Genomic DNA, 57,041 nt, shown 5'->3' on the forward strand with positions numbered 1-57,041 from the left:
CGGAAGGCGCTCCTCGTCGGCGTCCACCACACCGTCCACCAGACCCAGCAGCCGGTCATCCATGTCACTCATGATCGGGACAACGGGGCGCGCTCGCGGAGAGTCACGGCATGCCCGGCCGCGAACGCTCCGCGCACCCGGCGGTGTCGCCCTTGCGCCGGCGGTAGGGCAGGAGCGCGTGCACGGTCTTGCCCCGCGGTGTCGGGCACACGGAGGTGGCGATCGCGAGCTGCCGGACCATGGGCCACCCGAAGCCCCCGCGGTCACCGTCGACGTCCGGACAGCGCGCCACCGGCGGGTCGGGACAGGAGTCGCTCACGGCCACCGCGACGGCATCGCCGCAGACGGCCAGGCGCAGGGAGCACGAGGGGCCGCGGGCGTGCCGTACCGCGTTCGTGACGAGCTCACTGACCACGAGCACCACGGCGTCGGCGGCGCCCGGGTCCACCGGCGGCCGGAGGGACGCCAGGAAGCCGTGGGCGGCGGTGCGGGCGGCGGCCGCCGCGTGGGGGCAACTGTCCAGCGTCACCAGGTGCGCGAACGGCGTCGCGCCGCGGTGCAGCGCCGTGGGGCTGCTCATGAGGCTCACCTCGTTTTCGGGCCGGGGTCGGCTCACGGAGAGTCAGATCCCGTTCCGTCGATCGTCGGTGGACGAGGTATGGCCACGGCATTGACCTGCTGTGCCGTGGCCACCCTCCGGACGCAGCTGCTTCTACCCCGGTCACGCTGCGTTGATTCGTGTACCCGACGTCCGGTAGCCGGTCCTGGCCGACCGGCTACCGGCGGCCCCCTACGAGGTGGCTTCCCGGACGTCTGCCCTGACGGCTTGCTACGAGGTGGCCTCCTGCTCGGTGAGCATGGCGGTCAGTACGGAGTGCCGGTCCTCGCCGGGCCGGGCGCGCAGCGGCTGGGCCAGCCGGTCGGCCCGGTAGTGCCAGTGGTGGTCGAGGTCCGGGTGGACCTCGTCGGTCTCGCCGAACGCGCTGTCGCTGCCGAGCAGCCGGGCCAGATCGGCGGCGAGCTCCGGCCAGGCGACATGGCCGCTGACCGCGTTGGCGACGCCGTGCACCGGCGCGTCCAGGCACGAGACCACCGCGCGGGCGAGCGCCGCCGCGTGCACCCAGGCCGCTCCGTACCACGCGTGGCCCTGCGCGCCCGGCCGCGGCAGGGCGAGCGGCCGGCCTTCCCGGACCGCCTGGTAGAGCAGCCCGGTGGCGCCCCAGCGCAGCTGGTCGCGCAGCCGGTCGTGCGGGCCCCACACCAGCGGGGAGCGGACCGCGCTCGCCCCGCCCCGGCCCCCGGTGCCGGCCGCCCGCAGCAGCAGCCGTTCACAGTCGGCCTTCGCCCGGCCGTACGGGCTGAGCGGCTCGCCCGGGGCGGCCTCCTCCGCCACCGTCCCGTCGGCGGGGTGCCCGTAGGCGTCCACGCTGCTGACGAAGACGAACGGTCCGCGCCGCCAGGCCTCGGCCATCGCCTCCATCGCCGCCACATCGGTCTCGGGCCGGGTGAAGGTGCAGGCGGCGTGGATGACCGCGTCCGCGTCGGCCACGGCCTTGCGCAGTCCGTCCACGTCGCCGAGGTCCCCCTCGATCACCTCCACGCCGTCCGCCGCGACCAGGTGGGCGGATTCGGGGCGGGCCAGGGCCAGCACGGGCCGTCCCTGAGCGGCGAGTTCGCGCAGGACGAAGGCGCCCACCCCGCCGGTGGCGCCGGTGACCAGCACCGCGCCGGTCCGGGCCCGTCGCGGCCGGGCGGACCGTGCCGCGGCCGCGGCGGCGCGCTCCGCCGCCCGGCCGTCCAGCAGCGCGGTGACCGCGCGCGGAGTACGGGCCTGCATGATGTCCAGGCCGGTCAGCGGCAGGGTCAGCGCCTGGCGCAGCCGCTCGGCGAGCTGGACGGCGATCAGCGAGTGGCCGCCGAGGGCGAAGAAGTCGTCGTCGGGGGCGGGCGTACGGCCCAGGAGCGCCGCGAAACCGTCCCGCACCGCCGTGGCATGGGGCCCGTCCGGTGCCGGGGCGGCCGGCAGGCCGGGCAGCCGCGTGGTGTCGGCCGCGCCGTCGGCGGTCCGCGGGAGCGCGTCCAGCAGGGTGACCGCGACCGGGACCAGGTCCGGCGCCAGGCCGTCCCGCAGGTACGCCCGCAGGTCGGCGGGCGCGGGGCCGATCCGCTCCGGCAGTACCGCGAAGGCGTACGGCCGGCCGTCGGGCGCGGTCACCACCGCGGCCTGGGAGACCTGAGGGTGGGCGCCCAGCAGCACCTCGGCCGGGTGCCCGCCGGACCGGTCCGGGGACACCGCTACCGGTGCCGACGCCGGTGCCGTGACGGGCAGTTCGGAGAGCCGGAGGCCGGGGTCGTCCGCCACCGCGGCGAGCAGCGCGGCGTAGCCCGTGCCGAGGCCGGCCGCGGCCTCCTCGTCCAGCGCGGTCCTGCGGAACTGCACGAGACCGGCGGGCCGCTCGGTGTCCACCAGGCCGAAGGAGAGGTCGAACTTCGCCTCCCCGACGCCGACGTCCACGTGCTCGCTCACCGTCCCCGGGAGCTCCAGCACCGTGGGCGCCCCCAGGACGTCCGCGGTCACCCGGACCAGCGCCGTCCCGTCCGCACCGCGGGCGGCGGCACCGAGCCGCTCCAGGATCAGGTCGAACGGCGCCTCGCGGTACCGCTGGGCGTCGAACAGCGCGTCCCGCACCCGCTCCAGCAGCGTGCTGAACCGCGGATCACCGGAGGTGTCGACGCGCAGCGGAAGGGTGTTGACGCACAGCCCGACCAGGCCGCGCATGTCCGCGCCCTGCCGATGGGTGCCGGCCACGCCGATGACCAGGTCGTCCTGTCCGGTGAAGCGGTGCAGCGCGGCGAACGCCGCGGCGAGCGCGACGGTGAACACCGTGGCCCGGTGCCGCCGGCCCAGCTCGCGCAGAGCCTCCGGCACGGCCGGGTCCAGCGGCGTCAGGTGCGTCCCGGCGGGCCGGGCTTCGGTGTCGGCGGGCGGCTGTACCGGGCCGGGCAGCAGCGGCGGAGCGGCGCCTTCGAGGAGTCCGGCCCAGTGGTGCACCCCCGCGTCGAGGCGGTCGGCGGCCCGCTGCTCGCGCCGGGCGAACTCGGCGTACTGCGGCGGCTCCGCGCGCCAGGCGCCGGGTGCCGCCTCCGGCGCCGCGGCGTCCGCGTAGAGCGCCCCGAGCTCCGCCGCGACGGTGTCCAGGGACGGCCCGTCGAGGGATATGTGATGGAACGTCAGCAGTACGGTGTGGTCCCGCTCGCCGTGCCGCAGGACCAGGGCGCGGGGCAGCGTCCCGGCGGATAGGTCGAACGGACGGCGCGCCTCCGCCACCAGCAGGGCCGGTGCCCCGGCCACGCCCGCGTCCACGACCGGTACGTCGATCGTCCCGGGCGCGGCGCACACCTCCTGGTACGGCTCGCCGTCCCGCTGCCCGTAACGGGTCCGCAGGATCTCGTGGCGGCGCACCAGCGAGGCCAGGGCGGTGGCCAGCGCGTCCACGTCGAGCGGGCCGCGCAGCCGGGTGGCGAACGGGACGGCGTACGACGCGCCGCCCTGGCCGAGCCGGTCCATCAGCCACATCCGGCGCTGGGCGCGGGAGAGCGGCGCCGGGCCGGCCGGGGCGGTCCCGGGGCGCGCGGCGGGGCGGGGGGCGCGGGCGCGGGCCCGGCGCAGCAGCTCCTCCTGCAGGGCGGGGGCCGCGGTGCGGTCAGTGGTGGCCATCGGTGTCCTCCGGGGCGTGCGGGTGCAGATCGTGGTGCGCGGCGAGCAGCGCCCGCTCGACCAGGGCGGCCTGATCCGCCACGGTGGGAGCGGCGAAGAAGTCGGCGAGCGTGAGCTCCACGCCCAGCTCCTCGCGCAGGTCGTCGGTGACGGCGAGGGCCAGCAGGGAGTGGCCGCCCAGAGCGAGGAACTCGGCGTCCGGGCGCGACACTTCGCGGCCCAGTGAGCGGCTCCACAGCTCGGCGACGGCCTGCTCCAGCGGCGTCAGCGGCGCGGCCGGAGCGGCGGCGCCGTCCACGGTGAGCAGGTCGGTCAGCGCGCGGCGGTCGACCTTGCCGGACGGGGTGAGCGGCAGCTCCCCGACGACGGTCAGCTCGTCGGGCACCAGATGGGCCGGCAGGACCGTGGCCAGCCGGTCCCGCAGCGCGGCCGGCCGGGGCACCGGCCCCGGCGCGGCGACGACGAAGGCGATCAGCCGGGCGTCGTCGAGGGAGGGGCGGTGCACGGCGACGGCCGCGTCGGTCACCTCCGGCTGGTCCCGCAGCGCGTGTTCGACCTCCCCCGGCTCGATCCGGAAGCCGCGTACCTTCACCTGGTCGTCCGTACGCCCGTGGAACTCCAGCACACCGTCCGGGCGCCGTGAGACGACATCGCCGGTGCGGTAGAGCCGGCCCCACTCGGGGTGGGAGACGAAACGCTCGGCGGTCAGCTCCGGCCGGCCGAGGTAGCCCAGCGCCAGCCGGCTGCCGCCGACCCAGAGTTCACCGCGCTCACCGTCGGGGACCGGGTGGCCGCCGTCGTCCACGACGTACACCGACGCGCCCGCGATCGGCCGGCCGATCGGCACCTGCCCGTCGCAGTCCGCGTCGGTGACCCGGTGGGCGGTGGCGAACGTCGTGGTCTCCGTGGGCCCGTAGCCGTTGACCAATTCCAGCCAGGGGAACGCCCGCAGGACCTCGCGGGCATGGTGGGCGGCCAGCGCCTCCCCACCCACCACCACCGTGCGCAGCAGCGCGAACAGCCGGGAGCGGCGGACCGCCAGCTGGTGGAAGAGCGCGGTGGTGAAGAACGCCACGGTGACGCCATGGCGCTCCGCCTGCCGGGCCAGGTCCTCCAGCGACGGCCGCTCCACGGCACACACCACCACCGCCGCGCCGTTGGCGAGCGCGCTCCACACCTCGAACGTCGAGGCGTCGAAGGTCATCGGCGAATGGAACAGCACCCGGTCACGGGCGGTCAACGTCACATACGCGGGATCGGTGACCAGCTCGGCGATGGCACGGTGGGCGACCGCCACGCCCTTGGGCCGGCCGGTGGACCCGGAAGTGAACATGATGAACGCGGCGGTGTCCGGGCCCGGTTCGGCAGCGGACACGGGGCCGGCCGCCGGTGCCTCAGCGGTCAGCGGCTCGTCGTCGGTCAGGAACGCGTCGGCCGGCGGCTCCTCGGGCAGCGCGAGAGTGGCACCGGCCGGGGCGGCCGACTCCAGCAGCTTGCCGTCCCCGACGGTCAGCGTCACGCCGGCGTCCGCGGCCAGCGCCTCGGTACGGGGGCGCGGATGCGCCGGATCGAGCGGTACGCAGACCGCGCCGGCCCGCCACAGCGCCAGCTGGGCCACGACCGTACGGGCCGAGCGGGCCATCAGCAGCGCCACCGCGTCGCCCTGCCGTACGCCGTGCCGCCGCAGGTGGCCGGCGAGCGCCCGGGCCGCGGAGTCCAGCTGGGCGTAGGTCAGCGTGCGGTCGCCGTCGGCCACCGCCAGCGCGTGCGGGGTCCGTTGCGCATGCCATGCCACCAGGGCCGGCAGACCGGCCGACGGCCCCGGGTGCGTACCCGGGGCAGCGGACGCGGCGAGGCCCACGGAGGCACCGGGCTCGCCCGGCAGGAGGTGATCGGTGGACACGGGCCCTTCCTTCCGGAGGTCGTGGGGGTACGGGGTGTGGGTGGTCATCTCAGGCTCCCGCCGGACTCAGGGCCGCGCGCCGGGCGTCGACGAGGGCCGCCACCGCACGCAGATCGGGCTGCCGCAGCAGCTCCGGAGCGCGCAGCCGTACCCCGCCGTCCCGCTCGATGGCGGTCAGCAGGCGGGCGGCGAGGATCGAGGTGCCGCCCGCGTCGGTGAAGCTGTCCGCCAGGGTGACGTCCGGGCGGGCGAGTAGGTCGCGTACCGCTTCAAGTACCAGCCGCTCGCCGGGAGTTCCCGGCTCGGCTCCGGTCTCGTGGCCGGCCGGCGCGGCGGAGCCGCCTCCGCTCGTCTCCTCCGTCGCCCGGCGCACCAGAACGGCCCGGTCCACCTTGCCGTTGGCGTCCAGCGGGAAGGACTCGACGAGGCGTACGTCCGACGGCACGGCCTGCTCGGGCAGCCAGGCCCGGACCCCCGGGAGCAACTCGTCCGCGGTGGGGGCGGCACCGGCCGTCGGCCGTACGTACGCCACCAGGCGGGCCCGGCCGTCGGGCGTCCGCGGTGCGACGACGACGGCGCTGCGTACTGCCGGGTCCTGCTCGAACGCGGCCTCCACCTCCGCCGGTTCGATCCGCACCCCGCTGATCTTCACCTGGTCGTCCAGCCGGCCGAGGAACTCCAGCCGTCCGTCGGCCCGCATCCGCACCCGGTCGCCGGTGCGGTACAGGCGGTCCACGCCCGGCAGGTCCACGCCCCCGGGCGGCGCGGTGAAGCGCTCCGCGGTGAGGGCCGGGTCCAGGTAGCCGAGGGACAGACACCGTCCGCCCAGGAGGAGTTCGCCCTCGGTACCGCGGGCGACGGGGCGTCCGTCCGGGCCGGCGACGACGACGGTCGCGCCCGGCACCGGCCTTCCGATGGGCGGCGCGCTCTCCTCGTCCGCCTCCGGGTCCGTGGCGCGCATGGCGTGGGTGGTGGCCATGACGGTGGCCTCGGCCGGCCCGTAGGCATTGTGGACGGTGGCGGTGACGTCGGCGCCGGGGCGGCGGCGCAGCCGGTCACCTCCGGTGAAGAGGTGGCGCAGCGCCAGGCCGGCGGGCCACGGCCGGTCCAGCAGCGGCTCGATCATCGGCGTCGCCGAGACCACCACCGTCACCCCGGCCGTACGCCACCAGTCGACGAGCACCTCGGAGTCCCAGCGGACCTCGTCCGGCGCGGGTACCAGCGCCGCCCCGGACGTCAGCCCGGCCCAGAGCTCCAGCAGGTGCGGGTCGAAGGCCACGCCGATGAGCAGCGACTGCCGGTCCCCGGGGGCCAGTCCGGTCTCGGCGCGGAACCAGTCGAGCAGCGTGCCGAGCGCGTCCTCGGCGACCGCCACCGCCTTGGGGCGGCCGGTCGAACCGGAGGTCAGCACGGCGTAGAACGCCCCGGCCGGCGCGGACCGCGCCCCCTCCGCCGGCGCGGCGAACGCCGCCACCGTCTCGGCCGGGGCGTTCGCACCCGACGAGGGCAGCGGCAGCGCCACCCGCTCGGCCGTCCGGTACCGCGACGGCAGCAGGCCCGGCTCGCCGATCAGGCAGACCACGTTCAGGTCCTCGGTGACGGCGCCGACGCGGCGCTCACCGGGCTGCGGGCCGAGCGGCAGGTAGACGGCGCCGAGCCGGGCCAGCGCGACGGCGGTCACCACCAGCGCGGCGGACCGGTCGAGGCAGACGCCGACCAGGTCCCCGGGCCGGACCCGGCCGCGCAGCGCCTGTGCGACCTCGTCCGCGGCGGTGTCGATCTGCCGGTACGTCCAGGTGTGGGGGCCGTCGAGTATCGCGGGGGCCTCGGGCGAACGGGCGGCCCAGTCCGCGAAGCGGGCGAGCGGACCGGCCGCGGAGCCGGCCTCGGGGGCCGGGCCATGGGCGATGCCGAGCGGGGTCTCCGGCGGGGCAGAGGGTACGGCGGTGACCGGTCGGGCGGTCTCGGGCTGGGTCATCACGACTCCGTCAGGGGGGACGTAGCGGCAGGGACGGGCTCGGTGGTGGCGAGGGGCGCGAGGGCCTCGGCCTGGTCCGCGAGCACCGGGTTCTGGAACAGCAGCCGCAGCGGCGGGCGGGTGCCGAGCCGGGGCTCCAGCCAGGCGGCCAGCTGCGCGGCGAGCAGCGAATGGCCGCCGATGTGGAAGAAGTGCGAGGCCGCGCCGAAGTCGCGGTGGCCCAGCACCTCGTGCCAGCCGTCGGCGAGCAGCGCCGCCAGCGGCTCGTCGGGCACGGCTCCGGCGGCGGCGCTCTCCGGGGCCGGCGCCACGGGCGCGGCCGGCTCCAGCGCGGTGGCCCGCCGCGACAGCGCCACGCGGTCCGGTTTGCCGCCGGCCAGTCTCGGCAGCGTGTCCAGGCGCGCCCACCGCGCGGGTACCAGGGCGGTCGGCAGGCGCCGGCTCAACTCCGCGTGCAGCGCCCGCTCGTCGTGGTCCGCCGCCTGGCCGGTGGCGTCAGGACGCCGGCCGGTCTCCAGGAAGCCGACGAGCCGGGGGCCGCCGGAGGCCTCGCGGTCCAGGACGACGGCGCAGGACCGGCCGCCGAGCGCCGCCGAGGCGGCGGCCTCCACCTCCTCCAGCTCGATGCGGTATCCGCGCAGCTTGATCTGGTTGTCCCGGCGCCCCAGGAAGTACAGCAGCCCGTCGCGGCCCCGGTAGCCGACGTCCCCGGTGAGGTAGACCCGCTCGCCGCCGAGCGCGTCGAGCGTGCGGAACCGTGCCGCGGTCGCCTCGGGGTTGCCGACGTACCCCTCGGCGAGCCCGGCGCCGGCGATGGCGAGTTCACCGACCGCGCCGTCGGGCAGCGGACGGAGACAGTCGTCCAGGACATGGATCCGCTCGCCGGGCAGCTCGCCGCCGAGCGGGATCTCGGCCCCGTCGGCCAGGCCGTCCCGGGTGATCTCATGGACGGTGGAGCTGATGGCCGCCTCGGTCACCCCGTAGACGTTGAGCACGATGGCATCGGTGTCGGCCAGGAACGCGCGCAGCACATCGGCCGGGAGGCGCTCGCCGCCGAGGGCCAGCAGCCGCGGCGCCCACCGGCCGTCGCGGAGCGCGGGCCGGAGTTCCTCGCGGGTGGCGAGGAAGTAACTCGTCGGCAGGTTCGCCACGGTGACGCGGGACGCGGCCAGCAGTTCGGCCAGCTCGCCGCCGGTGGGCACCTCCTGTTCGGGAACGACCAGGCACGCGCCGGCGTGCAGCGACGGCAGCACCTCTTCGAGGGCCACGTCGAACGACGGCTGGGCGAACAGCAGCACCCGGTCACCGGTGGCCAGACCGAACCGCTCGGCCGTGCCGGTCAGATGGTTCTCCAGCGCGGCCCGCCCCACGGCGACGGCCTTGGGTATGCCCGTCGAACCGGAGGTGTGAATGATGTACGAGGCTCCGGGCACCGTCCCGGCGTTCCGGGCCGGGGGGAGGACCGGGGCGTCGACCGGGGCGGCCGGCAGGCCGGCCGGCACGGCGACGGTGGAGGCGGCGGCTCCGGCGGGGGTGAGGACGAGGGCCGGGCCCAGCCGGTCCAGCAGCAGCTCCAGACGGGCCGCCGGGTCGGACGGCGAGAGCGGGCAGTACACCGCCCCGGTCCGCAGACACGCCAGCAGCGTCACGACGGAGTCGGCGCCGCGCGGCAGCACGGCGGCCACCGGCTGGCCGGCCGTCACACCCGCCTCGCTCATCCGCCGGGCGAGCGAGTCCACCTGGGCGTCGAGGTCACCGTAGGTGATCCGGCGGGCGCCGATGAGCAGCGCCGGGAGCTCCGGGGCGTGGGCGGCGGCGGGGTCGAGCGGGTCGCGGTCCGTCGCCTGCGGCGCGGCGGGCGACGAGGCCGCGACGGGCGGCGGCGCCAGCTCGGCGAGGGCCGTGCCCGGGGCGTCGAGATACGCCCGCAGCAGGTCCAGGAGCCGGCCGGCGAGCAGCTTCGCCACGTCCTCGTCGAAGAGATCGGCGTCGTAGTCCCAGACCAGGGTCATGCCCGCGGCGCCGTGCCGGGGGCTGACGCCGCGCCGGTCGTCCGGCAGCAGCACCACGTCCAGGTCGAAGCGGGTGGTGCCGGTGTTGAAGCCCTCGAACAGGGTGATGTCCAGACCGGGGACGTCGATCTCCGGGAGCTCGGCGTCGTGGGCGCTGAACATCACGCTGAACAGCGGGTTGTCCGCACCGGAGGTGTGCAGGCCGAGCGCGCGGGTCAGCTCCTGGACCGGCACCTCCTGGCGCGGCAGGGCGCGGATCAGGGTGTCGGTCACCTCGTCCATGGACTCCTCGGCCGGTGCGGCCGGGTCCAGTCGCAGCGGCAGCGGAATGGTGTTCACGAACATGCCCACCGTGTCCTCGAACCCGCGGGGGCGGTTGCCGACCGCGGTGCCGACGACCATCTGCGAGCGGCCGCTGTGCCGCCGCAACAGCTCGGCGAAGAGCCCCAGCAGCGCGGCGAAGGGCGTCAGCCCCCGGGCACGGGCGTGCTCCCGCAGGCGTTCGGCCAGATCCGCGCCGATCGACTGGCGCAGCTGGCCGCCGTGGTGCCGGCGCCGGGCGCCGGGCCGGGTCAGCCCGGGCAGCGGCATGTCGTAGGCCAGCTCTGCCAGTTCACCGGTCCAGTACTCCAGGCCGTCCCGCCGCTCCGCCTCGGTGGCGGCGCTGTCCTGGGCCTTGGCCCGGACGTGGTCGGCGTACGAGGACGCGGCGGGCAGCTCGACTGGTTCGCCCAGGACACGGCCCCGGTAGACGGTGAAGACGTCGCGCAGCAGGATCGCGAAGGAGTGCCCGTCGTGGATCAGATGGTGTTCGACGTGGATGAGCCGGTGCCGGTCCGCCGCCAGCCGCACCAGGGTCCAGCGCAGCAGCGGTGCCTCGTAGGTGTCGAGCGGCGTCTCGGCCTCGGTGCGCAGCAGCTCCTGGAAGGCCCCCTGGGGATCGGCCTCCGCGCTGAGGTCCACGGTCCGCAGCCGAGGCCGGCAGCCCTCGGCGACCCGCTGGCCGGGCATCGCTCCCGGGACGGCGACGAGCTCCAGCCGCAGACCGGGGTGCCGGTCGAGGACGGCGGTGAGCGCATGGCGCAGGGCCTCGGTGTCGAGCGTGCCCCACAGGTCGAGGGCGGCGGTGAAGTTGTAGGCGCGGCTGCCCGGTTGCACCTGTTCGTGCAGCCAGACGATCTCCTGCGAGGAGGAGAGCGGAAGCATGGGCGGTCCCTGATGCGTCGTTGGGTCGGGGAAGTGGCGGCGGGCCTCGTCGGCCTGCCGCGGGTGCACGGACCGGCGGCGGATCGCGCGCGGCGGTGCCGTGGGGTCGGGTTCCGGGGTGTTGTCCGGTCCGGTGGATCCGGCCCGGTGGTGTCGGGTTGCGTGGTGGCCGGTCCGGTGGATTCCGGTCCGCGGCGGTGTGGGGTGGGGCCGGTGGGTTCCGGTCCGTGGTGGTGTGGGTTGGGGTACCGGCCGGTGGTGTCCGGTGCCGAGGCGGCGGTCCCGGTACGGGCCGGTGCGTCAGCCGGCCAGCGGCGCCGGTGCGCGCAGGACGTCGGTGAGCGCGGCGAAGGCGCCTTCCGCGGCGGTGTCGGAGTGCACCGCGCGGTCCCAGACCATGCGCAGGTGGACTTCCGGCCCCTGGGTGACGGACACCGCGAAGGGGCCGCGGACCGGCCGGCCGTCGATGTGGATCTCGCGGCCGGTCACACCGCCCAGCCGGAGCGGCGCACGCCGCCGGGCGTCGTCGACGGTCAGCAGCCCGTCGAGCCGGCCGGTCCAGCCGGAGCCGGCGGCCCGGGCCGCGTGCACCACCTCGTCGAAGGGAGTGGCGGCCCGGTCCAGGTCGTCCCACCAGGCCCCCGCGGTCTCCTCCGGGGCCGCGGCCGCCTGGCACGTCGCGGTGGGGAAGACCACGGTGTTGAGGAAGCAGCCGAGCACCGGAGCGGCGCCCGGAGGCCGGCCGCCCCACGGGTAACCGAGCGGCACCACCCGGCCCCGTCCGTACAGCACCGCCGCGGCCGCACGGCAGGCGTCGAGCAGCTGGGGGAAGGACGCGCCGCCCTCCGGGACGGGCAGGGACAGGTCGGCCGAGCCGCTCGGCAGTCCGTCCGGGGCGGAGGCCCGCTCCTCGACGGGACGGGGCGGAGGGGCGCACTCACGGACCGCGCGGAGCCGGTCGCCCCAGTACTCCAGCGCCGCGGGCGAGGCGGCCCGTGCCTCCTCGTCCAGCTGCAGCAGCACGGCTTCCCGGTAGGCGTCCACCTCGGCGGCGACGTCGGCGGGTGACAGCCCCTCGGCCGTACCGCCGGCGGTGTACGCGGCGCCCAGCTCCTCGACGATCCGGGCCAGCGAGCTGCCATCGCACGCGGCGTGGTCCAGCACCACCGCCAGCACCTCACGCGCCTCGCCGCCGGACCCGGAGGCTCCGGACCGGCCGTCCGCCGCCTCCGTCGCCGTCTGCTCCGCCGTCGCCGTCTCCTCCTCCGTCAGAAAGAGCCGCAGCGGCGGTCCTTGCGGTGCCCAGGCACGCAGCACCCGCCGCAGCGCGTCGGCCGCGTCCTCGCCCGGTGCACACGCCACCCGCTCCACCGGAACCTCCGGTTGCTCCAGGCGGAGCACGGGGGTGGCGCGCAGTACGGCCGGCCGGCCGCGCAGTACGGGGTGCAGCGCGGCGAGGCGCCGGGCGGCCGCGCCGAGGCGCCGGATGTCGACCGTGCCGCGCGGGAAGGAGAAGAACATCGGCACGAGATCGGGCCGCCCGGCCGGATCCATGGCCCGCACCAGCACGAAGCGACGCTGGGCACCGGTGACGGGCAGCAGGGGCGACGCCCCGCCGCCGTCGTCGAGCCGGCGAAAACGGTCCAGGTACTGGTGCGTGATGCTGAGCACGCGAAACCTCTCTGTCGTTGCCGGCCGCGCCACCGGGGACGGCGGGACGACGGGCAGTGAGTGGGGGCAGGCTGGCGAGAGCCCGATACGGGCGGATGCTCCGGTACGCCTCAGCTGCGGGCGGGAGGCCCGGCGGGCTCGTCGGAGGCGCCCGCGGGGGCGGGCACGTCGGGCACGTCCCCGCCCGTGAGGGCGTTCGCGGCCGTGCGATCGGGGTCCGCGCCCGTGCGATCGGGGACCGCGGCCGAGGACGGCCGCCCGGGGCCACAGTCACCCGAGGACGGCTGCCCGGGGTCCCGGTCGCCCGAGGCGGCCATCTCGCCTGCGGCGTCCGGCAGTTCGCGCATCCGGCGCAGCGGGGAGAGCAGCAGCGGCAGCGGTACGGCGAGGAACCCGGCCGCGCAGCAGGCCAGTGCCGTACGGGCTCCGAACGCGTCGGCCAGCGCGCCGCCGGCCAGGGCGCCGAGCGGCAGGGTGCCCCACATCACGAACCGCAGCGTGGCGTTCATCCGCCCGAGCAGCCGGGGCGGGCACAGCACCTGGCGGAAGCTCACCTGGGCGACGTTGTAGACGACCGCACCGAAGAACACCACACCGGAGCCGACCGAGAACAGCGCCGCACCCGCGCCCTGGCCGGCCAGCGGCCACAGCAGAGCGAAGGGGCCGGTGACCAGGGGGGACAGCCAGATGATCCGGGCCTGGCCGAACCGGGCGGCGAGCCGGCCCGCACACAGCGCGCCGGCCAGCCCGCCGATCGCGGCCGCGGACAGGACCAGGCCGATCGCGCCGGGCTCCAGGCCGAGCACCCGTACCAGGAAGACGGACTGAGTGGCCATCAGCATGGCGCTGAAGAGGTTGGCGACTCCGGTCGCCGCGGCGATCATCCGCAGCAGCGGGTGGCCGAACACAAAGCGCAGCCCCTCGGCGACGTCCTTGCGCAGGGCGGCGCCCGGCTCGCGCTGCGGGCGGCTCTCCGGGTGCTTGACGCGCCAGAGGAACAGAGCGGAGAGCGCATAGCCGGTCGCATCCGCCACGATGGCGAGCGGTGCCCCGAGCAGCTGCACCAGACCACCGCCGACCCCCGGCCCCGCGACCTGCGCCGAGGAACGAATGGTCTCCAGTGCCCCGTTGCCCGCGACCAGCTGTTCCCGGGGCAGCAGCTGGGGGAGGAAGCTCTGATGGGCCACATCGAAGAAGACCGTCGCCACGCCGGTGATCAGGGCGACGACGTACAGCTGGGCCATCGTCAGCACATCGGCGACGGCGGCCAGCGGGACACTGGCCATGGCCGCGGCCCGCACCAGGTCGGCCCGGATCAGCAGCGGCAGCTTCCGCATCCGGTCGACCCAGGCCCCGGCGGGTAACCCGACCAGCAGGAACGCGGCGGTCTCCGCGGCCGTGAGCAGACCCACCTGGAAGGCGGGGGCGTTGAGCTGGAGGACCGCTACGAGGGGTAGGGCGACCAGGGTGACCTGGGCGCCGAGCTGTCCGGCCGCGGCGCCGGCGAGCAGAAAGCGGAAGTCACGCCTGCGCAGCGGGCCGCTGGCCGCGGATCGGGATCTGACGGGCATGGCTATGACACTCAGGTATCAGCCGATCAACAGTCAAAACAAGGAGCACAGTTTCAGTCGGTTTTCTTCACCTTTTGCTCATGCGGGCAGGAAATTTTACGCGAGATCTCGGCAACCACCGGATGAATGAGTCCCGCAGCGACCGCCGCCTGGCCTGCCCGCCCCTCACGGTCGTACATGAGTGCTCCGCACACCCGGAGCCCACAGTCCACACTGTGGCCGAAAACCGCCACTACTGTCTCTTTGTTAACGGTTTCTTTCGCTTCCCCCGCTATGTCGTCCGCGAGGCAGGGCTCAGGGGCCCGGACAGTCGACGAAGGCGACCCGGCCGCCGCCCCCGCCGTCGAGGAAGTCCCGTGAGGGGTGAGGGCGCAACAGGCGGATTCAGGTCAGGCCGGGTCGTTCAGGTCAACTGCATTCAGGTCAGGACTTCTTGACCACGCTGGACTTGAGCTGCATGGAGCCGAACCCGTCGATCTTGCAGTCGATGTCATGGCCGTCCACCCCGTTCACGAGGCGGATGTTGCGCACCTTGGTGCCCGCCTTGATCCCGGTGGGGCTGCCCTTGACCTTCAAGCTCTTGATCACAGTCACCGAGTCACCGTCGGCGAGCACGTTTCCGACCGCGTCCCTGATCACCCCGTCCTCGGTGTCGCCCGCGGGTTCAGCGGACGCGTGCGACCACTCATGTCCGCACTCCGGGCAGATCAGGAGCGCGCCCATCTCGTAGGTGTACGCACTGGAGCACTCGGGGCACGGTGGCAGATTCTCGTTCTCGGTCACCACACCAGTGTATTCCGGCCACTGCGCAGGAATCGCAAATTGCAAAAATATGCAATTTCCTACATGCTGCTCTGGTGGTCGTGCCCGTAGTAGCCGCGGGCACGACCCGTGACGAGCGCCTCGCGTACAGCGGGGTCGCGTGTGAGTGATCGAGGAAGATCGAGGAAGTTCGTTCGTGCTGGTTCCGCTGTATCAGGCCAAGGCCGAGTTCTTTCGGATGCTGGGGCATCCGGTCCGCATCCGTGTGCTGGAGCTGCTGCAGGACGGGCGGATGCCGGTACGGGACCTGCTCGCGGAAATCGAGATCGAGCCGGCGGCGCTATCCCAGCAGCTGGCGGTGCTGCGGCGCTCGGGCATCGTCACCTCTGTCCGCGAGGGCTCCACGGTCGTCTACGAGCTGGCCGGCGGGGATGTCGCGGAGCTGATGCGGGCCGCGCGGCGGATCCTCACGGAGATGCTGGCCGGGCGGAAGCAGCTCCTGGCCGAGCTGCGGGAATCCGCCGAACCGCGGGAATCCGCCGAACTGCGGGACTCCGAGGTCGCTGCCGAGTGAGAACTTCCTTGCCCGGCCGCGTGTGCTCCTCGGTCCGTTCCCTCCTGTCCCTCCTGCCCGCCCGTGCCGATCTGGCGGCGATGGGCCGCACTCCGCGCCGGGACCTGCTGGCCGGGCTGACCGTGGCCATCGTGGCCCTGCCGCTCGCACTGGGCTTCGGGGTCTCCTCCGGGCTCGGCGCGGAGGCCGGGCTGGCGACCGCGGTCGTGGCCGGTGCGCTGGCCGCGCTCTTCGGCGGCTCGAATCTCCAGGTGTCCGGGCCGACCGGCGCGATGACCGTGGTCCTGGTGCCGATCGTGGCGCAGTACGGGCCGGGCGGTGTGCTCTCCGTCGGGCTGATAGCCGGTGTACTGCTGATCGCGCTCGCCGTAGCACGGGCCGGCCGCTATATGCGGTACGTGCCCGCGCCGGTGGTGGAAGGTTTCACCCTAGGAATCGCCTGCGTCATCGGGCTGCAGCAGCTGCCCAACGCACTGGGCGTGCCCAAGCCGGAGGGAGACAAGGTCCTGGCCGTCGCCTGGCGCGCGGTCGAGGAGTTCGTACGGCACCCCAACTGGACCGCCGTCGGCGTCGCGCTCGCCGTCGCCGCCGTGATGCTGATCGGCGCCCGGTGGCGGCCGGCCATCCCCTTCTCGGTCGTCGCGGTGATCGCCGCGACCGTCGCCGCGCAGCTCTTCCACCTGGACGCCGCCAAGCCGATCGGTGACCTCCCCGCCGGCCTGCCCGCACCGTCCCTGGCCTTCCTCGACCCGGCCGCGCTCGGATCGCTGCTCGCGCCCGCGGTGGCGGTGGCCGCCCTCGCCGCGCTGGAGTCACTGCTGTCGGCGTCCGTCGCCGACGGCATGACCGTGGGGCAGCAGCACGATCCGGACAGGGAGCTGTTCGGGCAGGGTCTGGCGAACCTCGCGGCCCCGCTGTTCGGCGGCGTCCCGGCGACCGGCGCGATCGCCCGCACGGCCGTCAATGTGCGCACCGGCGCGAGCTCCCGCCTCGCCGCCCTCGCCCACGCCGCCGTACTCGCCGTGATCGTCTTCGCCGCCGCGCCGCTGGTCTCCCGTATCCCGCTGGCCGCGCTGGCGGGAGTGCTGCTGGCGACCGCGGTCCGCATGGTCGAGGTCGGCTCGCTGCGGGCCATGGCGCGGGCGACCCGCTCGGACGCCGTCGTCCTGGTGCTGACGGCGGTGGCGACGCTGGCCCTGGACCTGGTGTACGCGGTCATCATCGGCCTGCTGGTGGCGGGTGCGCTGGCACTGCGGGCAGTGGCCAAGCAGGCCCGGATGGAGCGGATCTCCTTGGCACCGCTCGTACCGGGCGAGGACCGCGAAGAGGAACACGCGCTCCTGGCCGAGCACATCGTCGCCTACCGCGTCGACGGCCCGCTGTTCTTCGCCGGCGCCCACCGCTCCCTTCTGGAGCTGTCCGAGGTCGCCGACGCACGGGTGGTCATCCTGCGGATGTCACGGGTGACGACCATCGACGCCACCGGGGCATTGGTCCTCAAAGACGCCGTGGAGAAACTGAACCGGCGCGGCATCGCTGTGCTGACCTCGGGTATACGGCCCGGCCAGCGCCAAGTGCTGGACTCCGTGGGCGCGTTGGAGCTCCTGCGGCCGGAGGGCCGCGACTTCGCCGCCACCCCCGAGGCCATCGCCGCCGCCCGCGCCCACCTCCAGCGCACGGGAGTCCTTCCGTTTCCCTCTCCCCGCCCCAAGCCCCTCCCCGCCCCACGTCCCGGACCCGCTTCCGTGATCACCGAGGAGTCCTCCCGATGACCACCCTGCCCACCGCCGCCCGCCGCATGGTCGACATCTCCGGCGAGGAAGCTCTGTACCTGCTGGAAGGCGCCTCGCAGGGACGCCTGATCCACGAGCAGCGACAGGTGACCGCCATCCGCCCGGCCTCCCATGTCCTGGAGTACGGACGCCTGATCGTCCGTACGCCGGTCCCGGCCGCTCTCCTCTCCGGCCCGGTCGCCGTCACGTACCACGCCGACCAGATCAACCCGACGACCGGCACCGGCTGGGCGGTGACCGCCTCCGGCCCGGCCGAGGTCGTCACCAACACCGACGAGGCCGCCCACTACCGCCGCACCCTGCCCGGCTGGGCCCACGGCCCCCACGACACGCTCCTGCGCATCCACCCTCAGACCGTCAACGGCTACCGCTTCGCGCACGCCACCCACCCCGCCGAGGCGGTGGCCGGTCCGCAGCGGCCCCCGTCCCGGTGACAGCTGCCCGCCCCTGGCTGGGCGAGGATGGCCCCATGGTTCTGTTGATTGGGTGGGCTCGATGCGCGGGAGAACAGTCGCTGCGGCTGTCGAGGACGGGCAGGAGGCCGGTCCGGTGAGTGCGCCGCTGTATCAGCTGAAGGCGGAGTTCTTCAAGAGTCTGGGGCACCCGGTACGTATCCGGGTGCTGGAGCTGCTGAGCGAACGGGAGCACGCGGTCTCGGAGATGCTGGCGCAGGTGGATGCGGAGCCGGCGTACCTCTCCCAGCAGCTGGCGGTCCTCAGGCGGGCGAATCTGGTCGTCACCCGCAAAGAGGGTTCGGCCGTCTACTACTCGTTGACCAGTCCTCATGTGGCGGAGCTGCTACAGGTGGCACGCACCATCCTCACGGGGGTGCTGACCGGGCAGGCCGAGCTGCTCGCGGATCTGCGCGCCGCCACGCCGGAGCGGAAGCCGCCGGGCCGCGCACCGTCGTAGCCGCCCCTTTACGGCGGCCGTGAACGGCCACGGCTCGATGAACGGCTACGGCGCGATGAAGGGCTACGGCTCGATGTCGAGCACGTCTCCTACCGGGCGCCGGGGCGTGGTGGGGCCCTGGGGGCCGTATCCCATGCGCAGCACCATCTGTACGTATCCCGCTCCGGAGAGGGGATCGCGCAGCGGCCAGCGAAGGTCGCGCCATTCGACGGCCTGGGTGGCCGGGGAGCTGGCCAGGCCCTCAAGGGTGGCGAGCAGCAGGACGCGTTCCATGGCCTGCCCCGCTCGCAGCCAGTCCTCGGGGCGGTCGCGGGCCGTGCTCAGCACGGCCAGATGAGGGGAGCTTTCGAACGCCGCGGCGCCACGGCCGGGCACCGGCGTGCTGCCCGCGAAGTCACGGACAGGGGCCTTGCCGCCGCGTTTCCGCGGTCCGAAGGCGTACTCCGGGACTCCGGACCCGACCGCTTCCGTGGCTGTGGCGCCCGTGCGCGTCCAGCGCCTCAGTTCCTCGCGCCGTGCGCGGTCGGTGAGGTTGCGTGCCTCGGCCTCTGCCGCCACTTTCAGTACCCAGTGCAGGTGCCACCCGGCGGGAAAGTCGAGTACGCAACCTTCGAGGCGGGCGGCGTGGCGCAGGGCGGACCGCACGGCCTCGGGTATGTCGGTTTCGTCGAACGGGTAGCGGCTGGTGTGCCGGCGGTGAACCGCCGGATACAGCTCGTCGAGGTCGCTCGTGCCGCTGCCCAGGCTTGTCAGCTGCACCGTCGCGAGGAACGCGGGGTCCGTGGAGTCCGGAAGCAGCCGGGTTGCCGGATACCAGCCGGCATGGGACACCGCGACCCGCAGGTTCAGCAGAGCCGCGCCGCAGCCGATGTGGAGGGCCCGGGTGTCGGGGTCGGCGTGCGGAAGGGTGCGATCGAGGTCTGCGCGGATGTCGAAGGTGCGGCTGTGCCGGCAGTAACGGAAGTGCCACGGCTGGGCGTTGTGCATGGAGGGGGCGGTGGCAGCGTCGTCGGCGAGCGCCACGATGCGCTTCTCGGAGAGCAGTTGCGTGGTCACGGGTGGCTCCCTCGGCTCTCACCACGGTTAATTACCGTCTTTACGGTCGGCCAGTACGGCCAGTACGGCCAGTACGGCCAGTACGGTCACTCGGTGTCGATACGTCGTCCCGTCAGGTGCCGGGGTTCGATCAGGACCCAGAGGGGGCGTTCGCCGCCCGCCCATGGCCTGGAGTGCGCCTGCTCGTCCAGCCGTCGCACCGCGTCGGGCTCGGTGACGGTCCGTGCCCGGCCGTGGACGAGGACGCTCCACCCCTGGCTCATGGCCTCGTCGACATGGTCGACCTCGAACGCGGCATCGGAGCCCGCGGCTGCTGCCGGAACGGTGCCGTGCGCGGTCCGGAAGGCGATCGCGCCGTCGATGACCTCGTAGTTGACGGGCAGTACCGCCAGCCCGTCCGGCGTCGAGACGGCAATGCGCCCCACACCATGTGTGCCGAGCCGGTCACGGCATGCGTCGGGACTCAGCTCCCGAAGTTCGGGGTGGTAGGCGGCCTGTCCTCCGCCGGGCGGCAGATCGGCCCCGCCACCGCGCAGACGAGCCACCGTGGTCCCCAGAGCGCCGGCCAGGGCCGTGAGCGTGGCGAGATCCGGGTTGGCCGGCCGCTCTTCGAGGTACGCCAGGTAGGGCGCGCTGACGCCGGCGCGTGCGGCCAGCTCGGTGCGGGAGAGCCGCTGCCGTCTCCGTTCATGGGCCACGCGTCGGCTGATGTCGCCGGGGTCGAGCGGCCGGTGGGTCGGCCTGTCGGTCCCCTCGGGTTCCGCTTCGAGGTGTTCGCCCCCGGGCTGGTGCTCGATGTGGTGGATGTGTGCGTCGGGCCCCGGGAACACCAGCGTCACATCGTTCGTGTCCGACCAGCGCACGTCATACGGTGGTGTGCCGTCGTCGTGATGGACTCCCACGATCTCGCCGTCCCGCCGGGGCGCGCCCGTAATCGGACTCTCGACAACGAGCTGATCGCCGATGTGCGCCCGCATGGTCATCACCGCTCTCGAAAACGCTCTCGATGGGCCTCTGAATGCGCTCTCCTCCAGCATGCGCCTTCAACGTGACACGACGGCACGGCCGACGGCATGGCCCGGAAAGCCCCTATCGAGGGCCGAACGGTCCTGATCCGCAGAAGGACACCCCTCGCATCCTTAAGGTGACGACGCGACCAGAGCGTGATTCGGTCGGAGGGAGAAGGACCTCGGTCGGAGGGAGTCGGAGGGAGAAGGACATGGAACACCGAACGGTCGGAGAACTCATGACCCGGGATGTCATCCACGTACGGCCGGACATGGCGTTCAAGGAGATCGTCAAGACGCTCGCGGACAACGACGTCACCGCCGTCCCGGTCGTGGATTCCACGGGCCGTCCGATGGGCGTGGTCTCCGAGGCGGACCTCCTGCGCAAGTCGGCCGATCAGGCCGGACTGGCCGGCCTGACGCCGATTCCGCACCTGGAGGCGTGGGAGCGCGCCAAGGCCGAAGGGGCGAGGGCGGAGGAGCTGATGTCCGCTCCCGCGGTGTGCGCGAGGGCGGACTGGAACGTGGTCGAGGCGGCCCGCCTCATGGAGGTCCAGAACGTCAAGCGGCTGCCCGTGGTGGACGAGACCGACAAGCTGGTGGGCATTGTCAGCCGCCGCGACCTGCTCCGGATCTTCCTCCGGCACGACGACGCCATCCGCGAGGAGATCAAGCGCGATGTGCTGGACCGGACCCTGGGCCTGGCGCCTTCCGGGGTGACCGTCGAGGTGCGCGACGGGCAGGTCACGCTGAGCGGATCCGTCGAGGCCAGGAGCCTGATCCCGGTCATTGAGCGACTGTGCCGCAGTGTGGACGGTGTGGTCTCCGTTTCCGAGCACCTGAGGTACGCGACCGACGACAGATGAGGACGGCAGATGAGGACGACAGACGAGCCGGCCGCAGGCAAGGAGGCGGTTATGCCGAACACCCCGCACCTCGTCGGTGACGTGATGACACAGACCGTGGCCGCGGTCGACCGCGAGGCCCGGTTCAGGGAGATCGTCGAGACCATGGAACGGTGGAAGGTCAGCGCGCTGCCGGTGCTGGCCGGGGAGGGCCGGGTCGTCGGGGTGGTGTCCGAAGCCGATCTGCTGCCCAAGGAGGAGTTCCGGGAGTCCGACCCGGACCGTCTGGACCAGCTGCGGCGGCTCGATGACGTGCGCAGAGCGGAAGCGGTCACGGCGGGTGAGCTGATGACCAGCCCCGCGCACACCGTGCGGGCCGACGCCACGCTCTCCCAGGCCGCTCGGATCATGGCGCGGAAGTCCGTCAAACGGCTGCCGGTGGTGGACGCCCACGGGCTGCTGCGCGGCATCGTCAGCCGCGCCGACCTGCTCAAGGTCTTTCTGCGCTCGGACGAGGATCTGGCACAGGAGGTCCGCCGGAATCTCGGCGAGCTCTTCGCCGCGCCTGCCAAGGACCTGAACGTCTCGGTCGCCGACGGGGTCGTCACGCTCAGCGGGCGCATCCGGGACTCCTCACTCGTCCCGGTGCTGGCGCGGCTGGTGCGGTCAGTGGAGGGGGTGGTGGACGTGGAGTTCGAGGTGACCGGCCACGATCCCGTGTGGACGGGCCCGCCCGGGCGTCAGTCCGGCAGTCCGGCCGCGTGATCGGGCACGTACTTCTGCAGGTCACGGGGCGGGCGTCGGTACCCGGTGGCCGGCGGCCGCGGCGGCAGTTCGAGCACCGGCGGGGGGACCTCGTGGTACGGCACGGTGGACAGCAGGTGGGCGATCATGTTCAGCCGGGCCCGGCGCTTGTCGTCGCTCTCCACGACGTACCACGGTGCCTCGGCGATGTCGGTGTGCGCGAACATCTCGTCCTTGGCCCGTGAGTAGTCCTCCCAGCGGGTCAGCGACTCCAGATCCACGGCGGAGAGCTTCCAGCGCCGCGTGGGATCCTCCAGCCGGCGCCGGAAGCGCTGCTCCTGCACCTCGTCGCTGACCGAGAACCAGTACTTGCGCAGCAGGATCCCGTCCTCGACCAGCAACCGTTCGAAGACCGGGCACTGGCGGAGGAACCGCTGGTGCTCGGCCGGAGTGCAGAATCCCATCACCCGCTCCACACCGGCCCGGTTGTACCAGCTGCGGTCGAACAGCACGATCTCGCCCGCCGCGGGCAGATGCTCCACATAGCGCTGGAAGTACCACTGGGTGCGTTCACGCTCGGTGGGCCGGGGCAGCGCCACGATCCGCGCCACCCGGGGGTTCAGGTACTGGGTGACGCGCTGGATGGTGCTCCCCTTCCCGGCCGCGTCGCGGCCCTCGAAGACCACGATGAGCCGGGCGCCCTCGGCCCGCACCCACTCCTGCACCTTCACCAGCTCGGTCTGCAGCCGGTACAGCTCGCGCTCGTACACCGGCCTCGGCAGCCTCCCCCGCCCGTCGTCGCCTTGCTTCACCATGCGATGACGGTACGAGGAAACACCCCGCCCTGCTCAGGGGCGGAGCCCGGCCCGCCGCCGCTCGCCGCCGATCGGGCGATGGCCCTTCCCTGCGGCTGCGACGTGTCCGGGCGGGCAGGACCGTCCGGCCCCTGCCAGGCGCGGACGGCCGATGCAGGCTGGAAGCTGAGGGCGTCACACAGGCCGTACACAGGCCGTACAGCCGTACCGTCGTACAGCCCGTACAACGGTGTCCCGCGGCGGCGTCCCGTAGCGAGGAGACGCCAGCGAGGAGACGTCAGCGAGGAGGCGTCATGGAACACAGTCCCCACATGGAACACACTCCCCACACCCCGTACACCGTCAGCGATGTGATGACCCAGACGGTGATCGCGGTCGGCCAGGAGGCGCGTTTCAAGGAGATCGTCGAGACCATGGAGCAGTGGAAGGTCAGCGCGCTTCCCGTGCTCGCGGGGGAGGGGCGGGTGATCGGCGTGGTGTCCGAGGCCGATCTGCTGCCCAAGGAGGAGTTCCGGGAAGCCGACCCCGACCGCATGGAGCAGCTGCGCCGGCTGGACGACGTACGCAAGGCCGGAGCGCTGACCGCGGGTGAGCTGATGACCACGCCGGCACTGACGGTGCGTGCCGGTGACACCCTCGCACAGGCGGCGCGGACGATGGCGTACAAGTCCGTGAAGCGGCTCCCCGTCGTCGACGGCCAGGGGCTGCTCCAGGGCATCATCAGCCGCTCCGACCTGCTGAAGGTCTTCCTGCGCCCGGATGACGACCTGGCAGCGGAGGTGCGTACGGAGATCATCGGCAGGCTGTTCCCCGGATCTCCGGAGAGCGTGACGGTCACCGTCACCGACGGAGTGGTCGCGGTGGGCGGCCGGATCCCCGACCCCTCGCTCATCCCCGTCGTGGCACGGCTGGTCCGGGCGGTCGAGGGGGTGGTGGACGTGACGTTCGACGCGGTCCACCTCACGACCGCTGCCCGCCACCCCACCTGACCGCGGGTTCGCTAATCCGCTGCTTGCGAACTTCCGTCATTGTCAAGGGAGCTGGAGGTTCTGGAAGTGCGCTGAGCGGGGATGCCCCGGTCGTTCTGCAGCTCCCACAGCTCTTGGAAGAGGCCCGGGGCGGCGACGAGTTCGGCGAATGTTCCGTGCTGGATGACGCGGCCGTGGTCGAGGACGATGATGCGGTCCGCGACGGCGACGTTGGCGAGGCGGTGGGTGACCAGGACGACGGCGCGGTCCTGGGCGATGTTCCGTAGCCCGGTGAAGATGCGGTGCTCGGCGCGGGCGTCGAGGGCGCTGGTGGGTTCGTCCATGACGAGGAAGCCGGCGCGGCGGTGGAAGGCTCTGGCGATGGCGATTCTCTGCCACTGGCCGCCGGAGAGGTCGACGCCGCCGAGCCATTCGCGGGCCAGGAGAGTGTCCAGGCCGCTGCGGAGGTCGGCTACGACTTCCTGAGCGCCGGACTGTTCGGCGGCGCGCAGGACCGTCTCGTCTCCGCCGTGGGGCCGGCCGAGGGTGATGTTGTCGCGGGCCGACATGGGCCAGCGGGTGAATTCCTGGGGGACCACCGCGGTCTGGGCCCAGAGCGCGTGCGGGTCGAGATCGCGGGTGTCCGCGCCGTCCCAGGTGACGCTGCCCTTGGTGGGCAGGTACAGGCCGGACAGGAGCTTGGAGAGGGTGGTCTTGCCCGAGCCGTTCTCTCCGACCAGGGCGAGGACTTCGCCCCGCCGGACTTCGAGGGTGACGTTCTCCAACGCGGGCTTCTCGGAGTCCGGGTAGAAGTAGGTCAGGGCATCGGCCTTGACGGTGAGCGGCGGAGGCGGGGCGAGGGTGCCGCGCTGGAGCCGATGGCCGCCGGCCTCGGCGATGAAGTCCGCCCAGTCGTCGAGGTAGAGGCCGGTGCGGAAGAGGCGGGTTCCGTAGCTGACCATGCCTGCCAGGGAGGAGCTGACCGTACGCAGCGCGAAGACGGCCGTTCCGGCGGAGGCGACGGACATGTGGCCGGTGGCCAGGAGGAGGACGAGGGCGCCCCAGACGGTCGCGGTCGCGGCGCCTCCGGCCAGCGCTCCCACGAGCGCGTACCGGGCGGACTGGTGCGCGGCGGTGTCGGTGGTGGCGTCGACCCGGTCGCCGATGGCGCGATAGCGGCCGAGGAGGAAGGTCGCCATGGTGCCCGAGCGGATCTGGTCGGCGCTGGCCTTGGTGGTGATGAACCACCGCAGGTTGTTGAGCGTGACCCGGTCGGCGACGGTGGAGCGGGCGGCCATGTAGTGGACCCGGGCGGACTTGACGCCGGCTACCGCCTGCGGCATCGCGGCGAGCACAAGGAGCGGCAGCAGCGCCGGGTGGAGGACGGTCATCACCGTGGCCGCGGCGACGAGGGAGGCGATGGTGGCCGCGAAGTCCTGGGCCTCGGCGAGGAGATCCTGGGCCACATCGGCGCCCCGGTCGGCGGCCTCCCGGCGGTCGCTGAACCCGGGGTGGTCGTACGCGGTCAGCTCGGCGTCCACAGCCGCGGCGAGCATGTCCATCTGCGCCTCGCGTGCGATCCGGGGGGCGAGGCGGCTGGAGACGTTGGCGACCACGATGCCGAGGAGCGCACGCAGAGCGGCGGCACCGGCGAGGAGCGTGAGGGACGGTACGGATTCCAGGAGGCGGTCCTGGATGTGGCCGCCGGCGATCAGGGCGGTGAGGGTTCCGGTGATGGCCAGCAGGCCGAAGGCCTGAAGGAATCCGGAGAGCACCTGGCAGGTCAGCAGGGTGGTGACCAGGCGGGGGCTGATGCGCCAGGCGAGGGCGAGTGCTTTGCGCACGAGCCGCGGCAGGCGGGTCGCCATCGTCTTCGTGGTGAGGGGGTTGCCCTCGAAGGCGGTGAGGGTCGGGGAGCGGTACCGCAGCTCCTCCCGTGGCTTCTCGGATTTCGCGGGTTTCTCGACGTTCTCATCGGCGGCATCGGTGGGATTGGCGCTATCGGTGGGATTGGCCGTATCGGCGGCGTCGGTGGGATCGGTTGCAGCGGTCAACTCGGCTCCTCACAAGGGGCGTTGGGATCGAATGGGTGGTGTCGTCGGGGTCAACGACGAGACCACCGGGATCGAACACGCGTGTTTGAGACGGAGCTACTGCCGTGGCATCTCGGGGTGGGGGATACACGCATCCCGGCATTGCACGGCTCGGCATCACTTCCGGGGTGGCCGAAACGCCGATACCCGAAACGCGTGTGGCGTTCGACGGAGTGCCGGGTGGTTTCCCGTGCGGATCGAGAAGGACGTCGCCTTCACAGGGGCGATCCGCGCCTGAACCACCATCTCGGCCGGCCCTGGGGTTTCAACGGAGTTTCATCGGGATGTCATCGGCCGCTGCCACTGTCGTCCGGTGACCTTGGCCCGACCGCCTACCGCATCGCGCGGCGGGACGCGCAGGCCAGCTCCATGGGGAGGATGGAATGCGAACAAGAAAGATCGCGGCCGCGTCAGCAGGTCTGCTGCTGACTGCCGGGCTTTCCGTGGCACAGGGGTCCACGGCGCAAGCGGCAGCTCCGTGTGAGGGCACCTACACGATCGTTGTGGGCGGTACCGGCAGCTCGTGGAACAACGACGGCTTCTACGGCAATATCCAGCAGCACGTCGGGTACCCCACCCAGATTCCCAACGGTGCGAGCGCCCGGGCAGGCGTCAATGAGCTGAACCGGCTGGTCCGCGACCAACGTGCCGCGTGCCCGGGCCAGCACGTCAAGATCGGCGGGTACTCCCTGGGCGCCGCGGTGGTGCACATCTGGGTCACCGAGAACTGGCAGACGTTCGACAACGTCAACGCCGTCCTCATCGCGGACCCCAAGCGCCAGGGCCCTCCCGGGGCCAACGGCGGAGCCGTGCCGTTCGGCGGTGTCGTCGGCCCTCCGCTCGCCGGTGCCGACAGGTTCTTCGGCAACGTGCCCGTCAAGACGATCTGCCACTGGGACTATGTCTGCGACGAGTCCGCCGGTATCTGGACCTACCCGAACAACCACGTCAAGAATTACCCCGAAGACTTCAACATGGATCACCACAACGACAGCGCCAACGAGCAGTGGTACAACGGCGCCTGGTATCCGGCGTAACGACGGAAAGTCTGTCGGCGGGGTGCACAGCCGAATTCCTTCACCATCTGTCAGCGGCTCAGAACAAGTCGGCCGCCGGCAGATGGTGAGGTGTGTGAGCGACGAGGGCGCGGAAGGCGTCCAGGTCACCGATGACCTCTTCCGCACGGTTTCGCTGCTTATACAGGTCGTAGTAGCGGGCGCCGATGGCATCCGGGTCGGTCACCTCGTCGCCGGGGATGACGCGGGAGGCGATCGTCACCGTTGCCACGTGGATTCCCTGGGGGCATAGCTCGGCGTGCAGGGCGTGTGCCCAGTTGCGCAAGCCGGCCATGGCCAGCCCCACATTGGCCAGGAACGGTGCGGCGACCGTGGAGGACACTCCGGTGGTCAGCAGCAGTGTCCCCTCGCCACGGGCGCGCATCTGCGGCAGTACCTGTCCCACGGCCGTCACCGCGCCCAGCACATGCAGCTCGAACTGCGCGGCGGCGGACGCGATCGTGGTCTGTGCGGCGGGAGTGATCGGCCCGCTCGGGCTGGGGCTGTACTCCAGGACATCGACCGGCCCCAGCGTCTCCCCGGCCCTGCTGAGGGCACCGGCCAGCGCGTCACGGTCCCGGATGTCGGCGGGAAACGCCGCAGCGGTGATGCCCAGCCCGGTCAACTCGCCGACCGAGGCATGCAGAGCGTCCTTGCTCCGGGCGATCAGCCCGACCTGGAAACCGTGGTGGCCGAAAGCCCGCGCCACGCCCATCCCCAGTCCTGGGCCGGCACCGACGATAACGAGTGTCTTCGCCACCACAACATCCCTTCCGGCTGCAGCGGGCATGCCGGGCACAACGCGCCCTGCCCGCAGGGCAGTTACTCTTTGTTTGCAGCACCATGTTGTGTCAGTGCCCTGTTGGTGACAAGACGGCACTTTTTTGTCGGTGACGCACACGGAGGTAACCGTTGACGCCCCGCAGAAGCACCCCGCCGGCCGGACAGCACCCAGACCTCACGCCCCACCCGCAAGCAGACGCCGACGGGCGCGAGCCGGATGAAGAGGTGTGCCGGCAGGTACTGCGGATCCTCGCTCTGATCGGCGACAAGTGGAGCATCCTGGTCATCGGGCAGCTCCGCGACCGGACCCTGCGCTTCAGCGAACTGCACCGCGCGGTCACGGGCATCTCGCAGCGCATGCTCACCCTGACCTTGCGGCAACTCGAACGCGACGGCCTGCTCACCCGGACCGTGCACCCCAGCGTTCCCCCACGTGTCGACTATGCGCTCACCCCACTCGGCACCACACTGCTGGACTCCGTCGCCGGCCTCGCCGAATGGGCCACCACACACAGGCAAGAGATCAACCACAACCGGCGCCACTACGACACCACGCACCCACCACGAACACGGCCCTGATCCCCCACCCGGGTCACCGAGCAGGTGAACCCCGGTCAGGTCGGGCACGTTCCGGTTCGCGGTACGACCGCGACGGGGCAGCAGGAATGGTGGAGGACGGCGAAGACGACGGGGCCGAGGAGCATGGGCGTTCTGTGCATGCGGCGTCCGACGACCAGCAGGCTCGCCTGCGGGCAGGCTTTCAGCAGCACGGACGCGACTCTGCCTCGCTGAATGTGTTCGACGACGGTGACATCGGGGAACTTGGCCCGCCAGGGTGCCAGGATGTCTGCGAGCTTCTTCTCCTCGGCGGCCGTGTACGCGTCTTCTTGGTCCGGAGGGCTGGTCGGGGCGGTGGGCACGAAGCCGGCGACCGCAGAGGGTTCCCAGGCCCGTACGGCGCGTACGTTTGCGTGGTGGGCCTCGGCGGCCGCGAACGCGAATTCCAGGACTGCTTCGCCTTGTGTACCGGGTTCTTGGACGCCGACCACGATGTCGGGCCTGCCGTAGGAGGCGGTCACATCCTCGCGGACGGTGACGACCGGGCACTCTGCGCGTCCGAGGACGTGCAGACTGACGGAGCCGAGGAGGAAGCCGGCGATCGCGCCGTGTCCGCGTGATCCGAGCACCATCATGCTGGCCTGTCGACTGCGGTCGACCAGGGCATCGGCTGCCTGCACGGAGACCTGTTCAGTGGTGACGGCGATGCCCGGATGGAGCTGGAGCGCCATCGCTTCGGCCGCTCCGAGCACCTCGGCTCCCGCACGCTTCCTGGTGGTCGGTTCTTTGGCGGTGGGGACATTCAGCGGCTGTGAGACGTGTGAGTGGAGCAGGTGGAGCGGGAGATCCCGGGCGGCGGCCTCCGCGGCGCCCCAGCGCACTGCCGGCACGCTGATGTCGGTGCCGTCCAGTCCTACGACAACAGACCCGCCCATGACGTACCTCCGCGCGGCCAAGGGTGGCGGTACCAGCCTATGCCGCCTCTCGCATCGCGGCATTCCCGTCCGTCGCTCCTGAGATTCATGGTGCGTGCGGAAGGCAAGACGCCTGACGGGCGACAGCCCCAGTTCAGGCGCCTTTACTCGGGCCTGTAGGCCAGGGCCTCCCGGCCTCCAGGGGCTTCGTGGGACGGTGTGTCCTTCACAGCTCCTTGGCGGGCCAGTCGAGCAGGCGTGCACCGATCACCGCGGTCTGGAGCATGTAGCGGTGCTCGGGGTCGGCGGGGTTGGCGCCGGTCAGGGCGTGGATGCGTGCCAGGCGGTAGGTCAGGGCGCGCACGCTGAGGGAGAGCCTGCGGGCGGCTTCGGCGGCGACGCAGCCGGAGTTGAAGTAGGCGGTGAGGGTGTCGAGGAGGGGCTGGGGGCCGCCTCGGGTGGTGGTGAGGGGGCCGAGCGCGCTGCGGACCAGGTCGGCCATGGCCTGGCGGTCGCGGGTAAGGACGGGGTAGACGAGCAGGTCGGCGGCGCGCAGCACGGGAGCGTCGAGCTCCATGCGGTCGGCCAGGTCCAGGGTGTTGAGGGCTTCCTCGTAGGACTGGACCACGCCACCGGGGCCGGGCTGGGGGCGGCCGATGGCGACCCGGCCGCCGTCCGTGGCGGCGTACGCCTGCTTGGCGAAGTACTGGAGGACCTCCTCCTGGTCACCGGGTGCGATGCACAGCATGCGGCCGTCCTTGGTGGTGAGCAGGGTGCTGCGGTCACCGAAGCGGGTGATGAGGAACTGCTCGACCCGTCGTGGGACGGGATCGCCGTCGTCGTAGGCGGTCGGTCCTTGCGCGACGGCGACCGCGTAGGCATGGGAGAGGCACAGGCCGAAACGTTCGGCGCGCTCGGCCAGGCGGCCCAGGTCGCTTCGGCCGTAGAGGAGGTCGTCGATGAACTCGCGGCGGGCGGCTTCCTCCTGGCGTACGGCTAGCCGCTGGGCTCGTTCAAACCCCTCGGCGAAGGCGTCGACGGCCTGCTGCACGGCGGCCAGCACACGCTCCGCCGAGGAGGGGGAGGCGGGCCAGGCGGTACGGGTGGCGGCGAGGTGTCCGCTGACGAGGGCGCGCAGGCCGAGCCCGGCTTCGGCGGCCTGTTCTCCGAGGGCGCGGCGGGAAGTGATCTCCTCGCGGGTGAGCCGGCGTCCAGTGGCCGAGACGTCGGCCAGGATCTGCACATAGCCCGCCAGATAGTCCTCAGGTATCTCGTACTCCGCCACGGTTTCCCCGGATTCTTGATGCGCCGGTGACGCTTTCTTAGCGGCAACCTGGCATGGAGACCTTAGTGAAGACTGCCGGGAACCGGCAATGCGGGTGGGGTGTGAGGGGAGGCAGGATGGTCGCACGGGGGAAACGAGGAGGGTCTCGGTGCCGGATACCGGCAGGCATCACAGGCACCGGGGCCATCTTCTTTCCCGGTACTGCCGCACGGGGCGCGCAGTACCGGACGAGATGACGGGGGAGCAGGGTTGGCATGGGAGCGTTGACAGTTTTGACGGCGACGCGGACGCCGGCGCCTGGGGGATGGGCGGGGTACCGGTCGCGGTCTCTTTCTCCGTGCTGACGGCAGTCGCCTGGCTGGTGAGTCTCGTCGCGACCATTGTCCTGGACCCGGTCGCCACGACCGGCGTGCGGCGGGCGCTGATCCGCCTGGCCGTTGTGGCCGTGACGCTGCTGGTCGCGTGGTGCGTGACCCGAGTGCTCGTCCGGCCGTTGCAACGCCTCTTCCCCGACGAACCCGGGCCGTCCCGCGCCGACTTCGCCGGGCCGACCCGCACTCTTCGTACCGAGAGAGCGGACCCGGGGGCAGGGCAGACCGAAGTCGCGTCCCAGGACGGCACTGGCGAGTCCTGCCGGACCGTGCCCTGCGACACGGCACTCGATCTGGCCGGCCACGCCGCCTGATTCCTCAGGCAGGCCGGCGCTCGGTTGTGCGCTTCCGCTTCCGCTTTCTCCTTCCGCAAGGACGTTTCTCATGGATGTCATCACCGTGGGCATCGGCGTGTGCGTCGCCGTTGTCCTGCTCATCGCAGTGGTCATGCTGCTGGTCTTCTCCCGGCTGTTCCGCAAGGTGGAGCAGGGCAAGGCGCTGATCGTCTCCAAGATGCGAAAGGTCGATGTGACCTTCACCGGGCAGGTCGTCCTGCCCGTGCTGCACAAGGCCGAGGTGATGGACATCTCGGTGAAGACCATCGAGATCACCCGGGCCGGCCGGGAGGGGCTGATCTGCCGGGACAACATCCGCGCGGACATCCGCATCTCGTTCTTCGTCCGGGTCAACAAGACCGTCGAGGACGTGATCAAGGTCGCCCAGGCCGTCGGCACGGCGCGGGCGAGCGACCAGAGGACGCTGCAGGAGCTGTTCCACGCGAAGTTCTCCGAGGCGCTGAAGACCGTCGGCAAGCAGATGGACTTCACCGACCTCTACACCAAGCGTGAGGAACTGCGGTTCCAGATCATCGAGTTGATCGGCGTCGACCTCAACGGCTACCACCTGGAGGACGCGGCGATCGACTACCTGGAGCAGACGCCGCTGACCCAGCTCGACCCGGCCAACGTCCTCGACGCGCAGGGCATTCGCAAGATCACCGAGCTGACGGCCGTCGAGCACGTACGCACCAACGAGGCCCAGCGCGGCGAGGAGAAGGAGATCACCCGGCAGAACGTCGACACCCGGGAAGCCATCCTCGAAATGGAGCGCCGCCAGGCCGACGCGGAGATCAAGCAGAAGCGGGAGATCGACACCGTGCGGGCCCGTGAGGAGGCCGAGACGGCGCGGGTGGTGGAGGAGGAGCGGCTGCGGGCACAGGCCGCGTTCCTGCGCACCGAGGAGCAGCTCGGCGTGCAGCGCGAGAACCAGGCGCGCGAGGTGGCGGTCGCCGCGAAGAACCGTGAGCGGGTCATCGCCATCGAGACCGAGCGCATCGAGAAGGACCGCCTGCTGGAGGTCATCGCCCGGGAGCGGGAGACGGAGCTGACGCGGATCTCCGCCGAGAAGGAGGTCGAGGCGGAGAAGCGGGACATCGCGGAGGTCATCCGGGAGCGGGTGGCGGTGGACCGAACGGTCGCCGAGCAGGAGGAGTCCATCAAGAAGCTGCGGGCCGTGGAGGAGGCCGAGCGGCAGCGGCAGGCGGTCATCATCGCCGCCGAGGCCGAGGCGCAGGAGAAGCTGGTCAAGGACATCAAGGCCGCCGAAGCCGCCGAGCAGGCCGCCACGCACCGGGCGGCGGAGGAACTGACCCTGGCCGAGGCCCGGCTGAAGTCCGCCGACCTCGACGCGCAGGCCAAGGTGCGGCTCGCCGAGGGCATCCAGGCCGAGTCGGCGGCGGAAGGGCTCGCGGCCGTACAGGTCCGCGACAAGGAGGCCGACGTCATCGAGAAGGCGGGCCGCGCCGAGGCGGAGGCCACGCAGGCCCGGCTGCGCGCCGAGGCCGAGGGCGTACGGGCGAAGGCCCTTGCGGACGCCGAGGCGATCGGCGGCAGGCTGAAGGCCGAGGCGGCAGGCCTGACCGAGAAGGCCGCCGCGATGGCCGCCCTCGACGACGCGTCCCGAGGCCATGAGGAGTACCGGCTGCGTCTGGAGGCCGAGAAGGACATCCGGCTGGCCGGTATCGACGTCCAGCGTCAGGTCGCCGAGGCGCAGGCGACGGTGCTGGCGACCGGACTGGAGAACGCCGACATCAACATCGTCGGCGGGGAGTCGGTCTTCTTCGACCGGCTGGTGTCCTCGATCGCGCTCGGCAAGGGCGTCGACGGCTTCGTCCAGCACTCCGAGACCGCGCAGGCCCTCGCGAAGCCCTGGCTGGACGGCTCGTCGAGCTTCACCGACGACCTGAGCCGGATCCTCGGCTCGGTCTCCACGGCCGACGTACAGAACCTGACCGTCTCCGCGCTGCTGATGAAGCTCATGAAGACCGGCGACGCCACCCACTCCGGCCTGCTGCGGCAACTGATGGATAAGGCAGGCGAACTCGGCCTGGCCGACCTGCCGCTGACCGCCCTGGGCGGCAGCAACACGACCAACGGCGCCGTCACGGCGTGATCACCCGCGTCGACCGGAGCTGCCGCACAGGGGACGGCAGCTCCGGTCCGCACCTTTGTGAAGGGAACTGGATCCGATGACCACCGGCCCGGACACCGGTACGTACGAGGTCCTGCGCGACCGGCTCACCGCGCAGGCCGCCGAACTCGCCCGTCGGGCCGAGCAGCTCAACACCCGCCGCAGCGAAGAGTTCGGCTCGACGAGCCTCGAACTCACCCGTACCGAGCGGCTGTACACCGAGTACACCTGCGTGCCCCGCGACATCGTCTCCGTCGGCGATGCCCTGCTGTTCGGCCACCACGCGCCTTCCGCGCTCAGGGCCGAGACGAGGCCGGGCGACGTCCTCGCGCTGTACGACCGTGACCTGACCCGGCTGCCCGAGGACGCCGTGCCCGGCCTCCTCGACGACCCGGCCTTCGTCCGGGAGTTCGCCGCCCTCCACCGCTACTACCGCGAGACGCGCCTGCTCCGGCTGCGCCGCGTCGCAGGCAAGCTGCTGGCCGTCTTCCGGACCGGCAAGAAGGCCGATGACCTTCGCGTACTGCGCTGGGCGGTGACCGACGACGGCCGGGTCTCCTTCCTCGACGCGCGCGGGGAGCGTGACCATGTCTTCCCGGACGCACACGACTTCGCATGGGCTGAAGCGACCCGCGAGGACCACATTCCCGGCCGCCACCCGCACATATCCGTCCAGGGCGAGGTCTTCGTGTCGACGGTGGGCGGCACCCTCACCGTCAAGGTGGAGAACGACACCGAGACGGGGGAGGGCATCTACGCCGAGCCCGTCGACGAGCCGCTGCAGTCCCTCGCCGACGCGGACATCGCCTCCGCGCGCGTGGGTGCCCTCGTCCTGCTGCGGATACGCCCCTACAAGGAAGCCGCGTACCGGTACCTGGTCTTCCACACGGTCACCGGAACCGTGGTGCGTCTGGACGGCATCGGGCAGGCGTGCCGTCGCCTGCCCGAGGACCAGGGCATCGTCTTCCCGGGCGGCTACTGCCTGGCCACGGGCGCGCACAAGACCTTCCCCACGGACGCCACGGGGCTGGAGTTCGAGCGCATGGAGCGTTCGCCCAACGGTGAGGACGTCCTGTTCGTCTTCTCCGAGCGGGCCGAGGGGCACAGCCTTCTGCTGCCCTACAACGTGATCCGCAAGGAGGCAACCACCCCGCTGTCCTGCCACGGGTGGGCGCTCTTCGACGACGGCACGCTGATGGTGCTGCCGGGCGACAGCGGGGAAGCCACCCGTGTCCACTCCCTCCAGCGATGGAGCTCCCCCTACGTCTCCGACACCTACGCCGCCGCACAGCCCGTCGGCACCGGCCCCCTGGCGCGCGTCGGCAACGCTGGCCTCGTACGCGGCCTGGCCGACTGCCTCTCCCTCACGCGCGCCGTCGCCGGAACCGTCCCGACGACCGAGGTGTACGAGGCCCTGGTCGCCGACTGCGTGCGCGCCGCCGACACCCACCACTGGTTCACCGACCCGGAGTTGGGCGACCTGCGCACACCTCTGGAGGCGATGCGGGCCACCGCCGAGCAGGTACTGCGCGAATTCGAGGCCGTCCAGGCACTGACCCGGCAGGCCGCCGACGAACTCGACGCGGCATCCGCCCAAATCGCCGCAGTGGTACGCCGGCTGCGTGGCGAGGCCCCGCGTGGCGCCGACGCCTGGGTGACGGGGCTGACCGAACTGCGTCAGGCCCAAGGCCATCTGCTCACCCTCAAGGACATGCGGTACGCGGACACCGCCCGCATCGGCGCGCTCGCCGCCGACGCGGAGACCGAGCTCGCGTCGTTCGGACGGCGCGCGGTCGCCTTCCTGGCCCGCGAGGACGCCTTCACCGGCCACCACCAGGACATCGAAAAGCTCATCGCGGACGCGGAGGCGCTCGCTACGGTCGCCGAGGCCGTGCCGCTCACCGCCCGTCTCGACGCACTGACCGACGGGCTCCGGACCGTCACCGAGGTCGTCGCCGGGACCGAGAGCGGCGACGCCACGATCCGCACCGCCGTCCTGGAGCGCATCGCCGAGGTGCTGGGCGGCGCCAACCGCGCCCGTGCCACACTCGACGCCCGCCGCCGCGAACTCCTCGACCGCGAGGGCCGTGCGGAATTCGCCGCCGAGTTCGCCCTGCTGGGCCAGGCCGTCACCGGTGCGCTCGCCGTCGTGGACACCCCCGGCACGTGCGACGAACAGCTGGCGCAGCTGCTGGTACGGCTGGAGAACCTGGAGTCCCGGTTCGCGGAGTTCGACGACTTCCTCGGCGAACTGGCGGACAAGCGCACCGAGGTCTACGAAGCCTTCGCCGCCCGCAAGCAGACCCTGGCCGATGCCCGTGCCCGACGTGCCGACCAGCTCGCCGGCTCGGCCACCCGGGTCCTTGAGACCGTTGCCCGCCGTGCCGCGACGCTCGCCGACGCCGACGCGGTCGCCACCTACTTCGCCTCAGACCCGATGGTGACCAAGGCCCGGGGCATCGCGGAGGAACTGCGCGAGCTGGGTGATCAGGTACGGGCGGAGGAGCTGGCGGGGCGTCTGAAGGCCGCCCGCCAGGAAGCGTCCCGCGCCCTTCGGGACCGCACCGACCTCTACACCGACGACGGCCGCACCATCCGGCTCGGCCGCCACCGCTTCGCCGTCAACACCCAGCCCCTCGACCTCACGCTGGTCCCGCACAACGACGGCCTCGCCTTCGCCCTGGCCGGCACCGACTACCGCGCCCCGGTCACCGACCCGGACTTCGCCGCCACCCGCCCGTACTGGGGCCGCCTCCTGCCGTCGGAGTCGCCGGAGGTCTACCGCGCCGAACACCTCGCGGCCCGGCTCCTCGACGAGCTCGGCCCGGCAGCCCTGGCCTCCCGGAACGACCTCCCCGCTCTCGTACGGCGGGCCGCCGAGGAGGCGTACGACGAGGGTTACGAACGCGGCATCCACGACCACGACGCGACCGCGATCCTGACCGCGCTGCTCCGCCTGCACGACGGGGCGGGCACCTTGCGCCACGAGCCCGCGGCCCGTGCCGCCGCCCAGTTGTTCTGGGCGCACGAGGCGACAGCGGAGGTACGCGACGCCTTCACGCGCCGCGCGGTATCGCTCGCCCGTGCCCGCGACACGTTCGGCCTCGCCCCGGCGATCGCCGACTTCCAGGCGGAACTCGCCGCCGCGATCGGCGGGGACGGGGGAGAGGCTGCCGCTTACCTCTTCGAGGAGCTGACCCGCGGCCCGGAAGGCTTCGTTCTCAGCACCGGTGTCCGCACCCTGCTCGACACGTTCCGCCGCAAGGTGGGCACATCGGGCTACGACGAGGACCTGACCGCCCTCGACGACCTCCCCGCGCGCCGTCAACTGGTCGAGGCATGGCTGTCCTCGTACACCGCTGCCACCGGCACCGAGACCACGCCCGGGGACCTGGCCGAGGCCGTGGCGGCAGAACTCTGCCCGCGGCTGCCGCGCTACGCATCCGACGCGCCGCTGACCGAGACCGTGGGGGGACTGCTCGGCACCCACCCCCGCATCACCGACCGCACACTCACCGTCCGCATCGACGAACTCCTGGCCCGCACCCGCCGCTTCCGCACCCACGACGTCCCCGGCCACCGTGCCTACCAGCGCCGGCGCACCGCCCTGGTCGCCGCCGAACGCTCCCGGCTCCACCTCGACTCCTACCGGCCCCGGGTGATGTCGTCCTTCGTCCGCAACCGGCTCATCGACGAGGTGTACCTCCCCCTCATCGGCGACAACCTCGCCAAGCAGATCGACACCACGGGCGAGACCAGGTCCGCGGACACCGGCGGGCTGCTGTTGCTCATCTCCCCGCCCGGCTACGGCAAGACGACGCTCATGGAGTACGTCGCCGACCGGCTCGGCCTCTTCCTGGTCAAGATCAGCGGCCCGGCCCTCGGCCACACGGTCACCTCCCTCGACCCGGCCGCCGCCCCGAACGCGACCGCCCGCCAGGAGATCGAAAAGATCAACTTCGCTCTCGCGGCGGGCAACAACACCCTCCTCTACCTGGACGACATCCAGCACACCTCACCCGAGCTGCTCCAGAAGTTCATCCCGCTGTGCGATGCGACCCGCCGCATCGACGGCGTCCGGGACGGCGAGCCGCGCACCTACGACCTGCGCGGCAAGCGCTTCGCGGTCTGCATGGCCGGTAACCCGTATACCGAGTCGGGCAGTCGCTTCCGGGTTCCCGACATGCTCGCCAACAGGGCAGATGTCTGGAATCTCGGTGATGTCCTGACCGGCAGGGAGGACGTCTTCGCCCTCAGCTTCATCGAGAACGCGCTCACCGCGAACCCCGTCCTGGCCCCGCTCGCCGGCCGCGACCGCCGCGACCTCGACACCCTCATCCGGCTGGCGGCCAACGACCCCACGGCTCGCGCCGATCAGCTCACACACCCGTACGCTCCCGCCGAACTGGACCGCGTCGCGGCCGTGCTGCGGCATCTGCTCACCGCCCGCACGGCCGTCCTCGCCGTCAACGACGCCCATATCGCCTCCGCCGCGCAGACGGACGCCACCCGCTCCGAGCCGCCCTTCCTGCTCCAGGGCTCGTACCGCAACATGAACAAGATCGCCCAACGTATCCAGCCCGTCATGAACGAAGCCGAACTGGCAGCCGTCATCGACGACCACTACACGGCCGAGGCCCAGACCCTCACCACCGGAGCCGAGGCCAATCTGCTGAAACTGGCCGAACTGCGCGGCACCCTCAACCCTGGGCAGGCTGCCCGTTGGGCGGAGCTGAAGTCCGTCCACGTCCGCACTCAGCAGCTCGGCGGTGCGGAGGACGACCCGGCCGGGCGTGCCATCGCCGTCCTGGGACTGCTCGCCGACCGGATCGCCGCCGTCGAATCCGCCATCACCCGTGCGGGCCGTCCGTTGGGCGGAGCCTGAGCCGGCGTCGGTCCCGGCCGGTTGTGCGGTGCCCCAGCCCTTCCCTTCAGAGAACCAGCCCTTCCCTTCGGAGAAGCCGCGTTCACTCAAGACGGAGCGGGGCGACCCGTGCGGGGTGCTGGATGTCCGAGGAGTTCGGCCAGGCCCTGACGGGTGGTGGCGAGGACGATGCGGTCGTGGGGTTGGAGTACGTATTCGGGGTGGATGTTCCAGACCAGGCCGGATTGTGGGTCTTTGGCGTCGTCGGGGTGGGGGGAGGCGAGGTCGGGCCGTCGGTCGTCGGGGGTGGTGGGGTCGAGGGCCAGGACGCGCCAGGCGCCGGGGCGGAATGCCTCGGTGACGGTGCGGCCTTCGAGTTGGGGGTGGCCGGCGACGGTGAGGGTGGCGATGAGCAGGACGCGGCGTTCGATGGGGATGGCGCCGAGGATCTGGCGGCCCATCATGGCGCCGGCGAAGGCGGGGGCGGCGAGGGTGGAGACACTGCGGCTCTTGGTGAGGGCGTCGGGGTGGGCGGTGCGCAGGGTGCGGTAGACGGCGGTGGCGAAGTCGTCGTCGTACAGGCGTAGGGCCACCCGGAGGTCCGCCTTGACGGAGCGGGCGTAGAGGGCCGCTTCGAGGTTGGTGGTGTCCGAGCTGGTCAGGGCGAGGAGGGCGTGTGCGCGGTGAATCTTGGCGGTTTCCAGGACGCCTTCGTCGGTGACGTCGCCGATGACGGTGGGGACGCGCAGCCGCCGGGCGAGTGCGATACCGCGGGCTTCGGGGTCTTCCTCGATGCAGACGACGGGGATGTCGAGTTCGTGCAGCCGGGCCAGGACACGGGTGCCGATCTTGCCCAGGCCGAGGAGGACGACGTGGCCGGACAGCCGGTGGGAGGGGTGGCGTAGTTGAGAGGCGCTGCGGAGGGTTCCCAGGGCTTCGAGAACGGCGGCGACCATGACAGGCAGGAGCAGCAGTCCGAGGAATCCGGCGAGGAGTTGGAGGATCTGCCGGCCGTCCCGTTCGCCGACGGCGGGGTCGTTGATGGCCAGCAGGTCGAGCACCGTCACGTAAGCGGCGTGGCGGGGGTCGTCGCCGGTCACCGTCCAGGAGGCGAGTGCCAGGGCGAGCACGGCGCCGACCGCCCCGGTGAGCGACCACCGGAGCCGACGGGAGAAGAGTGAGCCGAGGGGTGCGGACCTGCCCGCCAGGGCGCCGGGACGAGTCGCCGGCCCTTCGTAGCTGACGGCTTCCAGAACCACCGTTCCCCGTCCGGTGGCGGAGGCGGCGCTGCGGTCGTCCGGCAACAGGAGCGGTGCCTCGTCTCCGCTGTTGTCCGAGCCTTCGGTTCCGGCGGGGTTGCTGGTGGTCGCCGAGAGGAGGGCGAGTGTGCACAGGCCGGGATCCGCGATCTCGCCACGGGCGGGCGGGGTGCGTTCCGCGGCGCGCAGGAGGAGCCCGTCAGCCTGGACGATCTTGCTGCTCCCGGCGATCGCGGTGGCGGCCAGGGACGGGGCGGCGGTGTCCGCGTCGGAGAGGACGGTCGTGGAGGCGTCGAGTTCGGCCGGGTCCAGGCCGGGCGCGGCGAGGAGGGCAGCCTGGTCGAGCAGCTCTTCCAGGTGCTGTCCGAGTTTGCGGTTGTACAGGCGGATCACCAGCCGCAGACGGGGGTTGCGGCGGCGGGCGATCAACGCGGCCCGGATGTTGGTCTCGTCGTCGTCATAGACCAGGGCGAGAGCTGTGGCCCGCTCGATGCCGGCTTCGGCCAGTACGGCTTCTTCCGCTACGGCGGCCTCCACCACCGCCACTCCGCCCTGGTGCTGAGGGGCGGGGGTCCCCGCCTGAGCGGGTGAACCGGCGGTCCGTGTCATCAGAGCCGTGACGCGCTCGCGCAGCGCCGCCGCCCGTCCCTCGCGGCGGACCGCCTGCGGGGACAAGGTGCGTTCGGTGCCCTGCGGAGTGGGTGGCACGACGAGAACCACCGACTGGTCGTAGAGGGTGTGCAGTTCGGAGGCCAGTCGGGGCGCGAGTGCGTCATCGCCGCAGACGACCATGTGGCCTGCCGAGATGTGGGGGTGCGGGGGAGCCTGCTGGGGGAGTGGGGACACACAGGTGGGGACTGCGCCATCGGGCGGACGGTTCCGTGCCGTGGTCACGTGGGCCGGACCGGTCAGGGCCACGACGACGCGACCGGGGCCGGGCCCGGACAGTGTGCGGTTGCTCCTCATGGGCGTCTTCGCGGTTGCCGGGACGGTGCGGGGCGTCGGGGCCCGACTGGGTGACAATGCTCTGTCAAAATTCCGTAAGGATCGTGTAAGTTTGCAGCAGGAGTGCCGGGAAGTCTGGTCGGCGATCAAGGGAGAAGTCTCTTCACCGATCGGGGGTTGCCTGTCATGGTGCTCGTCGCTGTCTTCGGCGCCGCACTGCTCATCGCGGTACTGCTCTCCGGGCTGGCCGCCCGGACCGTTCTGTCCACGTCCTTCCTCTTCCTCGTGGGCGGGGCACTGGTCAGTGACGGGCTTCTGGGCCTGGTCCACATCACACCGGACAGCGAGATCGTGTCGGTCACGGCTGACCTGGCGCTGTTCGCTGTGCTCTTCACCGACGGCATGCACGTCTCGTTCGCGAAGCTGCGGGCGAACTGGAAGAACCCGGCCCGCGCGCTGGGGCTGGGTATGCCACTGGCCTTCATCGGTACGGCACTGATCACGCACTTCCTGGTCGGGCTGGACTGGACGACCTCGTTCCTGGTCGGTGCGGTGCTCGCGCCCACAGACCCGGTCTTCGCCTCCGCGATCGTGGGACGCAAGGAAGTACCCGCCAAGCTGCGCCAGTTGCTGAACGTGGAGAGCGGCGTCAACGACGGACTGGCACTGCCGGTCGTCCTGATCCTGATCGCCGCTGCGGCCACCGGCGCCCACCAGCCCGTACACGCCTCCGCAATCGCCCTGGAGCTCGCGCTCGGCCTGGGATTCGGCATCGTGGGGCCGCTGTTGGTGTCGTGGCTGCTGCGGCTCCGGCTGCTGGGCGCGGAGCCCAAGCTGCAGCCCCTGCTGCCGCTGGCGGTCGGGGTGATCCTCTACGCCGCCTGCCACCTCACCCACGCCAACCCCTACCTCGCCGCCTTCTCCGCCGGCGCGGTCCTGGTCCATGTCTCCCCGGAGGCAAAGGAAGCGTTCGAGCCGCTGGGGGAGGCGCTGGCGGAACTGGCCAAGTTCGCCGCCCTGCTGGTGTTCGGCGCGCTGCTCACGCCCGCCCTCTTCGGGAGCCTGTCCCTGGGCGGCTATGCGGCCGTTGTTCTCGCGATCGCGCTGATCCGTCCGGCCTCGCTGCTGCTCTCCCTCGTCGGCACCAGCTTCACCCGCCGGGAAAAGCTGACCGCGGCCTGGTTCGGGCCGAAAGGCTTCGCCTCCGTCGTCTACGGCCTGCTGGTCCTCCAGGCCGGTATCCCCCAAGGGAAAGAGGCGTTCACCCTCATCGCCGTCTGCATCGCCTTCTCGATCATCGCGCACAGCAGCACCGACGTCCCGATCGCCCGGATGTTCCACGTCGACGACCTCGTCGGCATTCCCGACGACCACGATCGCCCGCTCCCGCCGACCCGCGCCGACGGCCCGCCGGCCGCAGCCGCTGCCACCCGCACCGCCCAGTGAAGGCCCCGGTCGTGCGTGTCCGCAACGAGGCGAGACCCACTCATCCACGTCGGGCTCATCCACGTCGGGCGACGATGACGTCCTGTCAGCTGCCCCTCAGCTCGTCGGGCTCCGCCGCCGAGAACGCTCGTCCTGGACCCCGGAGACCTGCCATACCCGACCGCGCCCGCCCCGCGCCTCCGGCAGGCCCGGCTCGTGGCGAGTGCCGAAGCTGACGCCTGTGGCGGTTCCGTCTGCTCTGGTGGATCACCACAACCCTGCTGATCTACCACTTGTCCTTGCTCGGCGAGTCGTGAGAAGTCTCTGCTGGACTACGCACAACCCGTGAACCACCCGCAGAGCGAAAGGACCCCGCCGTGCGCGCACGCGACCTGGCACAGGATTACGAAGCGGTCCGGCTGACCGGCGATGCCATGGAGGCCGCCCGCTTGATGGCCGAGCACCGGCTGCCCGGCCTGCTCGTCCTGGACGACAGCGACGAGCCGACAGCGATCCTGCCCGCCTCCCAGCTGATCAAGATGCTGGTCCCGCCCTACGTACTCGAGGACCCCACCCTCGCCGCGGTGATCGACGAACGCCATGCGGACCGGCTGTGCGAGAGCCTGCGAGGCCGACGGGTGGCGGACTGCCTGTCCCGTACGGCCACACCGCCTCCGATCGCCGCACCCGACGACACCGCCGTGGAAGTCGCCGCGCTGATGGCACAGGCGCGCAGCCCGCTGGTAGCGGTCGTCGACCGCGACCGGGACGGCGCCCGACTGCTCGGCGTGATCACCGCTTTGCACCTGCTGAACGCATTGCTGGAAGCCGCCAACCCTGGAGAGAGATGAGCGACTGGCACACCTGGGCGGCGATCGTCGTCTTCGCCGGCACCTACGCCCTGATCATCAGCGAGAAGATCCACCGGGTCGCCGCCGCCCTCGGCGGCGCCGGCCTGATGCTCGCCATCGGCGCCACCGACGATGTCTCCGCTTTCTACTCCGAGGACTCGGGCGTCGACTGGAACGTCATCTTCCTGCTGATGGGCATGATGATGATCGTCGGCGTACTCCGGAAGACCGGCCTCTTCGAGTACCTCGCCATCTGGTCGGTGAAGAGAGCGCGCGCCAGACCCTTCCGGGTGATGGCCATGCTGATAGTGATCACTGCCATCGCCTCGGCCCTCCTCGACAACGTCACCACGGTGCTGCTGATCGCACCCGTCACCCTGCTGGTGTGCGAGCGCCTCGCACTCCCCGCAGCGCCCTTCCTGATCGCCGAGGTCCTCGCCTCCAACATCGGCGGCACCGCCACCCTCGTCGGCGACCCACCCAACATCATCATCGCCAGCCGCGCCGGACTGACCTTCAACGACTTCCTCGTCCATCTGGCACCGCTGAGCGCGGTCCTGACGGTCGTCCTGATCGTGATGTGCCGCTTCCTCTTCCGTAAGACGTTCGTCTACGACGAGGACCGCGCCACCGACATCATGGAGCTCGACGAACGGGAAGCCATCAAACGCCCGCGCCTGCTCATCCAGGGCCTGATCGTCCTGGCGCTGGTGACGGCGGGTTTCGTCCTGCACCCGGTGCTGCACTACGCGCCCAGCATCGTCGCCCTCCTGGGCGCCGGCCTCCTCATCGCCGCCTCCACGGCCGACACCAGCGATGTCCTCAGCGAGGTCGAATGGCCCACGCTCGCCTTCTTCGCGGGCCTGTTCATCATGGTCGGCGGCCTCATCGACACCGGCGTCATCAAGGAGGCCTCCCACGCCCTGGCGGGCGCCATCGGTGGTAACGAAGCCGGCGGCTCGATGATGCTGCTCGGCGCATCCGCAGTCCTGTCGGGCATCGTCGACAACATCCCCTACGTCGCCACCATGGCTCCCCTCACCCAGGACCTTGTCCACCAGATGGGCGGCGCGCCCGACCACGTCATGTGGTGGGCCCTCGCCCTCGGCGCAGACCTCGGCGGCAATGCCACCGCCATCGGCGCCTCCGCCAACGTCGTCGTCCTCGGCATCGCCGAACGCAACCGCCAGCCCATCACCTTCTGGCAGTTCACCAAGTACGGCCTGGCCGTCACCGCCGCCACCGTCCTGGTCTCCGCTCTCTACATCTGGCTGCGCTACTTCGCCCTCGCCTGACCGTCCACCAGCCGGCTTCTGACGGACCGACATCTTCGCTGACTCCATACCTGGAACAGACCAGCCCGGTGGAGGCCTCGCCGTCGCAAGGACGCAAGGACGCAAGGACGCGGGCCTGCCGGGCAAGGCCCGCCCCTGACGTCCCCGCGCGGATCTCTCCGCCCACAGGGGAGCCAAGATCCGTGCCTGGGCGAAGAAGAACAAGGCCGAGCTGCGTTTCACCCCGGCCAACGCCTCCTGGGCCAACCCGATCGAGGCGGCGGACGCCCACTTGCTGCCGCGGCCCGACCACCGTGCCACTTCGCGGTCGCAGCTCAGGGTTCTGCCGCGAACCTCTCCATCAAGCGGGTGAAACCCGGCGGGCAGGGACCTCGAAGACGAGTTCGAGACCGTCCTCCTCATCCCACTGCTCTCCGGCCTCAACGAAGCCGAAGCCCGCGATCGTGGCCAGGGATGCCACGTTGTCGGGGCTGATCGTCGCCCGCACGGTCGTGACAGAGGTTTCGGCTGCTGCCCGGCGAAGCAACTCGATCAGCGTGGATCGGGCATATCCCTGGCGACGGAAGTCGGGAGCGATGGAGTAGCCGATCTCGACCATGCCGGACTCATCGGGCGGTCCGTGGAACCCGGCATGTCCGACGACGCGCCCCTTGTCGCCGACGACCGCTTGCCGCACCATCCACCGCGCACGGCCGGGATCAGCGGCCATCTGGTCGAGCCGGAACTGCCACAGCCACCGTGCTCTGTCGGTCACGAAGTACTCGCTCAGCGAAACCCCGGCCATCCTGCTGGCTCCGGACAGGTCTCCATCGAGCAAAGCGGACATCGTCCCGCCCGACACCTCAACAAAACGGACACGCTGCGGGCTCGGCCTGAGCGGCCTCTGGTGATCGGCTCCATCTGCCACCAGCGGATGCTCGCCGACCAACCCGAAGGGCGTCCAACGATTTTGTAGCGGTCCGGCTGCGGATGTGGGCCCTGGACGGCAGGTGGGGAGCGGGTCTTCACCGCGCTGATGGCCCCGCTTGCCCGCCCCGAGCAGGAGCGGGAAGACGAGCAGGTGGTAGCGGTCGATCAGGCCGGCATCCGAAAGGGCCTGGTTCAGGGAGGCGCTGCCGTGGACGATGATCGGGCCGCCCTCGGTCTCCTTCAGCGTGGCGACGTCGTCGAGCGAGCGCAGGATCGTCGTCTCGCCCATCACGCTTGGGACGTCTCGGACTCCACACCCCTCCATCACCCGCCAGGCAACGATCGCACCACAGCCGCCCGCCCCGGTCATAGGCTGTGACAGCTCAGGAACCCCCGCTGGCCAGGTGGCGACGGGGTTCCTGTGCTCGGGGGCAGCCCTTGGGATGGCGGAGTCCCGCCGCAGCCACCTGGTGGGGCTGTGACGTGAGGAGGGACATGGTCTATTAGCGCACGTGTCAGGCGGCACGCATGGCGCGACAGCAAGTTCCTGATCGCGAGCGACGGAATGAACCGCCATCGCCGAACCCGCGGGCCAGCGGTCTCGAGGAATTCCGCTGCCACCCCGCGCCGCCAAGGCGCCTCAATGCTCATTGCCCCGGGCTCGGCTTGACGTACGAGTAGCCCCGCTCCTGCATGGCTTGCAGGCGCGCGTTCCACGCGAAGACCATGCGTGTGTCATAGCCGTTTCCTTCCGGCTCCTGCACGATCAGTTCACGGCCCGACAATTTCACCGAACGGGCGTGCACACTCTCATCCATAATCAGGGTGACCCGGTTGTCCTTGACGGTGAAGACCCATAGGAACAGCGAGTTGCTGCCCATGTCGATACCGAGCACGAGTTCATCTCTGCCGTCGCCGTTCAGGTCCCGGAAATGCGGCGTCCGTATGGGGCAGGGCTCACGGCCGGCGGCCTGGCAGTGCTTGATTTTCTGGGCGTCTTCCCCCTCGCTGAGGGAATCGTTCGCATGGGCCTTGGCGATGGCCGGCACCGGCACCTGGTGGATGTCGCCGGACGGCACCTGCGGCAGCCCGCGCACCGGCAACGCCACACCGTCCGGGAGCCTCTTGGCATACGTCGGCCGCGGCGCCGGCTTTCTGTCGGGCCACAATTGTTGAGGGGCCGAAAGGGCCCGCATGCGGCCGGCGCTCTTGGGCTCGCCGGTTCCGGTAGTACAGCCGGTCAGCAGAGTCAGGGCGGACAACAAGGAGCAGCCCAGCACCGGCAGTTGAGCTCGTGCACTGCCCTTGGAAGCCGGCAGAGGGCGCGGCATCGGCATCTCACTTCCCGTCTGTTGCATAGTGATGGGTGGGGCGTACCGCCATGATGTTGTCCGTCCGCTGTTGCGGCCATCGGCGGAAATGTGACGGCGCGCAGGCGGGGGTGGGTCGCGCGCCAGTGGTGGACGTGCCCGCCGCGCCCGGAAGCGTGCCGTTCGGTTGGGATGCCGCCGGGCACGGAGCAGTGGGTGGGTGGGCGCTGCGGCTCCGGCAGGGTGCCATGAGGTCAGGCCGCGTTGCTCGCCTGCCACTGGCTCCACCGCATGTTCCGGCCGTTGAGGCCCTCGGGCGAGTTCTTGACGACCACGACGTCACCGATGAGCGACTGGTCGAAGAACCACGTGCCCGGGGTGTTGCCGCCGCCCTTGTTGTCCCGCAGGCCGACGCAGCCGTGGCTGGTGCCGGCGCGGCCGAAGTCCGGTGGGTTGCCCCAGTAGTTGCCGTGGATGAAGGTGCCCGAGTTGGACAGCCGCATCGCGTGCGGCACGTCCGGGATGTCGTACGTTCCCTTCGGGAAGCCGACGGTTGTGCTGTCCATGCGAGTCTGTGCCGGCTTCTCGGAGATGGTCATCTGGCCGTTGTAGGTCGGGTTCTGCGGGCTGCCGCCGGAGATCGGTATCGACTTGATCGTCTTGCCGTCCCGCACCACCGTCATGGCCCGGGTGTTCATGTCCACGGTGGAGACCTGGGACCGGCCGATGGTGAAGCTCACCGTCTCGGACTGCACACCGGTGATGCCCTCGCCGCCCTTGACCCCGTCCAGGCCGATCTTCAGCGTGACCCTGGAACCGGCCTTCCAGTACTGCTCGGGGCGGAAGTCCAGGCGCTGCGCGCCGAACCAGTGCCCGGCGACCTTCTGGCCGCTATTGGAGGTGACCGTGATGTGGGACTGTACGTCCTTCTTGTCGGTGATCGCCTTGTCGAAGGTGAAGGGCACCGGTATGCCCACGCCCACGGTACTGCCGTCGCCGGGCATGTAGGAGCCGATGAAGCTGTTCTTCGAGGAGATCGTGGTGAAGGTGGCGCTCTCGGTAGCCGTTCGGCCCTTGGCGTCCTTGGCGTTGGCGACCACCTTGTACTTGGTGCCGCGCTCCGGTTGAACCGCAGGCTTCCAGGAGGAGCCGTCGGCGGCTATCGAGCCCTTGGCGTCGGAGCCGTTGTCCACTTGGACCAGTCGCACAGTGGTCAGCCTGCCGCCACTGACCTTGACGCCGGTGTCGTTGATGCCGGCGTTGGTGGCGCCGTCCTGCGCCGAGAGCTTGATCTTGAACCCGGAGGCGCCCGCGCCGTCCTTGCCACCGTCGTCACGGCCCGGCGAGGCATTCCCGCCACAGGCGGACAGAGCCACCGCACCTACTGCGCGCAGAGCCCCCACCGCCGATGTGCTGCGGCGCATGGGCTGATGCCGGGGCGGTGCACTGGCCGTCGGATGCCCCTGCGACCGGAGCTGATGGTGCGGCGTGCGGGACCGAGCAGGTGCGAACTCACCCCGTATTGTCATGATCTGCTCCCGGCGGAGAGAGTCGGAACGGGCATTGCAACGTCGACAGCGACCGTAGCAACGATTCTTAAAACGGCCTCTTACTTTTCCCCTCAGGGCGTTCCAGCAAAAGCCAGATAAGTAATTGTGGCTGGGGAATGTAACGACCTTGATCAGTGATCGAGAAGTCCCTGATGCGCAACCTTGGGACGGCCGAAATAGGGACCTACAACCTGCTGCGAGCCACCGGCGCGCTGACCTCCGCCTTCCACACCAAGGCCATCACCACGACGCTCCGCGCTCACCTACCCACGTCCGGCCCGCATCGCCCGCTCAGCCCGCCGCATCACACTGCACCTGCCCCGCAACTGGCCCTGGCAGCACGCCTGGACGCACCTGTTCGGCACCGTCCACGACCCGCCCAAACGCGCCTGACAGCCCCTGCCCACCCGCCCGCTAGGGCCCGACCGAAACCAACGAAACCAATCCGTGGGAAAGCTGGGCAACTAGCGGCTACCACCTGCCCAAGCCCAACCACCGACGCGAAACCGGCTCAGACACCCATCAAGAGGTCAGTTTCAAACCACGTCGGTGGATCGAGGCTCAGAAGATCTCCACAGTTCGAGGGGATTGACATCGCAACGATCCCCGAGCGTCGTGACAAAGTCGCCAACCGAAATCGGCGCGGCATCCATGGCGGGAGACGACCCGCCTTCGACAAGACCGCCTACCGCGACCGCAACGTGGTCGAGCGATGCTTCAACCGCTTGAAACAGTTCCGTGCGATTGCCACGAGGTTCGACAAACACGCCGCCCGCTACCGCGCTGGCCTCTTCCTGGCATCCCTGGTCCTCTGGCCACGCGAACCCTCCAGATGATCTTTGTCAGACACGTCCTAGGCGGACTTGGCTGTCGCCCGGACGCCGAAGTGGATGTACCGGCTGCCGTCGGCGAGGGCGTAGAACACCACGGGTATCCAGGCGTCCTTCTCGTTGCGACGGCCGGCGAACACTGTCTTCGACGGCGTGTGCGAGACCGGGGTCAGGTGCCAGACCAGCGGGTCGAAGGTGCCCGCCAGTCCGTCCGCGCCCTCGTACCTCAGCCGCAGCGTGCCCGGGCCGCCGTCGCCGTCGGCGATGGTCATGAGGAAGCCCTCGCGCTTGTAGCTGCCGAGGAACGGCTCCGTCTCCACGGCAAGGGGTTCGGTGGCCGGCGCGAACCCGGGCATGGTGACCCCGGCGAGTTCGGCGCAGAGCTCGCGGCAGAGCGCCTCGAAGACCTTGGGCGCGGCGCCGCCGCCGTTGGTCAGCAAGGCGATGGCGAGGCCCTTCTCCGGGATGGCGCGCAGGTAGGCGAGCTGGCCGAAGGTGCTGCCGTCGTGGCCGAAGCCGCGCGCGCCGTCCCACTCGAACAGGCCCCAACCCAGGCCCCAGTGGGCGCCGAGGAACCACTGGTCGGGTATCTCGACCTCGCGGGTCAGCATCGCGTCGACCACGGCGGCCGGCAGCACCCGGGTGCCGTCCGGCGCGGCGCCGCCGTCTATGAAGGCCCGGGCGAACCGGGCCACGTCAGCGGCGGTCGCGCTGATCCCGCCGTACGGGCCGGCCGAGCGCGGCAGCATGTTCCAGAGCGGGGTGGGGACGGGGGTCTCGCCCGGCTCGCCCATGTGTCCCATGGCGGCGCGGAAGCGCAGCACCTCCTCGGGCAGGGTCATGGTGTGCTTCAGCCCGAGCGGGGCGAGGAGCAGCTCCTTGAGCGCCTCGTCCCAGGTCTGGCCGGTGACCACCTCGACGATCCGGCCGAGGACGTTGTAGGCGGTGCTGGAGTACGACATGGTGACGCCGGGCGGGTTGGTCAGGCCGACGGTCCGCGCGCCCTCGATGTAGCGGGCCAGGCAGTCGTCGCCCCGGCCGGTGTCGTTGACGTAGTCGCCCTCGATGCCGCTGGTGTGGTTGAGCAGCTGGCGCGGCGTGATCGTCCGGGTGGCCCCGGCGTCGGCGACCGCGAAGTCCGGCAGGACGTCCGCGACCGGCGCGTCCAGGTCCAGCTTCCCCGCGTCGGCGAGCAGGACCACCATGGCGGCGGTGTAGCCCTTGCTGACGGAGCCGATCTGGAACACGGAGTCCGGGGTCACGGTGACGCCGGTGCCGGTGTGCAGGACGCCGGCGGCCAGTTCGTGGATCTCGCCGTCGGCGAGCACGGCCAGGGCGGCGCCGGGGATGTGGTGGGCGGCGAGGAGCTCGCCGAGCCGGGCTTGCCAGCGGGCGGTGTCGAACGCCAGGGCGCTGTCGCTCACGCCCAGCGCACGGTGGACCGAACGGGCCACGTCGCGGTCGGTCTGTTCCAGGATCTTGGCCACCTCCTGGTCGACGAGCTTCGACACTTCCCGGCGCAAGTTTTCCGACATGCTGTCTCCCTCGTGGTCACGGTGGAATGGCGCGGGTGGGGTGGGTCGGGAGTTTGCCGGCTAGCCGGCGCTGCGGGTCCGCCGGCCGACGAGCTCGGTCAGCGAGGCGACCGTCGTGCGCGGCGGCTGCCGGAGGTCGCGGTCCGGGCGCAGGACGGTGCGGAACGCGGCCCAGGCGAGTGCGCCGAGGGCGAAGCCGTAGCCGGAGACCAGCCCGTGCCCGTTCTCCTGCGCGAACCACATCGCCAGCCCGAGCACCGGCACACCGAGCGCGAGCAGCCGGTTCTTGCGGACGGCCTTGCCACGGCTCGCGCCCTTGTCGTCTAAGCCCTGCTCGGCACCCTGGCCGGCGGCCTTGCCGAAGTTCTCGTCGGCGCCGCCGCGCAGCAGCAGGGCCGCGGCCAGCGTCGCGCCCAGGAAGTAGGTGGCGCCGGAGCTGCCGGCGAAGTTGCGGGGGTCGGTGCTGTGGAAGGTCTGGCCCCACAGCTTGTCGATCTGCTCCGGCAGCAGGATGCCCGCGGCGAACAGGCCGAGCGTCAGCGGCGCACCCCAGAACCAGTCGGCGAAGGCCGCGACGGCGGCAAGGGTGGCGATGTTCCAGGCCGCCCCACCGAAGCCGCCGTTCTGCAAGAAGACCGAGGTGACCACGCGCCACCAGCCGGACTTCGACGGGTCCGCGTCGAGCGCGCTCATCGCCCCCGACCAGCAGAGCTGGAGGACCACCCCGGCGAGCGCGAGCCCGGTCAGGCCGACGCCCGCCCAGGGGATCCGCCGCCGGCCCAGTGTGCTCTGGCCGACCAGGGCCAGACCGCCGTTGAACATCAGCACCATCAGTGCCGCCGTGGTCACGTTGAACAGCAGGATGTCCATCGTCACCACCCCCCTCCGAGCCGTGTGCGATTTTGCTGATCACGACATTAGCGCGCCCCCGGGAACTTTCAAACAGTGTTTGAAAGCTGGTGCGGCTCGCTAGACTGCGGCCGTGAAGCTGACCGCAGACCGGATCATCGACGCGGGGATGGCGGTGTTCGCCCAGACCGGCTACCACGGCTTCTCCGTGCGCCAGGTCGCGGACCGGCTCGACGTGCACGCCGGCAGCCTCTACTACCACGTGCCCAGCAAGGCCGCGCTGCTCCAGCTGATGGCCGACCGAGTGGTCCAGCAGGCGTACGAGGCCGGCACCGCCGCCCTGGCCGGACTGCCCGCGCAGGCAGGCTGGCCGGCGCGGGTCACGGCGCAGGCCGTCGCCCTGCGGCAGAGCATCCGGCAGCACCCCGGCGGGGCGATCATGCTCGCCGGCAGCCCGAAGACCCTCAGCCGCGGCGCGCTCTCGCTGATGGAACGGCTGCTCGCCACCCTCGCCGAGGCCGGCGTGCCCACGGAGCACTGCGGCACCGCCGCCGACACCGTGCTCAGCCACGTCACCGGCTACGTCCTCCAGGAACAGAGCGATCCACCCGCGGTGCCGGTCACCGCCGAGGACGTCGCCGCCCTCCACCGGAGCTTCCCCCGGACGGTGGCCGCCGCGGCCGCGCACGGGCCGGACGAAAAGTTCACCCGCAGCCTGGACCTGCTCTGCGCCGGCATCGGGGCGCTGATCCGGCCGCCGTCCGAAGGAGCGCCGTCCGAAGAACCGGACGGGAGGAGCTAGTGTCCTGCGCCGGAGATCCGTCGGCAGAAGCGGGCGAGGGGGTCGAGGATCTCCTCGGCTGTCTTGGTCCAGAGACGCTTGTAGCCCGCCAGGCCGTCCCGGAATGGCGAGCGGTCCTGGATGCAGTCCAGCAACTTGAGCGCGTCGGCGCCGGTCCGGTGGGCTACTGGGGGTCTCGTTGGGTTGCGGACTCGGCGTTCCGTTCGTAGCCGCCGAACCCCGGGTCCGTGCGGCGGTACTGGCCTCGGCCGGGCGTTGTCAACGGCCGAGGCCGCCGGGCGAAACACTGTCCCGGTGGAGTTCCTGACGCAGTGGGACGATGAGCGGGTGCCGCGGGCCCAGAGCTTGGCGCTGCTCGACGCCTTGGCCTCAGCCGAGAAGACCTTGCAAGCCAACCCTGGCGAGCACGGGGAGATCCCGGCATTCCAACTGGACAGCACACTACGGTTCTTCACCCGGCACCTCGGCTGACAGCGCCGCCCGCAGTTCGCGAACGCGCCGATCGGGACCCGTTCCCGATCGGCGCGTTCAGCGAACACCGGTCGGCGTGGCCGGCAGAGTTCAGGTTCGGGAGACCGATGACGGCGAGGGCCGACGGCTGCTGCGGATCATCTGCAGAGGCAGCGGATCGGTGGTGACCTGGCGGCGGGCCCAGACGGTGTTGCTGTCCGCGCAGGGCATGCCGGTGGCGGAGATCGCCGAGGTGACGTTCACCAGCGCGGACCGGGTGACCGGTGACGGGTGCCCCGATCCGACTGGACACCCCTTCTGTCTGACCAGAAGCCGATGGCGAGAACACCGTTCGTCCTGAGCCCGCGCGGCGGAACTTCACGCCGAGGTTGCCCCGTGCGGTGCCCCTTTCCCTTCCGGTACACCGTGTGCCAGCACCAACTTGAGCAGGAGCACGACAGGAAGCCAGCTCAGACCGGCCGGGCCGGGAAGGAGCGGGGCGACCATCGCGCCGGCGACCACGACGGCCAGCGCAACCGGCCGCTGCAACCGCTCTGGCGCGGCTTCGACGACGATGGCTCCGATGAGGGCCCAGCCGTACCACAGCACTCCCCACCACCAGGTGCCGCCCGGGAAGAGGATCCCGGCGAGGATCGGCTGGATGTGGAGGCCGGTAAATCCGATCGGATGGTGCATGAAGCGGACGCTCCTCCGCTTGGTCGGGGGCAGCGGCGAGTGGTAGAAACTCTTGGCGGTGTCGAGCCCGTTGGCCACGACGCCCCCCACCAGGTCCCAGACCAACGCCAGTCCGAGGGCCCACTGCCACCAGGACCAGTCCACCTGGCGCCCGGCCAGGACCACTGCCAGTGCACCGAGCACCGCCGTCGCGTGCGCCAGGAGCTTCTCGGTGGGGGTTGCACCGGTGCCGAACAGCCAGTCATGCCGGTTTGTGTTGCCCATGGGTGCCTCCTTGCTGGCGTAACGCTGTTGGTGGTTAAGAGGGTTGAGCCGAGGTTTGATGAGGTGGGTCGCTCCGCAGGGGGGCGTGCTCCGGATCCCGGGCTCACCACTCATCGCACAGACGTCGCGTCATCGGACAGCTCACGGTCCACGGCCGCAGAGCCGTCCGGCCGTGCATCCGGTGCGAGCTGCCGGACGCTGAGGATGGTGAGCAGAGCGATGGCACCGGCGACCGCCGGCACCGCGCCGGCACCGGCCGCCGTGAGGGTGAGCCCGCCCACTGCGCCACCGATGGCCACGCCCAGGTACTGGGCGGAGAAGTGCAGGCCCAGGGCCTGGGACCGCTGCTGTGGCGCAAGGCCGGCGAGCCGGGTCTGCTGGCTGATGCCACCGGACCACCATGCCGCGCCGAAGGTGAACAGAAGTGGGAACGCGATGACCTTGGCAATGAGCGGTGCGTGCGTGAACGTCGTGAGGGTGAGGACCGCGAGGAGCAGTGTCATCACGAGCAGGGCGGTGCGCAGGACCGTCGCGACCGGGTGCTTGGCGAGCGCGGAGCCGATCAGTCGTCCCGCGAGGAATCCGCCCGCGCCGAAGACAATCATCAGTGCGGCTACGCCCTCGCTGCCGAGCCCGGTTGCCTTGTGCACCACGGGTGATAGGTAGGTGTAGACGGTGTACGCGGCCAGGAAGAGCCCCAGTGTGGTCAGCAGACCCCACCGGATCGGGCGCTGGTGCAGGAGATTGAGCCGTCCGGCAGCCGAAGCCGTGGACGGGGGAATCTCGGGGAGCCCGGCCCACACGGCCGCCGCCGTGATCAGCGCGAGAAGGGTGACAAAGCCGAACGCCGCCCGCCAGCCGAAGCCGGCGCCCACGATGGTGCCGATCGGAGCGCCGAGAGTGAGCGCGAGTGCGTTCCCCCCGGCCGTTACGGCGAACGCGCGTGGCAGGTCTTTTGGCGGGCACAGGGCGGCGGCCGCCGCTGCCGCAGGAGCCGCGAAGAGTGCGGCCCCCATCGCGGCCAGCACGCGTGCACCGGCCAGAGCGGCGATGTCAGGCGCGACCGCGGCGATCAGATTGGCTGCGGCGAACCCCAACGCGGCGCCGATGAGCAGCCGTTTGGGCCGCACATTCTGGAACAGCCCGATCAATGGCGGCCCGGCGAGTGCGTAGACCAGTGCGAAAACGGTGACCATCTGCCCGCACGCGGCCACCGATGTGTGCAGGTCGTGCGCCACATCAGGGAGTACGCCGGCGATCACGTACCCCTCGGTTCCTACGGTGAACGTACCGAGAGCCAGGAGGTAGATCCTTGGGTTCATGGTCGGACGGTACAAGAATCATTGAACCTTTGTACAGGTGGTGCTGGTCCGGGCAAGCCCAACTCGTCATATCTCGCGCGCCGTTGAAGGGGCGGCCCGGCCCTCGGCAATGGCGCCCGCCTTCCGGTGATGGGCCGCGGCGGCAAAGTCGTCAATAATGGCGACCTGTACCCATCACCGCACAACCTCGGTGCGAGGTTGAAGAAGGCCAACCACCATGCGAGACACCTTTCACGCCGAGCTGGCCCATGTCAGCCTTGCCGACGCGATGCACGGCCTGAGTGATCCGCTCAGACTCCGGATCGTCGGACTCCTCGCCCACCAGGGCGAGACGGAATGCTCCGACATCTACAACACCTTGGACATCAGCAAGTCGAACGCCTCCCACCACTTCCGTGTTCTGCGGGAGTGCGGGATCCTCCTCCGGCTGCACCGAGGTCAGAAACAGAGCGCCCGGCTGCGCGCCGACGAGTTCGAGGAACGATTCCCTGGACTGCTGCGCGCAGTGCTGGACAACATCGACTCCGCCTGAACAACCCGCCGTCCTCTCCCGGAACGCCCCTCGCGCCAGGCACGTTGCCAGCGGGGATCGCGAGGGGCAGCCGTCATGGCGTTGTGCGGCGACGCCAAAGAGGTCGGGCGGTACACCCGAGCAAGCTCGCCCCACAAGGAAGCCGGTCCCTCTGTAAGCCCAGACCGTCCATGCATCCGCGTGGGCCTGCTGGGCGGCGGCCACCCGCGCACCCGGCCCGACCATCTCGGCGGCGACAAAGCCTAGTCCTCCCGCCGCAATCGCCGCTACCTGCGGCGACGCCAGATCAAGCACACCATCCCCGAGCCGAAGGACCAGCGGGCCAACGGCAGGCGCAGCAGGAACAAGGCGGCCGACCCGCCGGCTTCGACAAGACGATCTACAAGCGCAGGAACGAAGTCGAGCGAACGATCAACGCCGTCAAGAACTTCCGGGCCGTGGCCACGAGGTTCGACAAGCGTGCCCACATGTTCCACGGCACCGTCACCGTCACCGTCACCGCGATCCGACTCTGGCCCCGTCCGTGATCCGGCGGACCGCTAGTGTCCTGCGGATCGCGCCTGGGATGCGGCACGCTCGCGTAGGTGGGCGACTGTCACCCGAGCTGCACCGAGGCGGACTTGCGAGCCCTCGGGAATGAATCTCAGGATCTCGTGGTTGTCGATCAAGCCGGGGTGATCACAGCTGCCCGGCTCCGCTTGTGTAGTTTTGAGGGAGTTCAGCAATATGTCCGTCATACAGCCTGTCGCCGAGCGCGTGCGCGTCTCCGCGGAACCCGACTGGTACGAGTCGGCCGGTATATCGCTCGGCATCCGGGTCGGGAACTTGGTCTTCACATCAGGGCAGGCGCCGATCGATGCCCAGGGAGCCACGGTCGGCGCCGGGGACTTCGAGACGCAAGCCCGTCAGGCGCTCGCGAATCTGTCGACGGTCCTCAAAAACGCGGGCTCCAGCCTCGCCGACGTAGTCAAGGCGACCGTGTTCGTCACCGACATAGCGCAGCAGGACATCTTCGCCAAGTTGCGCGCGGAACACTTCCCGGACAAGCCTCATCTCGCGGAGTCGTTCGTGGAGGTCTCCTCACTCGCCAACCCTGAGTGGATGATCGAGATTGAGGCCATCGGACTCGTCCGGTGATGCCGGGTACTCACAGGCTCTTCGGCGGGTTTAAGAGCCAAGCCACAGGCGAATTGCTGCGACGGTCACAGTGCCGTGAAAGATATACGCCCTCTTGTCGAACCTCGTGGCCACCGCCAGGAAGTTCTTCAGCGCGTTGATCGTCCGCTCAACTTCGTTCCTGCGCTTGTAGATCGTCATGTCGAAGCCGGCGGGCCGTCCGCCCCTGCTGTTCCGGCGTTGGCGGTTGGCCCGCAAGTTCTTCGGTTCGGGAATGGTGTGCTTGATCTGGCGTCGTCGCAGGTAGCGACGGCTACGGCGGGACGAGTACGCCTTATCGCCGCCGAGGTGGTCGGGCCGGGTGCGCGGCTGCCCGCCGCCGAGCCGACTGACGCGGATGCGTTCCATGACCGGGATGAGCTGCGGGGCGTGGCCCCACTGGCCCGGAGCGATCAGCAGGGCCAGAGGCCGGCGCCCGCCCTCACCGGCGAGATGGATCTCGCAGGTCTTGTGTCCTGAACATGAAAGGGAGTTGATAGTAGGACAGCTTCTGGAAATGGTGCTGTGCGAGAGATGAAGGATTGGCCCTTCGGAATCGCCCTGCGGGCCCCGCCGGGAAGTGAGGCTCGTTGACCGGCCAGGCTCATGTGCCCCAGATAGCTGCCGTCTGGCAGCATCTTCGACGGCCTGGACGTGACCGTCGACCGGGCTCGCAGCAGCAGCTGTGCTCCGGCACCCGTATACGCCTTCCACAGCTCTACTCCGGGGAAGCCCCGGTCCATGATGACCAGCATCCCGGCCGCCGAACCGGCCAACTGCACCGCCAGTTCCCGCTCGCCCCCGTTGAAGCCGCCGATCCGGGCGTCGATCGAGGCGTGCGGGTTAATACTGCAACCGCAACTAGGGCGTGAGTCGGGCCGCCAGGCCATCGAGGACGCGGTCGAGCCCGTACGCGAAGTTGTCATCGCGGATCCGCTGCGGGTGCACGTCCTGCTGGGCGGAGCTTCCTGCGCGCAGCCGCGGGTGCTCCTGCGTGGCCTCGTCGAAGGCCGGTCGCAGGCCCGCCACCCACTCCTGTTCGGTCTTGCCGCTGCGGGCGATCAGTGAGAGGTACGCGGCCTCGGCGGTCGCGATCCCGATGACGTACGCCATGAGTGTGCCCATGGCCTGGTCC

General features: G+C 71.1%; 45 protein-coding genes and 6 pseudogenes (2 of these 51 cut by a window edge). 22 read left to right on the top strand and 29 right to left on the bottom strand.

All coding sequences use genetic code 11. The annotated features are described in order from the left end of the window. The 10 genes from ACFY12_RS10290 to ACFY12_RS10335 all read right to left on the bottom strand — a co-directional run. Positions 1-72, bottom strand: the start of a protein-coding gene (locus ACFY12_RS10290; RefSeq protein WP_258527922.1) for a hypothetical protein. Its footprint begins 135 nt before the window's first position; only the first 72 of its 207 coding nucleotides appear in the window; it begins with the start codon at positions 70-72; the stop codon falls past the left edge of the window. 31 nt (positions 73-103) lie between these two features. After that, entirely contained in the window at positions 104-580 is a 477-nt protein-coding gene (locus ACFY12_RS10295; RefSeq protein ID WP_390715336.1) for an ATP-binding protein, read from the bottom strand. Between the two features lie 249 nt (positions 581-829). Then, positions 830-3,718 carry a condensation domain-containing protein gene (locus tag ACFY12_RS10300; protein WP_390715337.1) on the bottom strand — a complete coding sequence of 963 codons (2,889 nt, stop codon included), beginning with the start codon at positions 3,716-3,718 and terminating at the stop codon, positions 830-832. Further along, positions 3,705-5,669, bottom strand: coding sequence for an amino acid adenylation domain-containing protein (locus ACFY12_RS10305; RefSeq protein WP_390715338.1), 1,965 nt, complete (start codon positions 5,667-5,669; stop codon positions 3,705-3,707). The genes ACFY12_RS10300 and ACFY12_RS10305 overlap by 14 nt, the downstream gene beginning before the upstream one ends. A gap of 1 nt (position 5,670) precedes the next feature. Next, positions 5,671-7,599, bottom strand: coding sequence for a non-ribosomal peptide synthetase (locus ACFY12_RS10310; protein ID WP_390715339.1), 1,929 nt, complete (start codon positions 7,597-7,599; stop codon positions 5,671-5,673). Next, complete coding sequence (locus tag ACFY12_RS10315) at positions 7,599-10,817, bottom strand: amino acid adenylation domain-containing protein (protein WP_390715340.1); 3,219 nt, start codon at positions 10,815-10,817, stop codon at positions 7,599-7,601. The genes ACFY12_RS10310 and ACFY12_RS10315 overlap by 1 nt, the downstream gene beginning before the upstream one ends. Positions 10,818-11,117: 300 nt before the next feature. Then, entirely contained in the window at positions 11,118-12,488 is a 1,371-nt protein-coding gene (locus ACFY12_RS10320) for a non-ribosomal peptide synthetase (protein WP_390715341.1), read from the bottom strand. Positions 12,489-12,598: 110 nt separating this feature from the next. Beyond that, on the bottom strand, positions 12,599-14,059 hold the full coding sequence (locus ACFY12_RS10325) for an MFS transporter (RefSeq protein ID WP_390715342.1): 1,461 nt from the start codon (positions 14,057-14,059) through the stop codon (positions 12,599-12,601). Between the two features lie 53 nt (positions 14,060-14,112). Further along, entirely contained in the window at positions 14,113-14,238 is a 126-nt protein-coding gene (locus ACFY12_RS10330; protein WP_390715343.1) for a hypothetical protein, read from the bottom strand. A gap of 244 nt (positions 14,239-14,482) precedes the next feature. Continuing rightward, positions 14,483-14,842 (bottom strand): zinc ribbon domain-containing protein YjdM, encoded by a 360-nt coding sequence (locus ACFY12_RS10335; protein ID WP_390715344.1) that lies wholly within the window; start codon positions 14,840-14,842, stop codon positions 14,483-14,485. 175 nt (positions 14,843-15,017) lie between these two features. On the opposite strand from ACFY12_RS10335, the gene ACFY12_RS10340 reads away from it, so the two are divergent. The 4 genes from ACFY12_RS10340 (at position 15,018) to ACFY12_RS10355 (ending at position 18,100) form a co-directional block, all read left to right on the top strand. Then, positions 15,018-15,395, top strand: coding sequence for an ArsR/SmtB family transcription factor (locus tag ACFY12_RS10340; protein WP_390715345.1), 378 nt, complete (start codon positions 15,018-15,020; stop codon positions 15,393-15,395). Positions 15,396-15,475: 80 nt separating this feature from the next. Further along, positions 15,476-17,167, top strand: coding sequence for a SulP family inorganic anion transporter (locus tag ACFY12_RS10345; protein ID WP_390715699.1), 1,692 nt, complete (start codon positions 15,476-15,478; stop codon positions 17,165-17,167). Then, positions 17,164-17,622 carry a pyridoxamine 5'-phosphate oxidase family protein gene (locus ACFY12_RS10350; protein WP_390715346.1) on the top strand — a complete coding sequence of 153 codons (459 nt, stop codon included), beginning with the start codon at positions 17,164-17,166 and terminating at the stop codon, positions 17,620-17,622. Before ACFY12_RS10345 ends, ACFY12_RS10350 begins: the two co-directional genes overlap by 4 nt. A gap of 115 nt (positions 17,623-17,737) precedes the next feature. Next, on the top strand, positions 17,738-18,100 hold the full coding sequence (locus ACFY12_RS10355; RefSeq protein WP_390715347.1) for an ArsR/SmtB family transcription factor: 363 nt from the start codon (positions 17,738-17,740) through the stop codon (positions 18,098-18,100). Between the two features lie 63 nt (positions 18,101-18,163). Here the strand turns inward: ACFY12_RS10355 and ACFY12_RS10360 are convergent, their stop codons facing one another. Together ACFY12_RS10360 and ACFY12_RS10365 are read right to left on the bottom strand one after the other, a co-directional pair. Continuing rightward, positions 18,164-19,156: an Acg family FMN-binding oxidoreductase gene (locus ACFY12_RS10360; protein WP_390715348.1), complete on the bottom strand. Its 993-nt coding sequence runs from the start codon at positions 19,154-19,156 to the stop codon at positions 18,164-18,166. 86 nt (positions 19,157-19,242) lie between these two features. Further along, positions 19,243-20,133 carry a DUF1918 domain-containing protein gene (locus ACFY12_RS10365; RefSeq protein WP_390715349.1) on the bottom strand — a complete coding sequence of 297 codons (891 nt, stop codon included), beginning with the start codon at positions 20,131-20,133 and terminating at the stop codon, positions 19,243-19,245. Positions 20,134-20,375: 242 nt separating this feature from the next. On the opposite strand from ACFY12_RS10365, the gene ACFY12_RS10370 reads away from it, so the two are divergent. Then, a complete protein-coding gene (locus ACFY12_RS10370) occupies positions 20,376-21,029 on the top strand; it encodes a CBS domain-containing protein (RefSeq protein WP_390715350.1) in 654 nt (217 codons plus the stop codon). A 51-nt stretch (positions 21,030-21,080) separates the two neighbouring features. Then, positions 21,081-21,773 (top strand): CBS domain-containing protein, encoded by a 693-nt coding sequence (locus tag ACFY12_RS10375; protein ID WP_390715700.1) that lies wholly within the window; start codon positions 21,081-21,083, stop codon positions 21,771-21,773. Here ACFY12_RS10375 and ppk2 read toward each other — a convergent pair. Further along, positions 21,749-22,567 carry a polyphosphate kinase 2 gene (ppk2, locus tag ACFY12_RS10380; protein WP_390715351.1) on the bottom strand — a complete coding sequence of 273 codons (819 nt, stop codon included), beginning with the start codon at positions 22,565-22,567 and terminating at the stop codon, positions 21,749-21,751. The genes ACFY12_RS10375 and ppk2 overlap by 25 nt on opposite strands. Before the next feature lie 311 nt (positions 22,568-22,878). Here ppk2 and ACFY12_RS10385 point away from each other — a divergent pair, with 311 nt between their 5' ends. Continuing rightward, positions 22,879-23,556, top strand: a complete 678-nt coding sequence (locus ACFY12_RS10385) for a CBS domain-containing protein (protein WP_390715352.1) — start codon at positions 22,879-22,881, stop codon at positions 23,554-23,556. Between the two features lie 11 nt (positions 23,557-23,567). Here ACFY12_RS10385 and ACFY12_RS10390 read toward each other — a convergent pair whose 3' ends face one another. Next, complete coding sequence (locus ACFY12_RS10390) at positions 23,568-25,589, bottom strand: ABC transporter ATP-binding protein (protein ID WP_390715353.1); 2,022 nt, start codon at positions 25,587-25,589, stop codon at positions 23,568-23,570. A gap of 422 nt (positions 25,590-26,011) precedes the next feature. Here ACFY12_RS10390 and ACFY12_RS10395 point away from each other — a divergent pair, with 422 nt between their 5' ends. Continuing rightward, a complete protein-coding gene (locus ACFY12_RS10395) occupies positions 26,012-26,665 on the top strand; it encodes a cutinase family protein (protein WP_390715354.1) in 654 nt (217 codons plus the stop codon). Between the two features lie 58 nt (positions 26,666-26,723). Here ACFY12_RS10395 and ACFY12_RS10400 read toward each other — a convergent pair whose 3' ends face one another. Beyond that, positions 26,724-27,443, bottom strand: a complete 720-nt coding sequence (locus ACFY12_RS10400) for an SDR family NAD(P)-dependent oxidoreductase (RefSeq protein WP_390715355.1) — start codon at positions 27,441-27,443, stop codon at positions 26,724-26,726. Positions 27,444-27,595: 152 nt separating this feature from the next. Here ACFY12_RS10400 and ACFY12_RS10405 point away from each other — a divergent pair, with 152 nt between their 5' ends. Continuing rightward, the gene (locus tag ACFY12_RS10405; RefSeq protein WP_390715356.1) at positions 27,596-28,045 is read left to right on the top strand and encodes a winged helix-turn-helix transcriptional regulator; all 450 of its coding nucleotides are present in this window, start codon (positions 27,596-27,598) and stop codon (positions 28,043-28,045) included. A gap of 35 nt (positions 28,046-28,080) precedes the next feature. Here the strand turns inward: ACFY12_RS10405 and ACFY12_RS10410 are convergent, their stop codons facing one another. Both ACFY12_RS10410 and ACFY12_RS10415 read right to left on the bottom strand, forming a co-directional pair. Continuing rightward, positions 28,081-28,959 (bottom strand): universal stress protein, encoded by an 879-nt coding sequence (locus ACFY12_RS10410; RefSeq protein WP_390715357.1) that lies wholly within the window; start codon positions 28,957-28,959, stop codon positions 28,081-28,083. 205 nt (positions 28,960-29,164) lie between these two features. Further along, on the bottom strand, positions 29,165-30,223 hold the full coding sequence (locus ACFY12_RS10415) for a PucR family transcriptional regulator (protein ID WP_390715358.1): 1,059 nt from the start codon (positions 30,221-30,223) through the stop codon (positions 29,165-29,167). A 337-nt stretch (positions 30,224-30,560) separates the two neighbouring features. Between ACFY12_RS10415 and ACFY12_RS10420 the strand changes: the two genes are divergently transcribed. From ACFY12_RS10420 to ACFY12_RS10430, 3 genes are all read left to right on the top strand, one after another. After that, positions 30,561-30,908, top strand: coding sequence for a hypothetical protein (locus tag ACFY12_RS10420; protein WP_390715359.1), 348 nt, complete (start codon positions 30,561-30,563; stop codon positions 30,906-30,908). Between the two features lie 70 nt (positions 30,909-30,978). After that, positions 30,979-33,045 carry an SPFH domain-containing protein gene (locus ACFY12_RS10425; RefSeq protein WP_390715360.1) on the top strand — a complete coding sequence of 689 codons (2,067 nt, stop codon included), beginning with the start codon at positions 30,979-30,981 and terminating at the stop codon, positions 33,043-33,045. A 76-nt stretch (positions 33,046-33,121) separates the two neighbouring features. After that, on the top strand, positions 33,122-37,948 hold the full coding sequence (locus ACFY12_RS10430; RefSeq protein ID WP_390715361.1) for a DNA repair ATPase: 4,827 nt from the start codon (positions 33,122-33,124) through the stop codon (positions 37,946-37,948). Between the two features lie 86 nt (positions 37,949-38,034). Here the strand turns inward: ACFY12_RS10430 and ACFY12_RS10435 are convergent, their stop codons facing one another. Next, entirely contained in the window at positions 38,035-39,978 is a 1,944-nt protein-coding gene (locus ACFY12_RS10435; RefSeq protein WP_390715701.1) for an NAD-binding protein, read from the bottom strand. A 339-nt stretch (positions 39,979-40,317) separates the two neighbouring features. Between ACFY12_RS10435 and ACFY12_RS10440 the strand changes: the two genes are divergently transcribed. The 3 genes from ACFY12_RS10440 to ACFY12_RS10450 all read left to right on the top strand — a co-directional run bounded on the left by ACFY12_RS10440 (position 40,318) and on the right by ACFY12_RS10450 (position 43,702). Next, entirely contained in the window at positions 40,318-41,577 is a 1,260-nt protein-coding gene (locus tag ACFY12_RS10440; RefSeq protein ID WP_390715362.1) for a cation:proton antiporter, read from the top strand. Between the two features lie 356 nt (positions 41,578-41,933). Then, on the top strand, positions 41,934-42,407 hold the full coding sequence (locus ACFY12_RS10445) for a CBS domain-containing protein (protein ID WP_390715363.1): 474 nt from the start codon (positions 41,934-41,936) through the stop codon (positions 42,405-42,407). Beyond that, positions 42,404-43,702: an ArsB/NhaD family transporter gene (locus ACFY12_RS10450; RefSeq protein WP_390715364.1), complete on the top strand. Its 1,299-nt coding sequence runs from the start codon at positions 42,404-42,406 to the stop codon at positions 43,700-43,702. Before ACFY12_RS10445 ends, ACFY12_RS10450 begins: the two co-directional genes overlap by 4 nt. A gap of 340 nt (positions 43,703-44,042) precedes the next feature. Here ACFY12_RS10450 and ACFY12_RS10455 read toward each other — a convergent pair whose 3' ends face one another. From ACFY12_RS10455 to ACFY12_RS10470, 4 genes and pseudogenes are all read right to left on the bottom strand, one after another. Continuing rightward, on the bottom strand, positions 44,043-44,528 hold the full coding sequence (locus ACFY12_RS10455; protein ID WP_390715702.1) for a GNAT family N-acetyltransferase: 486 nt from the start codon (positions 44,526-44,528) through the stop codon (positions 44,043-44,045). A 195-nt stretch (positions 44,529-44,723) separates the two neighbouring features. Next, positions 44,724-44,900: pseudogene (locus ACFY12_RS10460) on the bottom strand (dihydrofolate reductase family protein); the annotation flags it as partial. 358 nt (positions 44,901-45,258) lie between these two features. Then, positions 45,259-45,948: a hypothetical protein gene (locus tag ACFY12_RS10465; protein WP_390715365.1), complete on the bottom strand. Its 690-nt coding sequence runs from the start codon at positions 45,946-45,948 to the stop codon at positions 45,259-45,261. A 227-nt stretch (positions 45,949-46,175) separates the two neighbouring features. Continuing rightward, complete coding sequence (locus ACFY12_RS10470; RefSeq protein WP_390715366.1) at positions 46,176-47,345, bottom strand: Ig-like domain-containing protein; 1,170 nt, start codon at positions 47,343-47,345, stop codon at positions 46,176-46,178. A gap of 710 nt (positions 47,346-48,055) precedes the next feature. Here ACFY12_RS10470 and ACFY12_RS10475 point away from each other — a divergent pair. Next, positions 48,056-48,307: pseudogene (locus ACFY12_RS10475) on the top strand (IS5/IS1182 family transposase); the annotation flags it as partial. 17 nt (positions 48,308-48,324) lie between these two features. Here the strand turns inward: ACFY12_RS10475 and ACFY12_RS10480 are convergent. Then, positions 48,325-49,836 carry a serine hydrolase domain-containing protein gene (locus ACFY12_RS10480; protein WP_390715367.1) on the bottom strand — a complete coding sequence of 504 codons (1,512 nt, stop codon included), beginning with the start codon at positions 49,834-49,836 and terminating at the stop codon, positions 48,325-48,327. Between the two features lie 60 nt (positions 49,837-49,896). After that, complete coding sequence (locus ACFY12_RS10485) at positions 49,897-50,706, bottom strand: hypothetical protein (RefSeq protein ID WP_390715703.1); 810 nt, start codon at positions 50,704-50,706, stop codon at positions 49,897-49,899. Between the two features lie 112 nt (positions 50,707-50,818). On the opposite strand from ACFY12_RS10485, the gene ACFY12_RS10490 reads away from it, so the two are divergent. After that, positions 50,819-51,487 carry a TetR/AcrR family transcriptional regulator gene (locus ACFY12_RS10490; protein ID WP_390715368.1) on the top strand — a complete coding sequence of 223 codons (669 nt, stop codon included), beginning with the start codon at positions 50,819-50,821 and terminating at the stop codon, positions 51,485-51,487. Here the strand turns inward: ACFY12_RS10490 and ACFY12_RS10495 are convergent. Then, a complete protein-coding gene (locus tag ACFY12_RS10495; RefSeq protein ID WP_390715718.1) occupies positions 51,484-51,621 on the bottom strand; it encodes a hypothetical protein in 138 nt (45 codons plus the stop codon). The two genes, ACFY12_RS10490 and ACFY12_RS10495, sit on opposite strands and share 4 nt — an antisense overlap. Here ACFY12_RS10495 and ACFY12_RS10500 point away from each other — a divergent pair. Both ACFY12_RS10500 and ACFY12_RS10505 read left to right on the top strand, forming a co-directional pair. Then, positions 51,565-51,958, top strand: a pseudogene (locus tag ACFY12_RS10500) (alpha/beta hydrolase); the annotation flags it as partial. The gene ACFY12_RS10495 and the pseudogene ACFY12_RS10500 overlap by 57 nt on opposite strands. Positions 51,959-52,034: 76 nt before the next feature. Beyond that, a pseudogene (locus ACFY12_RS10505) lies at positions 52,035-52,217 on the top strand (hypothetical protein); the annotation flags it as partial. A gap of 98 nt (positions 52,218-52,315) precedes the next feature. On the opposite strand, the gene ACFY12_RS10510 reads toward ACFY12_RS10505, so the two are convergent. Both ACFY12_RS10510 and ACFY12_RS10515 read right to left on the bottom strand, forming a co-directional pair. Next, positions 52,316-52,897, bottom strand: coding sequence for a hypothetical protein (locus tag ACFY12_RS10510; protein WP_390715369.1), 582 nt, complete (start codon positions 52,895-52,897; stop codon positions 52,316-52,318). A 110-nt stretch (positions 52,898-53,007) separates the two neighbouring features. Then, entirely contained in the window at positions 53,008-54,219 is a 1,212-nt protein-coding gene (locus ACFY12_RS10515; RefSeq protein ID WP_390715370.1) for an MFS transporter, read from the bottom strand. Between the two features lie 217 nt (positions 54,220-54,436). Between ACFY12_RS10515 and ACFY12_RS10520 the strand changes: the two genes are divergently transcribed. From ACFY12_RS10520 to ACFY12_RS10530, 3 genes and pseudogenes are all read left to right on the top strand, one after another. Next, a complete protein-coding gene (locus tag ACFY12_RS10520) occupies positions 54,437-54,751 on the top strand; it encodes an ArsR/SmtB family transcription factor (RefSeq protein ID WP_390715371.1) in 315 nt (104 codons plus the stop codon). 195 nt (positions 54,752-54,946) lie between these two features. Continuing rightward, positions 54,947-55,278 (top strand): annotated as a pseudogene (locus ACFY12_RS10525) (transposase); the annotation flags it as partial. 199 nt (positions 55,279-55,477) lie between these two features. Then, complete coding sequence (locus ACFY12_RS10530; protein ID WP_390715372.1) at positions 55,478-55,888, top strand: RidA family protein; 411 nt, start codon at positions 55,478-55,480, stop codon at positions 55,886-55,888. Between the two features lie 30 nt (positions 55,889-55,918). Here ACFY12_RS10530 and ACFY12_RS10535 read toward each other — a convergent pair. Together ACFY12_RS10535 and ACFY12_RS10540 are read right to left on the bottom strand one after the other, a co-directional pair. Further along, positions 55,919-56,374, bottom strand: a pseudogene (locus ACFY12_RS10535) (transposase); the annotation flags it as partial. A 393-nt stretch (positions 56,375-56,767) separates the two neighbouring features. Continuing rightward, positions 56,768-57,041: the 3' portion of a TetR/AcrR family transcriptional regulator gene (locus ACFY12_RS10540; RefSeq protein WP_390715373.1), read on the bottom strand. 452 nt of this gene lie beyond the right edge of the window; 274 of the gene's 726 nt are visible here — the last part of the coding sequence; its start codon lies beyond the right edge, outside the window — the gene reads right to left on this strand; its stop codon occupies positions 56,768-56,770.

The sequence above is a fragment of the Streptomyces sp. NPDC001339 genome (assembly GCF_042895955.1).
In the GTDB taxonomy this organism is placed as follows: Bacteria; Actinomycetota; Actinomycetes; order Streptomycetales; family Streptomycetaceae; genus Streptomyces.

Excerpts from the sequence above, each read along its gene's own strand:
- ACFY12_RS10295 (WP_390715336.1), bottom strand. The coding sequence starts at position 580 with ATGAGCAGCCCCACGGCGCTGCACCGCGGCGCGACGCCGTTCGCGCAC.
- ACFY12_RS10300 (WP_390715337.1), bottom strand. The coding sequence starts at position 3,718 with ATGGCCACCACTGACCGCACCGCGGCCCCCGCCCTGCAGGAGGAGCTG.
- ACFY12_RS10305 (WP_390715338.1), bottom strand. The coding sequence starts at position 5,669 with ATGACCACCCACACCCCGTACCCCCACGACCTCCGGAAGGAAGGGCCC.
- ACFY12_RS10310 (WP_390715339.1), bottom strand. The coding sequence starts at position 7,599 with ATGACCCAGCCCGAGACCGCCCGACCGGTCACCGCCGTACCCTCTGCC.
- ACFY12_RS10315 (WP_390715340.1), bottom strand. The coding sequence starts at position 10,817 with ATGCTTCCGCTCTCCTCCTCGCAGGAGATCGTCTGGCTGCACGAACAG.
- ACFY12_RS10325 (WP_390715342.1), bottom strand. The coding sequence starts at position 14,059 with ATGCCCGTCAGATCCCGATCCGCGGCCAGCGGCCCGCTGCGCAGGCGT.
- ACFY12_RS10330 (WP_390715343.1), bottom strand. The coding sequence starts at position 14,238 with ATGTACGACCGTGAGGGGCGGGCAGGCCAGGCGGCGGTCGCTGCGGGA.
- ACFY12_RS10345 (WP_390715699.1), top strand. The coding sequence starts at position 15,476 with ATGGGCCGCACTCCGCGCCGGGACCTGCTGGCCGGGCTGACCGTGGCC.
- ACFY12_RS10350 (WP_390715346.1), top strand. The coding sequence starts at position 17,164 with ATGACCACCCTGCCCACCGCCGCCCGCCGCATGGTCGACATCTCCGGC.
- ACFY12_RS10365 (WP_390715349.1), bottom strand. The coding sequence starts at position 20,133 with ATGCGGGCGCACATCGGCGATCAGCTCGTTGTCGAGAGTCCGATTACG.
- ACFY12_RS10370 (WP_390715350.1), top strand. The coding sequence starts at position 20,376 with ATGGAACACCGAACGGTCGGAGAACTCATGACCCGGGATGTCATCCAC.
- ACFY12_RS10375 (WP_390715700.1), top strand. The coding sequence starts at position 21,081 with ATGCCGAACACCCCGCACCTCGTCGGTGACGTGATGACACAGACCGTG.
- ppk2 (WP_390715351.1), bottom strand. The coding sequence starts at position 22,567 with ATGGTGAAGCAAGGCGACGACGGGCGGGGGAGGCTGCCGAGGCCGGTG.
- ACFY12_RS10385 (WP_390715352.1), top strand. The coding sequence starts at position 22,879 with ATGGAACACACTCCCCACACCCCGTACACCGTCAGCGATGTGATGACC.
- ACFY12_RS10395 (WP_390715354.1), top strand. The coding sequence starts at position 26,012 with ATGCGAACAAGAAAGATCGCGGCCGCGTCAGCAGGTCTGCTGCTGACT.
- ACFY12_RS10410 (WP_390715357.1), bottom strand. The coding sequence starts at position 28,959 with ATGGGCGGGTCTGTTGTCGTAGGACTGGACGGCACCGACATCAGCGTG.
- ACFY12_RS10425 (WP_390715360.1), top strand. The coding sequence starts at position 30,979 with ATGGATGTCATCACCGTGGGCATCGGCGTGTGCGTCGCCGTTGTCCTG.
- ACFY12_RS10430 (WP_390715361.1), top strand. The coding sequence starts at position 33,122 with ATGACCACCGGCCCGGACACCGGTACGTACGAGGTCCTGCGCGACCGG.
- ACFY12_RS10435 (WP_390715701.1), bottom strand. The coding sequence starts at position 39,978 with ATGGTCGTCTGCGGCGATGACGCACTCGCGCCCCGACTGGCCTCCGAA.
- ACFY12_RS10440 (WP_390715362.1), top strand. The coding sequence starts at position 40,318 with ATGGTGCTCGTCGCTGTCTTCGGCGCCGCACTGCTCATCGCGGTACTG.
- ACFY12_RS10450 (WP_390715364.1), top strand. The coding sequence starts at position 42,404 with ATGAGCGACTGGCACACCTGGGCGGCGATCGTCGTCTTCGCCGGCACC.
- ACFY12_RS10455 (WP_390715702.1), bottom strand. The coding sequence starts at position 44,528 with ATGTCCGCTTTGCTCGATGGAGACCTGTCCGGAGCCAGCAGGATGGCC.
- ACFY12_RS10465 (WP_390715365.1), bottom strand. The coding sequence starts at position 45,948 with ATGCCGATGCCGCGCCCTCTGCCGGCTTCCAAGGGCAGTGCACGAGCT.
- ACFY12_RS10470 (WP_390715366.1), bottom strand. The coding sequence starts at position 47,345 with ATGCGCCGCAGCACATCGGCGGTGGGGGCTCTGCGCGCAGTAGGTGCG.
- ACFY12_RS10480 (WP_390715367.1), bottom strand. The coding sequence starts at position 49,836 with ATGTCGGAAAACTTGCGCCGGGAAGTGTCGAAGCTCGTCGACCAGGAG.
- ACFY12_RS10485 (WP_390715703.1), bottom strand. The coding sequence starts at position 50,706 with ATGGACATCCTGCTGTTCAACGTGACCACGGCGGCACTGATGGTGCTG.
- ACFY12_RS10510 (WP_390715369.1), bottom strand. The coding sequence starts at position 52,897 with ATGGGCAACACAAACCGGCATGACTGGCTGTTCGGCACCGGTGCAACC.
- ACFY12_RS10515 (WP_390715370.1), bottom strand. The coding sequence starts at position 54,219 with ATGAACCCAAGGATCTACCTCCTGGCTCTCGGTACGTTCACCGTAGGA.
- ACFY12_RS10520 (WP_390715371.1), top strand. The coding sequence starts at position 54,437 with ATGCGAGACACCTTTCACGCCGAGCTGGCCCATGTCAGCCTTGCCGAC.
- ACFY12_RS10530 (WP_390715372.1), top strand. The coding sequence starts at position 55,478 with ATGTCCGTCATACAGCCTGTCGCCGAGCGCGTGCGCGTCTCCGCGGAA.